The organism is Mastigocoleus sp. MO_188.B34, assembly GCF_030065675.1.
In the GTDB taxonomy this organism is placed as follows: Bacteria; Cyanobacteriota; Cyanobacteriia; order Cyanobacteriales; family Nostocaceae; genus Mastigocoleus.
This window is the reverse complement of record NZ_JASJDK010000060.1, coordinates 1-40,818: the sequence shown is the minus strand read 5'-3', so window position 1 is coordinate 40,818 and position 40,818 is coordinate 1. Positions and strand designations below refer to the sequence as shown.

35 protein-coding genes are annotated in these 40,818 nt (G+C 36.8%); 15 read left to right on the top strand and 20 right to left on the bottom strand.

Features of this window, described 5'->3' with window-relative positions; all coding sequences use genetic code 11:
• A partial coding sequence (locus tag QNJ50_RS15425; protein WP_300636704.1) for a DNA-processing protein DprA occupies positions 1–635 on the bottom strand: 635 nt, incomplete at its 3' end.
• 190 nt (positions 636–825) lie between these two features.
• Here QNJ50_RS15425 and QNJ50_RS15420 point away from each other — a divergent pair.
• The gene (locus tag QNJ50_RS15420; RefSeq protein WP_300636702.1) at positions 826–2,169 is read left to right on the top strand and encodes a cytochrome P450; all 1,344 of its coding nucleotides are present in this window, start codon (positions 826–828) and stop codon (positions 2,167–2,169) included.
• A gap of 139 nt (positions 2,170–2,308) precedes the next feature.
• Here the strand turns inward: QNJ50_RS15420 and QNJ50_RS15415 are convergent, their stop codons facing one another.
• The gene (locus tag QNJ50_RS15415) at positions 2,309–2,962 is read right to left on the bottom strand and encodes a DUF2301 domain-containing membrane protein (RefSeq protein ID WP_300636700.1); all 654 of its coding nucleotides are present in this window, start codon (positions 2,960–2,962) and stop codon (positions 2,309–2,311) included.
• A gap of 302 nt (positions 2,963–3,264) precedes the next feature.
• Between QNJ50_RS15415 and QNJ50_RS15410 the strand changes: the two genes are divergently transcribed.
• Entirely contained in the window at positions 3,265–3,888 is a 624-nt protein-coding gene (locus QNJ50_RS15410) for a TenA family transcriptional regulator (protein ID WP_300636698.1), read from the top strand.
• Positions 3,889–3,900: 12 nt separating this feature from the next.
• Here QNJ50_RS15410 and QNJ50_RS15405 read toward each other — a convergent pair whose 3' ends face one another.
• The 3 genes from QNJ50_RS15405 to QNJ50_RS15395 form a co-directional block, all read right to left on the bottom strand.
• Positions 3,901–6,243 (bottom strand): glycoside hydrolase family 31 protein, encoded by a 2,343-nt coding sequence (locus QNJ50_RS15405; RefSeq protein ID WP_300636696.1) that lies wholly within the window; start codon positions 6,241–6,243, stop codon positions 3,901–3,903.
• A 170-nt stretch (positions 6,244–6,413) separates the two neighbouring features.
• A complete protein-coding gene (locus tag QNJ50_RS15400) occupies positions 6,414–6,677 on the bottom strand; it encodes a Txe/YoeB family addiction module toxin (protein ID WP_300636695.1) in 264 nt (87 codons plus the stop codon).
• The gene (locus QNJ50_RS15395; protein ID WP_300636693.1) at positions 6,670–6,924 is read right to left on the bottom strand and encodes a type II toxin-antitoxin system prevent-host-death family antitoxin; all 255 of its coding nucleotides are present in this window, start codon (positions 6,922–6,924) and stop codon (positions 6,670–6,672) included. The genes QNJ50_RS15400 and QNJ50_RS15395 overlap by 8 nt, the downstream gene beginning before the upstream one ends.
• A 161-nt stretch (positions 6,925–7,085) precedes the next feature.
• On the opposite strand from QNJ50_RS15395, the gene QNJ50_RS15390 reads away from it, so the two are divergent.
• Positions 7,086–8,264: an MFS transporter gene (locus QNJ50_RS15390; RefSeq protein WP_300636691.1), complete on the top strand. Its 1,179-nt coding sequence runs from the start codon at positions 7,086–7,088 to the stop codon at positions 8,262–8,264.
• A gap of 109 nt (positions 8,265–8,373) precedes the next feature.
• Here the strand turns inward: QNJ50_RS15390 and QNJ50_RS15385 are convergent, their stop codons facing one another.
• Complete coding sequence (locus QNJ50_RS15385) at positions 8,374–9,357, bottom strand: putative 2-dehydropantoate 2-reductase (protein WP_300636689.1); 984 nt, start codon at positions 9,355–9,357, stop codon at positions 8,374–8,376.
• A gap of 167 nt (positions 9,358–9,524) precedes the next feature.
• On the opposite strand from QNJ50_RS15385, the gene QNJ50_RS15380 reads away from it, so the two are divergent.
• On the top strand, positions 9,525–9,848 hold the full coding sequence (locus tag QNJ50_RS15380) for a hypothetical protein (protein ID WP_300636687.1): 324 nt from the start codon (positions 9,525–9,527) through the stop codon (positions 9,846–9,848).
• A gap of 186 nt (positions 9,849–10,034) precedes the next feature.
• Here QNJ50_RS15380 and murF read toward each other — a convergent pair whose 3' ends face one another.
• The 4 genes from murF to QNJ50_RS15360 all read right to left on the bottom strand — a co-directional run bounded on the left by murF (position 10,035) and on the right by QNJ50_RS15360 (position 15,149).
• Positions 10,035–11,390: a UDP-N-acetylmuramoyl-tripeptide--D-alanyl-D-alanine ligase gene (gene murF / locus QNJ50_RS15375; protein WP_300636685.1), complete on the bottom strand. Its 1,356-nt coding sequence runs from the start codon at positions 11,388–11,390 to the stop codon at positions 10,035–10,037.
• A gap of 390 nt (positions 11,391–11,780) precedes the next feature.
• On the bottom strand, positions 11,781–12,227 hold the full coding sequence (locus QNJ50_RS15370) for a tellurite resistance TerB family protein (protein ID WP_300636683.1): 447 nt from the start codon (positions 12,225–12,227) through the stop codon (positions 11,781–11,783).
• A 184-nt stretch (positions 12,228–12,411) separates the two neighbouring features.
• Positions 12,412–12,549: a hypothetical protein gene (locus QNJ50_RS15365; RefSeq protein WP_300636681.1), complete on the bottom strand. Its 138-nt coding sequence runs from the start codon at positions 12,547–12,549 to the stop codon at positions 12,412–12,414.
• A gap of 1,130 nt (positions 12,550–13,679) precedes the next feature.
• Entirely contained in the window at positions 13,680–15,149 is a 1,470-nt protein-coding gene (locus QNJ50_RS15360; RefSeq protein ID WP_300636679.1) for a carotenoid oxygenase family protein, read from the bottom strand.
• A 287-nt stretch (positions 15,150–15,436) separates the two neighbouring features.
• On the opposite strand from QNJ50_RS15360, the gene QNJ50_RS15355 reads away from it, so the two are divergent.
• Positions 15,437–16,519 carry a Photosystem Q(B) protein 1 gene (locus QNJ50_RS15355; protein ID WP_300636677.1) on the top strand — a complete coding sequence of 361 codons (1,083 nt, stop codon included), beginning with the start codon at positions 15,437–15,439 and terminating at the stop codon, positions 16,517–16,519.
• Positions 16,520–16,913: 394 nt separating this feature from the next.
• On the top strand, positions 16,914–18,269 hold the full coding sequence (locus QNJ50_RS15350) for a hypothetical protein (protein WP_300636675.1): 1,356 nt from the start codon (positions 16,914–16,916) through the stop codon (positions 18,267–18,269).
• Between the two features lie 329 nt (positions 18,270–18,598).
• On the opposite strand, the gene QNJ50_RS28585 is transcribed toward QNJ50_RS15350, so the two are convergent.
• Positions 18,599–18,793: a plasmid partition protein ParG gene (locus QNJ50_RS28585; protein WP_366914271.1), complete on the bottom strand. Its 195-nt coding sequence runs from the start codon at positions 18,791–18,793 to the stop codon at positions 18,599–18,601.
• A 121-nt stretch (positions 18,794–18,914) separates the two neighbouring features.
• On the opposite strand from QNJ50_RS28585, the gene QNJ50_RS15345 reads away from it, so the two are divergent.
• The 4 genes from QNJ50_RS15345 to QNJ50_RS15330 all read left to right on the top strand — a co-directional run bounded on the left by QNJ50_RS15345 (position 18,915) and on the right by QNJ50_RS15330 (position 24,249).
• Complete coding sequence (locus tag QNJ50_RS15345; protein WP_300636673.1) at positions 18,915–19,076, top strand: ribbon-helix-helix protein, CopG family; 162 nt, start codon at positions 18,915–18,917, stop codon at positions 19,074–19,076.
• Positions 19,077–20,397: 1,321 nt separating this feature from the next.
• Positions 20,398–21,816 carry a HAMP domain-containing sensor histidine kinase gene (locus QNJ50_RS15340; RefSeq protein WP_300636671.1) on the top strand — a complete coding sequence of 473 codons (1,419 nt, stop codon included), beginning with the start codon at positions 20,398–20,400 and terminating at the stop codon, positions 21,814–21,816.
• Between the two features lie 364 nt (positions 21,817–22,180).
• Positions 22,181–22,852 (top strand): response regulator transcription factor, encoded by a 672-nt coding sequence (locus QNJ50_RS15335; protein WP_300636669.1) that lies wholly within the window; start codon positions 22,181–22,183, stop codon positions 22,850–22,852.
• A 233-nt stretch (positions 22,853–23,085) separates the two neighbouring features.
• The gene (locus tag QNJ50_RS15330) at positions 23,086–24,249 is read left to right on the top strand and encodes a GNAT family N-acetyltransferase (RefSeq protein WP_300636667.1); all 1,164 of its coding nucleotides are present in this window, start codon (positions 23,086–23,088) and stop codon (positions 24,247–24,249) included.
• A gap of 283 nt (positions 24,250–24,532) precedes the next feature.
• On the opposite strand, the gene QNJ50_RS15325 is transcribed toward QNJ50_RS15330, so the two are convergent.
• A complete protein-coding gene (locus QNJ50_RS15325) occupies positions 24,533–25,624 on the bottom strand; it encodes a hypothetical protein (RefSeq protein WP_300636665.1) in 1,092 nt (363 codons plus the stop codon).
• Between the two features lie 97 nt (positions 25,625–25,721).
• A complete protein-coding gene (locus tag QNJ50_RS15320; RefSeq protein ID WP_300636663.1) occupies positions 25,722–26,708 on the bottom strand; it encodes a hypothetical protein in 987 nt (328 codons plus the stop codon).
• Between the two features lie 475 nt (positions 26,709–27,183).
• Between QNJ50_RS15320 and QNJ50_RS15315 the strand changes: the two genes are divergently transcribed.
• Positions 27,184–27,921 carry a DUF1995 family protein gene (locus tag QNJ50_RS15315; RefSeq protein ID WP_300636661.1) on the top strand — a complete coding sequence of 246 codons (738 nt, stop codon included), beginning with the start codon at positions 27,184–27,186 and terminating at the stop codon, positions 27,919–27,921.
• A gap of 65 nt (positions 27,922–27,986) precedes the next feature.
• Here QNJ50_RS15315 and QNJ50_RS15310 read toward each other — a convergent pair whose 3' ends face one another.
• Positions 27,987–28,571, bottom strand: coding sequence for a DUF4126 domain-containing protein (locus tag QNJ50_RS15310; protein ID WP_300636659.1), 585 nt, complete (start codon positions 28,569–28,571; stop codon positions 27,987–27,989).
• 725 nt (positions 28,572–29,296) lie between these two features.
• Between QNJ50_RS15310 and QNJ50_RS15305 the strand changes: the two genes are divergently transcribed.
• Both QNJ50_RS15305 and QNJ50_RS15300 read left to right on the top strand, forming a co-directional pair.
• Positions 29,297–30,673, top strand: a complete 1,377-nt coding sequence (locus QNJ50_RS15305) for a ParA family protein (RefSeq protein WP_300636657.1) — start codon at positions 29,297–29,299, stop codon at positions 30,671–30,673.
• Positions 30,674–31,345: 672 nt separating this feature from the next.
• Positions 31,346–33,577 carry a protein kinase gene (locus QNJ50_RS15300; RefSeq protein ID WP_300636655.1) on the top strand — a complete coding sequence of 744 codons (2,232 nt, stop codon included), beginning with the start codon at positions 31,346–31,348 and terminating at the stop codon, positions 33,575–33,577.
• A 114-nt stretch (positions 33,578–33,691) separates the two neighbouring features.
• Here QNJ50_RS15300 and QNJ50_RS15295 read toward each other — a convergent pair whose 3' ends face one another.
• The 5 genes from QNJ50_RS15295 to QNJ50_RS15275 form a co-directional block, all read right to left on the bottom strand.
• Positions 33,692–35,587: a hypothetical protein gene (locus QNJ50_RS15295; protein WP_300636653.1), complete on the bottom strand. Its 1,896-nt coding sequence runs from the start codon at positions 35,585–35,587 to the stop codon at positions 33,692–33,694.
• Positions 35,588–35,726: 139 nt separating this feature from the next.
• Complete coding sequence (locus QNJ50_RS15290; RefSeq protein ID WP_300636651.1) at positions 35,727–36,572, bottom strand: hypothetical protein; 846 nt, start codon at positions 36,570–36,572, stop codon at positions 35,727–35,729.
• Between the two features lie 24 nt (positions 36,573–36,596).
• The gene (locus QNJ50_RS15285; protein ID WP_300636649.1) at positions 36,597–36,734 is read right to left on the bottom strand and encodes a hypothetical protein; all 138 of its coding nucleotides are present in this window, start codon (positions 36,732–36,734) and stop codon (positions 36,597–36,599) included.
• Between the two features lie 358 nt (positions 36,735–37,092).
• Complete coding sequence (glp, locus tag QNJ50_RS15280) at positions 37,093–38,337, bottom strand: gephyrin-like molybdotransferase Glp (RefSeq protein ID WP_300636647.1); 1,245 nt, start codon at positions 38,335–38,337, stop codon at positions 37,093–37,095.
• A gap of 162 nt (positions 38,338–38,499) precedes the next feature.
• On the bottom strand, positions 38,500–38,709 hold the full coding sequence (locus tag QNJ50_RS15275) for a hypothetical protein (RefSeq protein WP_300636645.1): 210 nt from the start codon (positions 38,707–38,709) through the stop codon (positions 38,500–38,502).
• Positions 38,710–38,731: 22 nt separating this feature from the next.
• Between QNJ50_RS15275 and QNJ50_RS15270 the strand changes: the two genes are divergently transcribed.
• Together QNJ50_RS15270 and ppk2 are read left to right on the top strand one after the other, a co-directional pair.
• Positions 38,732–39,205, top strand: a complete 474-nt coding sequence (locus tag QNJ50_RS15270) for a hypothetical protein (protein ID WP_300636643.1) — start codon at positions 38,732–38,734, stop codon at positions 39,203–39,205.
• Positions 39,206–39,449: 244 nt separating this feature from the next.
• A complete protein-coding gene (gene ppk2 / locus QNJ50_RS15265; protein WP_300636641.1) occupies positions 39,450–40,322 on the top strand; it encodes a polyphosphate kinase 2 in 873 nt (290 codons plus the stop codon).
• Positions 40,323–40,563: 241 nt separating this feature from the next.
• Here ppk2 and QNJ50_RS15260 read toward each other — a convergent pair.
• Positions 40,564–40,818 (bottom strand): hypothetical protein (locus QNJ50_RS15260; RefSeq protein WP_300636639.1); only part of this gene is annotated, 255 nt, incomplete at its 5' end.

The window sequence follows — 40,818 nt, the reverse complement described above, 5'->3', positions numbered from 1 at the left end:
GGTGGAGTTTTGGCGGGATATTCACTAACAACTAAGCCGCGATTCAAAATATGTTTGTACAGTTCGCGATTTTTGGGAGGATAAATCACATCGACACCCGTACCTAAAACAGCAATGGTACGTCCCCCAGCTTTGAGACAAGCTGCATGGGTTACGGTATCAATTCCATCAGCCATTCCGGAAACGATGGTAAAACCATTTTCTACCAAAGCCGTAGTAATTCGCCGCGTCCAACGAATACCATATTCTGTAGGTCTGCGCGTTCCCACAATTCCCACTGACGGTTTTTGTCCGAGATTTTCTGTTAATTCTACTTCGCCACGGTAATACAAAATTGGCGGGGGACTAGGAATTTCCTGGAGCAAACGGGGATAATTTGAATCTGCGGGTGTCCAAAAATCAGGATTTTCTTTTTGATGCTTTTGTAGTAATTGTTCTGGGTTAATGCGGGAACGCTGTTGGATAACTTTATTGATAGTTTGTAAACCAAAACCTTCTACGGTACCCAAATCTTGAGCTTTTGCTTCCCAAGCGATCGCTAAGCTGCCAAAATGCTGATGTAAGCGTTGTAGTAATATTGGACCAATTCCCGAAACTTGGGTCCAAGCTAACCAATATGCGCGTTCCTCTACCAAGTGTTTATCCTCCCTCACCCTACCGGTTTAGTATTCCCAGTTGGGAATTAGGGATTGGTGATTGTTTGTTTTGATGCTCGAAAATATACCTCAAAAAAGCGCGTCAGTAAGATAATAAAGATGTGAGTTTAAATTAAATTAAGTTAAGTTGCATTAAATAAATTTAACTGAAACAAGTTGGTATTATCTTATGACAGTCAGTGAAAACCTAAAAAAATTACCATTAGCTCCAGGTAGTCTTGGTTTACCTTTTATTGGTGAGAGCATACAATTTTTGCAAGATCCTGATTTCTCCGCAAAAAGACACCAAAAATACGGTTCTGTTTTCAAAACTCATATTTTTGGGCGTCCCACTTTAGTTGTTACCGGGGGACAAATCAATAGATTTATATTTACCAACGAAAATAAATATTTTTCTAATAACTGGCCATACAGTACAAGAGTACTTCTTGGTCCAGCATCTGTATCTGTCCAAAAAGATGGAACGCATCAAAAACGACGCAAAATTCTATCCCAAGCTTTTCAACCTAGGGCTTTAGCAAGCTATACCAGTGTTATTGAAGATATTACCCATCAATATATTGATAGATGGGAGAAAATAAATAAATTTACTTGGTATCCAGAAATAAAAAATTATACCCTCGATGTCGCCTGTAAATTATTTGTGGGTACTGATAACGCTTCTAAGACTAAACTAGGTGAATACTATACAACCTGGGTCAGTGGTTTATTTAGTCTTCCAATTAACTTACCATGGAGTACTTTTGGAAAAGCGTTGCGTTGTCGAAAACTTTTACTTGCTGAGATTGAAAAAATCATCCATCAACGGCAACAACAAGAAGTTACATTTGAAGATGCTTTATCTTTACTTTTGCAAGCTACCGACGAAGATGGTCAAAGTTTAAGTGTAAATGAACTCAAAGACCAAATATTGACCCTTCTGTTTGCTGGTCACGAAACATTAACATCAGCAATAGCATCCTTTTGTCAACTTGTAGCACAACATCCACAGGTATTAGCATTAGCACGTGAAGAGCAGCAAAAACTTGGATTAGATACTCCTCTAACCTTGGAAAACCTTAAGCAAATGACATATCTCGAGCAAGTCTTGAAAGAAGTATTGCGGTTCATTCCACCTGTGGGAGGAGGATTTCGAGAGGTGATTAAACCATGTGAAATTCAAGGTTACCATGTTCCTCAAGGTTGGTCTGTATTGTTCGAGATTAATAACACTCATCAAGATAGAAACATTTACCAAGCACCAGAAAAGTTCGATCCAGAACGTTTTAGTCCCGAACGTGAAGAAAATAAATCTCAAGCCTTTAGTTATGTACCCTTTGGTGGTGGAATGCGGGAATGTTTGGGGAAAGAATTTGCTCGACTAGAAATGAAAATTTTTGCTGCAATTTTGCTACGTCAATACCAATGGGAACTACTTCCCAATCAAAACTTAGAAATGGCGAACACAATAACTCCCCGTACAAAAGATGGCTTAAAGATAAGCTTTCAAGCACTGAGTGGGAGTAAGGAGTAATGTTAGCGTAGCTAGCGTCAGCGTACCGTAGGTATTGCGGGGCGCGCAGCTAGCGTTAGCGTACCGTAGGTATTGCGCACAGTAATAAGTAATGAGTAAGGAGTAAGTAATGAGTAAGGAGTGAAAACCAAATAGAATTTTAGGCTTTAGCAGAACGTTGAGCTTCCAAGTAATCAAATACAGATTTATCTCCGATATCTGGTGGAATTGCTTGGATAACTTTACGTAAAGCAAAGACCAAAAAGAAAACAGCCCAGGTTCCGAGTAAAATCTTTTCTACATCTAGAGGTAAAATTCCTGTCAAATGTCCTAACAGTAATAATGGAACTACTGGGGTTAACAACTTGGTTTCTAAACGGTTGAAACAAAAAGCTTCTTTAAAATAAATTCCGGTCAAAGCTGCAAAGGTAAAACCTACTCCCAAAATGGTCAGGGGTTGGTTATAAATCGTCATTGCTAAAGGTTCACTAGTCGAAGCAGCGATCGCGATCGCTGCTCCACTACCAACTACCCAAAATATTTGTAGTAAGCGGTGCAGTTCCACCATATAAATATGAATGGTTACCAAACTTATACCCAAAGCAATACTGAACACAGCATATAAGGCTGTCAGAAATGGTAGTGTTGACTGGAAGTTAAATAATACTAAACCACTACCAATTGCAAAACAGAGCGCAGCGACCATTAAACCAGAGCGGTAAATAACTACGCCAGTGCGATCGCTATCGTTAATGGTAAATTCGCCAAATTGTCCTTTATATACTTCCGGTGGGGTTGTAATTTCTGTTGTCATAATGTTTTTTCCTATGAACTCTGTGTTTATGCGCTACACGCGCAGGCTAAGTATTGTAAATATTAAATATTTCCCTGCGATCTTAATTATCGCGAAAAATATCGAAGCACGAAGATAAAGCACAAAGATATTAACCCAAGTTGCTAGTTACTTAGGTTATTAAGAAAATATCTCAAGACTTTCTAGAATTTTATTAAGGAAATATCAAAAAAAGTAATATTCAATATGATTTTTGTTGCGGTGCGTTACGCTGTCGCTAACAGCACCCTACAAATTAATTAAATCTTTGGGAGTTTATCTGCATGAGTATTAGCTGTTCTCAACTTCTGGGAAAACATTCTCAAGCTTGGAAGCAAGCCACAGTGCATCCATTTCTTACCCAATGTCAATTAGGAACAATACAACCACAGCAATTTTCTACTTGGTTGGTACAGGATTATCTATTTGTGGTTGAATTTACTCGGTTTGTTGCGCGAGTTTTAGCTAATGCTCCAAGCCATCATTTTGATATTCTTCTAAGTGGTTTGGGTGCACTTAAAGATGAACTGAATTGGTTTCAAGCGAAAGCACAAGAGCGACAGCTTAATTTAAAAACTGAACCCCAAGAAACTTGTAAGCAATATTGTGAGTATATGAAGTTAGTCACAACTATGCCCTATGCAGTGCAAACAACTACCTTATGGGCGATTGAATTAGCTTATAATCAGGGTTGGCAATTACCTGGTAAGATGCCACTACCCTATGCAGAGTTCGCCGAACGCTGGGGAAATCAAGGTTTTACTGAATATGTAAAACTTTTAGAACAAATTGCTGATGAAGTTTTGTCAACGGTGGATGAAACGATACAGAGTCAAGCAGAATCGGCTTTCCTAGAGATTGCAGTTCTAGAAAAAGACTTTTGGTCGATGGCGATGAAAGTTATCTAAATTCGAATTCTTTTAGAACTGCAATTTCCTTGCAGTACCATCATCTGTAAATTCTTGTACGCCTTTACCTACAACTTCTACAATTATTTGACGTGGTGCAGGATTCCAATTACCTTGTCTGGCTTGAATATCTATAATTACCTGTTCTCCTTCTGTATTCACTTGATAATTTGTTGTAGACCAAAGACCATCGCGATATGCAAAACTAGTCCCATCATCTTCATATAATGTATATTCTCCCGTACCAGGGGTAACTCGCAATCGTAATTGATTTACCGCTGACTCAGAAGTATATTGCATAACCGGTGCCAGAGGAATAATCGATCCCCCACGGATATACATGGGCATTTTTGCTAATGGTGCATGGGCAAGAATATACTTAGAACCTTGGTAGCATTCACCTGTCCACCAATCATACCAAGTTCCTTGGGGAAGATAAACAGCCCGATGTTCCACTCCAGGTCTGTATACCGGTGCAGCCATTAAAGATTCACCTAGTAGTAATTGGTCGTAAAGTTCCTGAGTGTTGTGATCATCAGAATAATGATAAAGCAGTGGACGGAGAATTGGCGCACCTGTATTTGCTGCTTCCCAAAATAAGGTGTAGATGTAGGGCAATAATTGATATCTAAGTTCGATATATTGACGACAAATATCTTCTACTTCAGTGCCAAATTCCCACGGTTCATGACGCTTGCTAGCTATTACCGAATGACCGCGCATTAAAGGATACAACATTCCTATTTGCATCCACCGAGCAAATAATTCTGGTGTGGCGTTACTTGCAAATCCCCCGATATCTGCACCAACAAATGGTACCCCAGATAATCCTAAATTACAGAGCATGGGTAAGGACATTTCCAGATGTTCCCACAAGGAATGATTATCGCCCGTCCACACTGCAGAATATTTCTGAACGCCCGCATAACCAGAACGAGTAAGAACAAACGAACGTTCTTTGGGACGAAGTCTATCTAAAGCTTCCCGCGACGCACGCGCCATCATTAACCCGTATATATTATGTGTTTCGGCATGGTTTGTCTGTTCTTCTGGGTCACCTTGGGGTGCATCCAAAGGAAAGGAAATTTTATTTCCAGAGTCACCAAAAGGACGGTCATCTAAAGCTGGTTCGTTCATGTCATTCCAGATTCCAGCTACGCCCTTATTGATAAGATTCTTGTGTAAACTACTCCACCACTCCCGCACGTCGCTACGAATGAAATCGGGAAATACAGAGCGATCGGGCCATACATAACCGTGAAATATTTTACCCTGTTTATTACGGATAAAATAATTGTTTTCTAATCCGCGATCGCAAACTTCGTAATCAGCTTCTGGATCGTATTTAACGCCGGGATCGACAATGGTAACAACTTTAAAACCTTGTCCTGTAAGTTCATCAATTAGTTTTTTTGGGTCGGGAAAACGCTGTTTGTGCCAAGTAAAGACCCGAAATCCCTGCATATAATCTATATCGAGATGGATGACATCGCAGGGAATACGACGCTGACGAAATTCCCGCGCCAATGTTCGTACTTCAGTTTCTGAGTTATAACTCCAGCGACATTGATGATAACCTAAAGCCCAACGAGGTGGTAATGACATTCGCCCTGTTAGCTTGGTATAAGTGTTAAGTATGGTTGCAGGTTCTTGACCATAAATCAGATAATAATCTAGTTCATTACCTTGAGTGTGTAATTGTAAAATATCGCTTTGGTTTGCACCAACATCAAATTGACTCTTATAAGTAGTATTAAAAAATAAACCGTAATTAACTTGGGGAGACAGAGACATAAAAAATGGGATCGCCTGATACATCTCATCTGTGAGTATTTCATAACCAACACAATCTGTATTCCAGTGGGTGAGATGCTTTCCTCTCTGATTCAATAAGCCAGTGCGTTCCCCAAAACCATAAAACTTTTCCCCAGCCCCAATTTGCTTCCAACAAGCAACCTCATTTTGACGCCAAGCAATTCCCAAATCAGTATCACCAGCAAAAGTATTACCCATTCGTTGCTCGATAAATACTATCCGACAGGGATCGCGCTGAACACAAACCGTGATTTCTGCAGTCTTAATATTGATAAATTTCTCTGTTTCCTCAATCTCAAAGGGTATAGTATCCCATTCCTCATCTGCGATCGCAACTGACCAAGAACGTCTGGGAATAAAATCGACCGTAGGTGAAAAACGAACTCGAATTAGATTAGGCGCAAGAACACTCAGAGTGAGATTGAGATTACCATCACATATAAGAAAGATCCCTTGCTGATATGTTTGAACTCTTTCTACAGATGAAATCTGATTCCATTGAGGTTCGTGACAGGGGAGTTGTTCGATAAATTCTGGCATATGGAAAAGTATTAATTATTTTCAGTTAAACTAAGTTCTTAAGCTTATTGTCCGTTGATTTGCTCTAATTTTTTTGCAACTCCTGACTATTAATACCATTGGTGGGTTAGTAATTTCCAATAAAACAACGTAGCGATGCTATGCGCAAGCTTGCGCTTCTCGCAATAGTACTAGTAATGATAGCGACAAGAAATAACTGTGAAGTAATCATCATCCACCGCATAGACGAGACGATGAGTATCATCGATACGACGTGACCAGAATCCTGATAAATTTTCTTTCAAAGGTTCAGGTTTACCAATTCCCTCAAAAGGAAGGTTTTTAGCTTCTTTTATCAGTTTATTAATTCTTTTTAGGGTTTTTTTGTCTTGACTTTGCCAATAGATGTAGTCTTTCCAAGCCTCATCAGTCCAGGCTAATTTTCGATCACTCATCTAATAAGCTTTGCTCTGTTACCTGACCTTGTTTATACTGAGCAATGGAGCGTTCTAAATGAGCCGCATTTGCTGGAGACTTCAATAAGTAAACAGTTTCAAGCAAGCTATTAAAATACTCAAGAGACATCACAACGGCATCTTCAGCATCTCGTCTCGTAATTATGGTGTAGTCCGCGTCATTAACTACTCCATCCAATATGGCTTTTAGTTTATTTCTTGCTTCGCTAAAAGTAACTATTTTCATTGTTCTAACCTGTCTATTTACTTGTACAAGTATAACGCGATGAGAGGTGTTAGAAAGATAGGGTGGGCAAATTATGATAGTTTGAAATTATTATCAAAAATCATATACAATCGCCCACCCAACAAAAATATCAATAAAATTTTGCAGAGCACAACCACACCATGCTTAAATCAAATTTATGGAAGTTACAAGTGCTCAAAGGATTGGAATTTGCTTGGTTTCCAATCCCAACAATAATTCTTTTTTACCAAAGTCACGGACTCGATCTCGAACAAGCAGTTTTACTAAAAAGTATTCTTTCACTATCAGTATTTATTTTTGAAATCCCCTCAGGGTATATCGCTGATGTCTTAGGACGCAAAAAATCCTTAATTGCAGGAGGTTTAATTTGGACTTTTTCCCTAATACTTTACTGTTTGGGGAAAGGTTTTATCATATTTGCGATCGCAGAAGTTTTTGCTGGCTTAGCAGCTAGTTTAATTTCGGGTGCAGATATAGCTATCGCTTTTGATAGTTTAGTGCAAATTGGGCGCGAACAAGATTATAGAAGGTTCCAAGGTAGACTTGTGGCGATCGCCGGAGGAACAGAAGCTATTTGTGGTATTGTCGGTGCTACAGTTGCATCAGTTAATTTGGTTTATCCTTTTTATCTGCAAACAGTCTTTATTGTTGCTTACTGTATTTTAGTATCGACTTTAGTTGAACCCACGCCTCATAGTTCTGTAACTCAAATGGCTCCACGAGGGAATATTAAAGAGCTTTGGCAGATTGTCCGTCTAGCTTTATTTGAAAATAAGAATCTCAAATGGTTAATCTTATTATCTGCTAATTTTGGTACTGCCACATTCCTGATTGTTTGGTTAGCTCAAGCTGATATGAGTCAACGAGGACTTTCCACAGAAGCATTTGGTTTTGCTTGGGCTTTTTTCCATATAGTCTTGAGTTTAGCTTCGATAAAAGCTAGCTCTCTAGAGGATTTGTTGGGAATTAAACCAGTCTTTTTTGGTTTAATACTTTTAATGGGTAGTTCTTATATTTTCCTCGGATTAATTGAGCAAACTTGGGGAATCATATTTATTGCAGTGATTTACTTAGTGCGGGGTTTGCGTATGCCCTTGCTTTTAAATCATATCAATCAGCATGTTTCTTCTTCTATTCGAGCAACTGTGCTTTCAGTCAATAGCTTTGTATTTCGTCTAGGGTTTGCATTAATAGGACCAATGGTCGGATGGTTAACAGATTTTTATTCTCTAGATATAGCTCTGATAATTTCTGGAGTCGGTTTTATGGTTGTGGGTCTATTTTGTTTGCAAAGATTAGTTGCTTTACGAGTGATTTAAGTTTGTCAATAAAAAACTATGTAATGCATAAGTTCAACAAAAAACTCCTAATCAGGTGCAAAGAATATTCTACTCCTGACTCCTGAATTTTGCCATATTTACAGATATTTTATTTAACTGAATTGGTTCTATTTCTCAGATCCAAAAACTGTAGTTGCTGATACAAGCATCTAATTTTTGGTAAATCAACTCCACAAGAAAATGCTGCTTGTAAAGGATTAGCAAAAATTGCTGTTAATTCTAAAGGGCGCTTTTCGTCATAGTCTATCTTCATGCTGGTGCGGTAGGGATGCATATTTCGGGTATGCTCCAACATCGTCTCAATAAACTCCAAGGGAATATCACGTCCTACACTTTTTGCTCCTATTAATACTTCATGCATTAACTCTTTCACTAATTCCAAGCTATTAGGATTCGTCATCAATTCCTCCGTCGTTGCATCTAAAACAACTGACAATCCGTTATAGGGAATATTCCAAACTAACTTCTTCCAACGAGAAAGGAGTAAATCAGATGATAATTCGATGGGAATTCCAGCGGTTTCAAAGTCGTTTGCAATTATTCGCATTTCATCTGCGATATCGCCATGTTGGGAATTATTTTTATGCTCTCCTAAAATAATTTTTCCGTAAGCTAAGTGGCGAATATGTCCATCTCCGACCTTATTAGAACATAAAAAACATAATCCACCAATTATTTTAGTTTCACCAATTTTATATCCGCTAACTTTATAATGATCGATGATTGCTGCAACTTCTTCTTCAATTCCAAGTCCATTTTGCAACACTAAGACTGTACTATTTTCCTTGAGTATGGGTAGTAAGATGTCTGGTAGAAGATGATTTTGTGTTGTTTTTAATGCCACGATCGCAACATCACAAGCAGGCATATTTCTTGCATCATAATAAGCATTTACCCGATTTAATCGAAAATCTCCATCAACAGATTCCACAAATAAACCATTACGCTGGACACTTTCGTAATCGCTACGAACTAGAAAATGAACTTCCAACCCTGCTTGTTGCAAGTTAGCACCATAGAATCCTCCTAAAGCGCCAGTTCCCACAATGGCATATGTAAGATTTTTGGTCACTTAAAAAATTTTAAAGCTGCAGAACTCACAAATATTTTAACTGGGTATTGGGCATTTGGCATTGAATTGGGCTGAGCAGGTAAGATAGATAAGAATTTGGAGAATTTAAATTCTTTTAAGAGAGAGATACAATAATTTATAATTAGATAAATAAATCAACAGGATTGATGTTTGATTTAAACACGATAGCTGAATTTTCTCGTAACAACTGCATTGAAATTTGTTCATTTTTAGTGCCAGCTAACTTGCTTTCTACTTCACTGACGATAGGTCTCTCAGCACTCCGTCGTCCCTCAGTTCAAGTGTGGCAATCTGCAGCTTTTGCTAGCTTCTGGGCTCTAGTAATGGTATTTCACGTCTACACATGGTTTATGGTTGGCGTAGTAATGCTTCCAACCTTTGTTTTGATGTGGCTAGCTGTTACTTGCTGGATTTGTAATTTAGGAGCTATTTTATTTTCCAGAAGTCATTCTCCTTTGCCGGATTCCTAATTACTGAGTAATAAGTAATAAGTAATGAGTAATGAGTAATGAGTAATGAGTAATGAGTAATGAGTAATGAGTAATGAGTAATGAGTAATGAGTAATGAGTGAGAAATTACCAATTACCAATTACCAATTACCAATCACCAATGACCAATTACCAATTACCAATTACCAATTACCAATTACCAGCAACTAACCAGCCAGTCCTTTACGAAGTCCGTCAGCAACCCGATCTAAACCTACAGAATGGGCAGCTTTAAATAGTAACCTGTCACCTGGTTCAACAAATTTCTTTAAGCGACTAATTAAATCTTCATGGCTCGAAAAGCATTCTGTTGGAATACCTTCAGCATTCATTGCAATGGCTTCTGCGTCGTTACAGTCAATTAAAACCATTAGAGCATCTAATTTTAACTTTCTGACTGTTTCTCCGACTCTCTGATGCAGAGATAAGGAACGTTCTCCCAGTTCCTTCATTGCTCCCAAAACAGCAATTTTACGCTTACCTGGAGTTTCTGCTAGTAAGTTTAATGCTGCTGTCATTGCTTCAGGTGCAGCATTATAAGTTTCGTCTAGGATAACTACATCATTGGGTAATTCAAATCGCTGCGATCGTCCACCTGGCATATCTACTGTTACCCCAGATTTTAAAATTGACCAATCAATCCCTAAAACCCGAGCAACAGCAAGAGCAGCCATAAAATTGCTTGCGTTATGACGTCCCGGTAAAGGCAAAGGTAATCTCATTCCATCAACCTCTACAGTACAATTGTCAATCATCTGTCCTTGGATGTCACCGCCAGATAAGCCAAAGGTGATACACTTCCCTTGCCAAACTTTAGCTGCAGTTTCTAGCAATAGGGGATTATCATGGTTGAGGATTGCAACACCGTCAACAGGCATTTGTGCAAGCAATTCACATTTCGCATTAGCAATAGCAGCTTCTGAACCTAATAGTTCGATATGTGCTGTACCTACATTGGTAATTACACCAATGTTCGGACGAGCAATTTGGGTTAATTCGGCAATTTGTCCCCGACCTCGCATTGCCATTTCAATTACAGCATATTTATGCTGTGGTGCCAGTCCCAGCAGGGTTTTTGGTACGCCTATTTCGTTGTTGTAGTTAGCATAAGTCTTGAGTACGCTACCTTGGGTTGATAAAACTGCTGCTATGAGTTCTTTAGTTGTGGTCTTTCCCACAGAACCTGTTACACCAATGACTGGAATGTCAAAGCGATCGCGCCACCATCGAGCAATTTTTTGATAAGCAACAAGAGTATTTTGAACTTGTAGTTCGGGAAACTCTTGAGTTTGATATTTCTCGTCAACTATTGCAGCTAAAGCACCTTTAGCAAAAACTCCTGGAATAAATTGATGTCCGTCAAATTTTTCTCCTCTAAAGGCAACAAATACTTCCCCTGGCTTAAGTATTCTGCTGTCTGTTTGGATACCAGCTATTTCTTGAGATAAAATATTCCCTGATAAGTTGACTTGTTTAGCTTTTAATACGTCAGCCAATTGAGATAGTGTGGTAGAACAAAGCATAATATAATACTTTTTGGATTTAATGATAATGGCGCGCCAAAATTGTGGTGAAAAAACCACTTTGGCTTAAAGAGAAAACAAAAAGTGTTTAAATCCTATAATTTTATAATGGAAAATATAAAGCAAAGCATTTAACAATGCTACAGGCATTGCCTAAAGTAAGTTAAAAAGTTTGTAAAAAATAATGCCAAAGAAGCATAACTCCTTTGGCAAGTTTAGTCTATACAAACAATAGATTAAATTTATTAAATTTTGCTTGAGGATAAGAAGAGTAAGTAGAAACTGCTATCCTCTAATTTTTGTCTTCCCACGGTTATTAAGCGTACGATCCAATTTGCGATAACTCACTATTGCTGTTTTGTAAAATTCTTATTATATAAAAATCTTGTTCTATGCTTGGTTCTTAATCGTCATGATCTCGACAATTTTTGTTGCTGTAGTGGTGTCTATATTTAAAGCTTGGTGCAGATCGTTTAAAAAACTTCTCTCTTCTTCACTTACAACGCTGTCAGACAAGACTAAATCTGTAGCCACAGCAAAGGATGTCTCTCTTAGATTTTGTGGTAATGATTCCTTAGCAGTGTTGAACAAGACATTAAATCCATCTCTTCGCAAAATACCTAGCAGTTTATCCAACATCTGATCTACAGTCTCACTAGAGCAATTACTAAAAAGCCTTAGTCGCAACAAAGCACAGGAAATATCATCAGCTCGTTGTTGAGAAATATAGCCATCTGAAGCAGTAGCTGCCAAAATAATAGCAGTAAAAGCTTCCATTATAGTGAAGCCTTCTTGTCTCCTAGGTTGCGTGCTCAATAAATTTTCAGATAAACTCATTTCAGTTTTCTCCTTGCCCTACAGTTTCGTAGTATTGGTGTTTTCAAAACTCAAATTTTCTTAGAGATGGAGTTCACTTACTCCTTTGAGTCTCAATATCCAGTATTCCCAGCTTTTTTCAGTAGCGAACACCAATGATAAATCACAAGAAGAAAACTATCTAGGTTATTTATTCAAATTAATATTACCGATTATTTGTTCTTTCAATACTTTCAATTACTGCTAAACCAATTCCAGAAACTGCAATAAGCCCAACTGAGGATAACAAAAAAGCATAAACCAGCATCCATAAGCCTTGTTCAAAGAAAATATAGTTATCCATAGTTATTTACTCCTTCGCTACTTATACTTACTTCTTCTAAATCATCAGAACTGATTCCGCTAAATTGGTGACGCATCACCTACATTTGCATCTTAACAAAACTTTAGCTGTTTTACGCAGCCTTAATTATTTTTTCTTGTTAAAGATTAAGCTTTTATTCGAAGATTTTGTTAACCGATATACGAAAAAATATCATTAAAATATATTGCTTTAGTATTGCTTTACGTAGTTCAAGAGGCTTAAAACAGTCTTTTTAGCACAAAAATCAACAAAAAGCATATTTAATTATTTGATTACATACAATCGATATAACTCCTTTAATTAAATAACTTTGATTTTATGTTGAAAAAAATATTATGATTTTATTTAGTTGTTATCACTTACCATCGCGTCACCAATAGTATCTTTTTTAAGAGTAAGTATTATTTCAAATAAATTTTATATTTAAGCAATGAACATAGAAATAAAAATATTCTTTTGCTAGTTTCTCTGATGAGGTGAATAAGAAATAAAAATACATTTAACTTCACGCCATTAATATTTCTTAATAATTGCGAGTGATGGTGCAATATTTACACATTTCACGGATATTGTTACTCGTGCTCCATTATTTAATTTAGAAATTGGTGGTCTTGGAACCTCTGAAGATCGAGGTCGTAACAACCTAGATATTGACAATGTCAATATCACTCTTACAGATGTTGCAGCTAATGTTCTCAACGAGGCTTTTGGAGTTACGGCTTTTGTTCACGACTTCAATATCGGTACTGCTCAAGTAGACGCATTCGTTGTTTAAGATTTCTTTGGGGATCAAACTACAGGGGATTTGGATTGCTAGTCGGCAATTAGTTCATTTATGCGATCGCAAATCCCCTACCCTAGTTTGTTAATAAGATGGAAGCGTAGAACTACCGAATTTTATCATCATAATTCCAAGCGCTATTTTTATAGGGGATTGTAAGTAAGTGAGGTACAGTTAAAATGCGAGAAAGCTGGTGTAAACAGATTCCACTTCTGTTAGCAAAGCGGTGCGCGATCGCGCACAATTCTGTCTCCTGTTCGTCCGTAAGGAGGGGGTCTGTCCTGACTCCTATCTCCTTACTCCTAAATTCTGCAATCAAAAATCGTTGTTAATCTTCCTGTTTCCAAGTTCCGTGAAACCCTGGGGGAATGACTTTAGGTAGTTCTAGTTTACAAACAGGTTGTGTATCCAAGTGAGCAGCATCAAAAATCCAAACCTCACTGCGACCGTTAGGTCCATACTTTTCATCTGCATTGTAAACTACAGTTATAATCCAAGCCTGAAGTGGATTTCTTCGGTCGGAAACGTAAATTGGTTCCGATGGATAATGATTATCGGGAAATATTGCTTCTGTAATAGTGTTAGTGTCATGATTCAACCGAGCAATTCCATTGAATAATTCTCGACCGATATCTGTACCTTGTCGAGCAATGGAAAAGTAAGTATAGCGAGATTCTTTGCCAACACGAGATGGGGGAACGATCGGAAACTCACAATGACGATCTAATATCCGTTCGGTGTTTATAACTTTCGCCGTATTAGGATTCAATGTAACTCGTGTCAGCCTACTTTCAGCAACAGTATGAGCGTCACCTGTTGCAACTTCCTTGAGGAATTGGTTGGTTTGAAAATCCTCATAGCAAGCCATATCTACAATTAAATTATTCTCAGAATCTACAAATCCATTGGCAAAATGCCATTGAAACCAAGGTTGGGTTTCACTACGACTGACAATTTGTAGACTATGACGATCTAATACTAAAATCTGTGTTCCTAATTCAGGTTCCCACTTCAATGCATCGCTGAAACAGCTAGAACCCATCAGTACAGATTTGAAATGCAGTCTAACTGGGGGTATAAAAAATACCAGACACTCCCCTGCTAACACAAAATCATGCACCAAAGGTATACCCTCAAGTTGATGTTTTGCTTTTTGCAGAATTTTTCCACTAGAATCACTTCTGTAGATATTTAAGATTGTTTTTCTACCGGGTGTAATACCAAAATTAAAAATTTCGCCCGTTGCAGCATCAATCTTAGGATGAGCAGAATAGGACATTTCATCGCTTAATCCACCCAGATCGTCCTTACCCAAAGTTGCAAGATTTTTTAAGTCTAAAGCATGGGGCTCACCACCTTCCCAAAGTGCTAAAAGCTTATCCTGCAGTGCAAGCACTGAAGTATTGGCAGAGTTTTTCACAGGTCTAAGCCATTGGTTCCAAAATGGCCCTGGTGCTTTCATCCCATAGTTACTGTAAAGTAATTTACCTGCTTTTGTTTCTGCTTTATAACCAGCAGTTTCAACATAACGGTAAATAGCGCTAGCACCCCCCTGTTGACCAGAAAGATTAAAATATACTGCAAGAATAGCACCATCCCCATCAAACCAGTGCCCTACGTTAATTCCACCACGTTCTAAACGACCCGGGCCATTACGATACAGGGTACCACACAATCCTACAGGGATTTGACCGTGACCAGATAAAATTTTTAACGGAGTGAGGGGAAATTCTTCACCCGGTTGAGCAATTGCTTTGGTCCAGGCTGCTTTTGATGAGTTTTTGTTAATGGCCTGCATCTTAATTTTATTGAGTTGGGCTATAAAAATATTAAAACTTGTGCTCTATGAAACGGAATAACTAAGGTATTAAGATTTTTAAGCCTTTTACTATTTGTTTGTTTGGTGAAAGCTAAATAATAGCTACTATCAAGACGTCAGGGAAAATTAATTATTTTAATTGCTGTCTTAAAGTATCACCTCACAACTTTATCACATTATTCTTTTACAACAATAAGTGTGGGATATTCAAAACTTTGGCTCCAAGATGAGACCGATCAAAATATACACTATTGAGGTATAACTCCATGAATACGATCGTTCGACCTCGTCAGGAATTATCCATTACCCAAATATGGGATGGTTTTTGTGACTGGATAACCAGCACAGAAAATCGTCTTTATATTGGCTGGTTTGGGGTATTGATGATTCCGACTCTGCTAGTTGCTACTAGCTGCTTTATTCTTGCTTTCATTGCTGCACCCGGTGCAGACATGGATGGAATCAGAGAACCTGTAATGGGCTCTCTCATGGGTGGGAACAACATTATTACAGCAGCAGTTGTACCAACTTCGGCGGCAATTGGTTTACACTTTTATCCGATTTGGGAAGCCACTTCTTTAGATGAATGGCTCTACAATGGTGGTCCTTATCAATTGATTGTGTTGCATTTTCTGATTGGGATTTGGTGCTACCTCGGAAGGCTTTGGGAACTGAGTTATCGTTTGGGTAGCCGTCCTTGGATTGCAGTAGCTTTTTCTGCTCCCGTTGCTGCAGCTACATCTGTACTGTTGGTTTATCCTATTGGTCAAGGTAGCTTTTCTGATGGCTTACCATTAGGAATATCTGGAACTTTCCACTTTATGTTGGCTTTTCAAGGAGACCATAACATTTTGATGCATCCAGGACATATGTTAGGGGTTGCTGGAGTATTCGGTGGTGCATTATTGGCTGCTTTGCATGGGTCTTTGGTGACATCAACTTTGTATCAGAAAACAACTGAAAAGGAAGCAATAAGTAAGGGTTATAAGTTTGGTCAAACAAAAACCACCTATAACTATTTAGCTGGACACAGTAGTTTCCTCGGACGTTTATTGATCCCTTGGTTTGCAAGTAGAAATCATCGTGCTTTCCACTTTTTATTGCTTGGATTACCAACGTTGGGTATTTGGTGCGCTGCTATTGGGATAAGTATGATGGCATTTAACCTGAATGGATTTAACTTCAATCACTCCATATTGGACAGCGCTGGTGCAGTTATAACAACAGAAGCAGATATGCTTAATCGAGCTAATTTGGGTTTACAAGCAATGCATGCACCTAATGTTCATCACTTTCCAGTGATTATGTCTGCAGGGGAAGCAATACCAGTTAGTTATAATACTCCTTGAGTGATTATTGAGTGTTTCCAAGAACTCTGTAGAGTTTGAATACAATAGACATCTCCGGAAAAGAATGTAGAGATGTAGCAGAGGCGAAGCCGACGCCAAAGGCTCTGCTACGTCTCTACAAGGATTTTGGGTTATGCATATTTAATTTCCGGAGATGCATAATTATTTTGAATGTTTTGATTTGAAACTTCAATACAAGAATCAAAAGGGATAGGCGCAACTATTTTTTCCTATCCCTATTTTGGTTAATGTGAATTACTCCAATAGAGTAGAACCATAAATCTTATTAGTCTTCACAATATCCTCAAAATATTGATTTAAAACAAATATATTACCTTACCAAATTCAATAAATAACCCTGTGGAATTGATTTCCCAATCATGGAGATGAATAGATGAGGATTTTGAAAAAATTAACTAGGCGTATAAAAATAACTACTTTACTTATCTTTGCTTTAGTTTTAGTATCATTATTGTCAATTGGTATTTCTCCAGCATTATCAATCAATGCAGCCGCAGATAAACAAATCAGTATCACCGCAAACCAAGTCATTGACGATGACTTATATTTATCTGGCGAAATATTAACTATTGATGGGAGGATTAAAGGTGATGCAGTGCTATCTGGTCAAAAAATTACTGTCAATGGTATGGTCGATGGCGATGTAATCGCTGCAGGTCAAACCATAACTATCAATGGTACTGTCAAAGATGATGTTCGCATTGCTGGACAAGTACTGATAATTGACAGTAAAGCTCAAATTATCGATGACTTAATTGCCGCTGGTGCAAGCTTGGAAAATAAAGTAGGTAGTAGGGTTGGTGGCGATATAAGCTTTTTTGGGGCTCAAGCTTCACTTGCTGGAACAGTAAATGGAAGTGTTTTGGGAGGAACCAACTCCTTAGAGTTGAGTGGTTCTGTGGGAAAAAATATGCAAGTTGTTGTGATCGGCGATCCCAATCCATTGAATCTACCCTTTATTCCGAAACCACCAGTCGCTATCCCAGAAATTCCTGAAGGTTTGACTATTAAAGATACAGCAAAAATCAGTGGCAAACTGAATTATAAGTCAACCAAAGAAGCCCTGATTAGCGACAAAGCACAAGTCGTTGGTGGAGTGGTACGGGAAGAATTACCCTATGAAGGAGAACGTGAAGCTGATTGGAATGGATTTATCCGAACCCAAACTCCAGGAGAAATTGTTCTCCAAAAATTACAAAGGTTAGTTGCATTACTATTAATTGGCTGGTTATTAATGCAGTTTCTTCCAGTTTGGACACAAGGTTTGACTACAACTATACAAACCAAGCCATTACCTAGTTTGGGATGGGGTTTGGTGACTTTTGTTGGTATTGGAGCAATTATTGTATTTGTATCTATTGTTGCTCTGCTATTGACTGTGTTACTGGCTTTTGTCCTACCTGACTTAATTCTGCCTATCGCTGGGACTACCATTGTATTTACTACGTCCATTGGCATTGCATTGGCAATTTTCGCAATTTGCGTACCGCAGATTATTATCAGCTTCTTAGGTGGACGATGGTTAATAGAACGTTTGCGACCCAATCAAATAACAGGAAGACTTATATCCCTTTTTGTTGGTTTGGTGGTGTTTGTATTATTGACTGCTATACCCGTATTTGGAGGAATTTTTGAATTTATCGTTATCCTCATGAGCTTGGGTGCAGTTTGTTTTTGGGGAAGAGAAGAAATACATAAGATTAGACATCGGCAGCTAACAGCTGCATAGTTTCAAGTTGTAATACTTGTGTTAATTTATGACTTTACTCTGAATCCCTTAGAAAACGTGAGGCGAGGAAGAGTTCGACTGAATAGAAAAATTATTTCCTCAACTCATCTTGAAAATAAGTGCTCTATTCTATGTCGCCTGTTCCTAAATTACTAATTCAAGCAGTTCGTATCCACAAACTGCTTGATAAATCTGCCGTTAGTAAGAAACTACTACTGATATACAACCAACGGAAAGCAATATTTAAAGATAATCAGGATCTGTTTTCAATCAAACAAATAAACCCAAAATATTTCATACCAACTCTTCCACGACATCGTGGAAGCTTTTTACATATTTATTATATTTTTATGAACCTCCTTTTTTTCTTCGACCCAATCGGCAATTAACTCAGTTATCACGCTATTCATACTTCTCTGCTCAAGGGCACAAAGTATTTTTAATAGCAAATGTTGTTCTTTGTCTAAGTAAATTTTCAATGGCTGTGTTTTAGCTGTACACATTGGTCTATAAAGGATTTTCATCCAAAACCCTTTATATCATATCACTCATATATGTATAGCATTTTACATTTAAGTAGTCATAATGATATAGGATCATAATGATATAAAATCAGTGAGTAGTTAAAATAATGTAGTTTGCTGTATGCTCAATAAAAAATCTGATGTAAAGCGATTAAGTATAAACTTAAGTGCGCAAGAAGTAGAAAAATTAGAGAAATACTGTCAGAAAACAGGTAGACAGACCAACGATGTTATCAGAGAACTAGTGCGCAGCTTGCCAATAGTTGTCCGTCACAAACTTTAGGGACAGTGGAGTGGGGTGTAAAAACAAATTCATAGGATTTCCAAGTTAAAGCCACGGGTGTTCTCCATTTTCCTCATAAAGCTCAACTATCAAGGCTATCTGTTGGTATAGAGCTAAACTTCCTGCTACAAAAAGTCAATCTACATAACAGCAAGTTTTGATTAATTATCTTTCTTCCGAATGGATTCGCCAACATAGCTGCACTACAAATTTTACAGTTGCGTAAAACTTCTAAAGCCTCGTTTGCTAGAGTAAGAAAAGTGTTTCCCTATTTAGATTTGTGAATAATCTCAAGGTGTGTTTTCTCTTGCATATTTTGAGACCAGCAGGAACCAAAAAACCAACAGAAGTAAAATTTATGGGGTATATGTAAAACTTTCGCAGGTGATTCTAATGAATCACCCACCTAAACAGCGCATATTCAATAAGCAGGACGCGACATTACTATCATCCAAAGCAGTAAAACTACAAGTAGCGCACCTATTTTGATGATTAAATATGTCAAGCTATCTGTTATTAATAGATTTTCCATCCAATATTGCATAATTTTGACCTCCACTTTAAATACTTAGCTCTGTAATTTAAAGTATTTTTTTAGCTTCCAAGGAGGCTTATTTTAGTTTCTACTTGTATCTATATTGTAAAATAGAAATTTTTTATGTAGTGTATTTTCTGAAATAAGTTTATCAAAATACTAACTACAGCAAATAAATCCAATCATAAAGTAAACCTAATAAAAAGTTGATAAGCAAGCTGTTCTAGTAATGAAAATATTAATATCTCTAAAACGGGTAATATAAGATTTTTATTAATTATTTTCCCAGACCCTATAATTCGCAGTGATTCCATCGATTCCGGAATCATAAGAACTTTCTCATCTAATCTTTATTAGAAATTTATGTAATTTGACAACAATTGATAATAAGGAATTAGCCGCGCCTGATAAATAACGAGGAAACTACAAATAGTATTTTCCGAGTATTTTCGTTAAGCAAAGCCGTTTTGGGAAGGAGAGAGTATATACAAATGTATTTTTTGTCAACGTCATAAAGTATAGATAATCTTTCCCAAAAATTCAACTTCCCTTAACTTCAACACTGTTTGAAGTGGGTAAAAGTCTGAATTTTCGGTTTAATTCCAATTTTTGGACTCCATCATTTGGAATTGGTCGTTTGGAATTAACAATTTAACGATCGTTATTTTACGTGTGATCTGAAAACTGAGTTTGAGTTCCAATAAAAATTCCAACAATGGTGTAGTGAAGCTTTACAGGTGCTGCAAAATTCAAGAAATACCCGCTTAGACACAAGATAGAAAGATAATGAAATCAATATCCCCATGGCTGCGATTTTTAACTGGTATCCGATCCCGGATATTGTTGTGGTATTTTCTTTTAAGTGTTTCAGCAACTTTATGCTCGATCTATTTGACGCGACAAATATATTCAGATCGTATTGAAGTTAAAGCTGAAGCATCTCTGTTGCAGGAAATAGAAAGATTTAAACTATTGGCAAAAAAATATCAGAACCAAGAAACTAAAGGAGTTTTTGATAAATTTTTGTCCAGTTATGTTCCCAGTCGCAATCAATACTTCATCACACTAGTTAATGATCGAATTTATAAATCTAAGCCAGAAATACCAGAGCATGTATTTTCATCTCATCCCGGTTTAAAAGATAAATGGATAAATCTTGAGAAGATCAAAAGTGACAAAGTATACAATCGAAGGTCGAGAGTCATTTACGCTGCAAACCCAGTTCGGATAGATAATCAAGACGCTACAATTGTCGCTCTCTACGATACAACCACTGATTACCAAGCAGGAACGGGAGCTATTTTTTTGGTAATGCAGGTTATGACAGTTGTTTTAGGATTTTTCTTCCTGCTAGCCTGGATTAGTGCTGGGCGTTTATTGTCTCCACTACGCCTATTAAAGAAAACTGCTCAAGGAATTACTGAGTCAGACATGACACAGCGTATTGCAGTGGAAGGCGTAGATGAAATTGCTGAATTAACTGTAACTTTCAACGAAATGTTAGATCGTTTGCAGTTTGCTTTTGATAGTCAACAAAAATTTCTTAAGGATGTATCTCACGAACTAAGAACTCCAATTACTGTCATTGGAGGACACCTAGAAATTCTCAAGTATCGACCTCAAGAACAAAATGAAACAATTACTTTGGTGATGGATGAATTAGATCGCATGAGTCGTTTAGTAAATGATTTACTACTGTTAGCGAAAGCTGAAAGATTTGATTTTCTTAGGTGTAAACCAGAAGAGCTAGATTGGTTCACAGAAGAAGTGTATTTAAAAGCAAGAACTTTAGCAAATCGGAATTGGTGTTTGGAATCTAAAGGATTAAGTCCAATAGTAGTTGACCGTCAGCGCCTAACTCAGGCAATAATGAATCTGGTAGAAAATGCAGTAAGGCATACCAAAGATGGTGACAAAATTACTATTGGTTCTTGCGTACGTGACTCTCACGTGTATTTTTGGGTCAAGGATAACGGAGAAGGAATTTCATTAGAAGACCAAAAACGTATCTTCGAGCGTTTTGTGAGAGCAACTAGTCGTGATTGTCAATTTGAAGGAACCGGTTTAGGGCTTTCAATAGTCCAAGCCATAGTCCAAGCACATGGTGGTTCCATACATTTAGAAAGTGATTTTGGTAATGGTTCAAGCTTTACGATTGTAATTCCCTTAGCGTTTAGTGCCCCCAATATCCTAAGTTACAGTTAAACAGTACTAATGACTCTGATAAGTAATCCTGAAAATATTATGTAGCCTGGAGATAAGATGTCTCATAATTTTATGGCTAAAATCTACGTTTATCTATAGTATTCAATATTACTCCGTAGCTATAGTTAGACCCTCTAGATGTCGATCAAAAATGTAATTAGGAGGTCAAAATCATTCAAACCAAAAAGAATAATGTCAACATTAATGAGTAATTTCCAGCTTTAATGGCTGTCACAATACCTATTACGTTTTACCTTGCTAACCCGAACATGGCTTACTCACCCCTACTCATACATCTCAATTATTAGCCCTTCTCTAATTATTACTCATTACCAATAACTTAAAACTGTACAGTCCAAATCTCATGAATCGGATTTTAATTGCTGAAGATAATCCCCGCATCACCGCTTTTTTGGAAACAGGCTTAAAAGAGCATGGTTTCACAACTGCAATCGTTGGAACAGGACAAGAAGCTACAGAGTTGGCTTTAAGTGAAAATTTTGACTTACTGATTTTAGATTTAGGACTTCCCGACCGAGATGGGTTAGATGTTCTATTTGAATTACGAGGACAAGGAGAAAGTTTACCAATAATTGTTTTGACAGCGCGGGATGCTTTGGATGATACCATCGCCGGGCTGGAAGGAGGGGCTGATGACTATATGACGAAGCCATTCCGTTTTGAAGAATTACTTGCGCGAATGCGCGTACAACTCCGAAATCGACAAGTACCATCCTCAAAACAAGACACAATTTTGACAGTTGGACGTGCAAAGTTAGATTTATTGAGCCGTCAAGTTTGGGTTGGGGAACGCTCAATCGAACTTTCTGCGCGTGAATTCTTGTTATTGGAAGTATTGATGCGTCACCCCAAACAAGTTATGACCAGAGAACAACTTCTTGCTCGAATTTGGGGCTATGATTATGACCCTGGGACTAATATTGTTAATGTTTATGTGGGTTATTTACGACGAAAATTGGGAGACAATATGATAGAGACAGTTAGGGGAATAGGTTATCGTTTTCAAGCTCAGTAATAGCTCTATTCCTGGTGAAACTTAAAATATTAGAGGCTCTCTCTAATTTCAGAAAGATAATTTTTATTTTTGGAGTAGAGCCTCTGTTATGTTTGTTAATTTTGTTAACTCCTGCGAAACACGCAACATAATTCATAAAAGCTTAGAAAAGTTTAGAAAATTATATTAATATCGAATATTGCAGATGTTACATTCATAACAAGTATGAACGTGAGAAAACTGCATATATAATCATGCTCACCTACAAAAAAAAATTAGATAAAAAACAATTACAAATAAAAGTAGTACAAAGCTTTGAGGAACTCAACTTTCATGCAGACAAGTGGAATCAGCTAGCCTTTGAAGCACCTCAACAATTACCAATGTCATCAATTGCTTGGGTTTCATCATATTTTGAATATTATTTAGAAAGTGATGAATCATGGGCTTGTTTGTTTGCGTATGATGGAGATGAGCTAGTGGGTGTCATGCCACTAGTTATCAAATCGCGTCGTTTGTTTGGATTCAAGTTTGCTTTATTAGGTACCCATAGATCTGCACAAACATGCTCAATTGACCTTTTAACAAAACAGGGACAGGAAGATATAGTCATTCCATTTCTGATTAATGCTGCAATAGAATATTGTCCTTACCAAGTTGGAATAATTTTCGACCGATTACCAGAAAATTCTCCAACTATTAGTGTTTTAGAAAAATTATCAGGATTTACTTTAACTAAAGAATTGGATAGTGTAGGAGCTTTCTTAAGAATTAAAGATAATTTTGCCGAATATCGAGGTAGTTTGAGCGGTAATTTTAGAAGCAACCTGAATAAAGCTGCGAAAAAACTCCATAAGTTACCAGATGTGAAGTTTAGCTTTTTGAATCAGAACAAAGCAAAAACAGAATATTTAACCCAACTCATAGAGGTGGAAGCTAAAAGTTGGAAAAAAGATGCAGGTACAGCAATCACTGATAGTCCAACTGCAGTTACATTTTATCAAAGTCTTACCCAGAGACTATCAAATGCCGGTTTCTTAGAGTGGCAAATATTAGAAGCTGAAGGGAAAATAATTGCAATTAACTTGGCGGTTCGTTTGAAACGTTTAATTCTGATTTGGAAATTAGCTTACGATCCTGCCTATTCTAAATGTTCTCCTGGCAGTATGCTCTTAGAAGAAGCTATCAAATTAGCATGTGAGTCTGAAGATATTGATGAAATTAATTTAATGACAGACCATTCCTGGTACGACAATTGGAAAATGGAAAAACGACCCTACTATAACCTTAAATTATATTCCCACAAACCAATTCCCTTTATTTTTGGATATTTGACTACATCTACATACCAGATTCTACGCTCTTATAAATATAAATTGTTAAGTTTGAGTAGGAAAATTTTTAGTTTTTCTCAATAGTCACATGAGTTTTTTATTCATCTATAATTCAAGTGTTAGACTATTAAAATAATAATCCGATTAATACAGGACTTACGCAATTCTCACAATACACCGGTGGTGCGTGACACTAAAAACCTTATTAATAGGTTCAGATTAACTCGCTTGTGTCACGCACCCTACAAGAAAAATGTGCCGGTTACGTAAGTCCTATAATAATAAGATATTGCCCCTGAATCTCGTTATTTTGTATAATTGAGAGAGTTTATTCAGGGGCTAAACTATATTTTTTCAGTAAGATATTTTATTTTATTTTACCTTGAACCTTTGCTTGTTCTAAAGCTATTTCTTTCATTGCTTGATAGGAATTAAGATTAGCATTACCTTCAATCGCTTTAACAGCCAAATCTTGTACTTGCTGAAGTGCTGATTCTAATTGCTCGGAAAGATTTACAATTCGCTCTTGCTGATTACTAATAGTGTTTTCTAAAGATTGTAATCTTTGCTCGTAAAAATTCTTTTGCCCTTCAACCTCTGTAGCATACAAATCTGATTTTACCCTAGCCTGATACTGAGCAATGCCTTTACCTAAATCAGTTGCTTTTTTTATTGCAGCTTGTTTCTCACTGGGAAATGCTTCTACTTTACTTTTATATTCTTCAAATTCTTTTTCTTGTTCAGCAATTGTATTTTCTCTCTCTTCCCATGCTTTTTCTGATTCCTGTTGTAATTCTTCTAACTCCTGATATAAATATGCTTGCTGTTGTTCGTATTCTTCTTTTTCTAGGGTGCGTTGAATCTCCAAGTTATACTTATATTCAGAATCATCTCTGCGACGGTTCCTATTAAGACTATCATTACGCTCTTTAACTGTGATTTTATGTTCGTCTTGCTCTTTATTCCAGGTATTTTTTTCAGCTTCTATTTCTTCTAACAGTCTTTCTGATAATTGGGAAAATTCTTCCTGATAAGATTTAGAATTATTATTATATGACTGAATCAGACTATCTAAGGTATTTTCTGTAACTGTCAAATTATAGATTTGTTTTAATTGTTGTAATTCATTTTCTACATATTCCTGAATTTCTCCTAACTGAGATGCTTTTTTTGTTAATTTATCTGATAACTCATTAATCGCACTACCGAATCCTAGCTGGAGCTTACTTAAACTTTCAATTGCATAATTCATTTTTTGTTGAGCTTCGGTTGATTGATTAATTTGTGAGTTTTTCACTGGTATTTCGTTCAATGTTGGGGTATTTATATTATTAGTTTTACTCGCTTGTAATTTCTGCTCGTATTCAGCTTTTAAGAAAGCTTTTTCTTTTGCTAATTCATTATAAGCTTGAAGAATTTCTGCTTTAGTATTCTTTTGATTGGGTTTTTTGGCTGCCATAATCAAACTCCTCATAATTTATGGAATAATTTATTTATGGAATAATTGCTAAAAGCTATCGTTCCACCACTTTCCAAGGAAAATAAAATAATAATTATTATTTTGCAGAGTTGGAATTACTAAAAGCTCTCATTGCTAAATCCTGTGCTTGTTGAAGAGTTGATTGAAGTTGATTAGAAATACTTTCAATTTGCTCAGATTGTTTTTTAATAGTTTCTTCTAAAGATTGAATTTTTAATTCATAACTTTGTTTACTAGCTTCCCATTCCTTTTCAAACAAATCTGCTTGTACTTTGGCTTTCTGAGCAGTTTCCTTGATTGCTTCTTCTTTGGCTTTTTTAAATGCTGTATCTAACTCAGCTGGGAAACCTACAGCTTTTTGTTTATATTCTTGTAATAAACTTTGATTATTTTGCAGGAATTTCTCTCTTTCTTGCCATTTTTTTTCTTTTTCTTGGGTTGTATGTTGAATTTGTCTTTCTACATTACGTTTTTTACTTTCGTAAGTATCTATATCTATTTTGTGAGTATTTTGTAATTTATATTGATATTCTTCTTCTTGCTGCTGTCTTTGCTTTCTTAAGGACTCATTATATGCAGTCACATTTTCTTCAAACTCAGTCTGCTCTTTTTCCCATTCTTTGCGGGTTTGAGTAATTTCTTTTTCAAGTATTTCTCGCTTAGATTGAATATCTGCTTCTAAGATTGCTAACTTTTCTTGATGTTCCTTAGTCAGTAAATCTAAAATGTCAGCTACAACTCTGATTTTTTGTAGTTCTTGTAAATATTGATTTTCAATTTCAATTGCTTCTTCGAGTTGATCTAATTTAGAATTTTCTGTTACTAATTTCTCTGATAAGGAACTGACAATGCTGCCAAACTCCAACTGTAGGTCAGCTAAACTGGTGATAATACTATCAACTGTGTATGCTGAAGCAGCTTCCAAAACTTCTTGATTTTTTTGTTTCGCAGCTTCTTCCTGTTTCGTCGCAATTTTTGATTCTAGACTTTGTCTTTCGTTAATAATTTGCTCAAACGCTTGCATCAACTGTTGCTTGTTTCTCTGTGCTACAGCTGTTGTCATATTCCAACTCCTGTTAATAAATGTTTAAGTAATTATTAGGCGATCGCATCAAAATTTACCTGATACTGAGATCAAGTTTCCTTTGAAGTGAAAACCCTTAGTGACTTAATAGTTCATTTGTACTATTTTTATAGTACTCGAATCTGCTTTCTCCTGTCAAGGAAAAAGTTCAGGAATAACTATATGAGCTACTAAGCTTTCCTGAAGCGCATTAATAGGGTTAATTAACGGATTAAGTATATTGCAAATCAAGCCAATGAATAAATTCTGGCAAAAAAATATCATTCTTATGATTTAAATAGACGATCTTATGATTTAAATAGACTATCGCAGAATGTCATTACTGGTATAAATTTTGTGAACTGCATTTTCTCGTAATTGCTAACTTATAATGCGCTGCCAAGATATGGGATAATTTATAATTTGATATTCCATAAGATCCAAAATCTAGTATCTAACACCCAAAGTTTTTAATATGCCTCAACTTCCAGCAACACTAGAGGATGCGATCGCCCAATCGCGAGAAGCAACCAAAGCAGCACTCGATGATGGTTACAGAAGATTGCAAGTAGAACTGTTGTTCCCAGAACTTAAAGTAATGCCAATTGCAGAACAGTTTCTACCATTATTTGCAGAATATGGCGATAAGTTAAAAGTTTTTTTTGCTGATGCAGGTGCTGCAGCTTTAGCAAAACGGGAATGGAGCGATGTACCATTCAAGATTTTAGATGTTGGTACTGGTAGAGCTTCTAACGCAGAACAGAAAATTGAACCAGAAGATGAAATATTTCTCTTTGTTACTCCCACTTCCGTAGAAGTACCGCAACTGGAAAAACTGTGCGAACAAATTGGCGATCGCCCATTTATAATCTTAAATCCCCGTTTGGAAGATTCCGGGGTAGTTGGTATTGGTTACGCTGCGCGCCAAACTCGCCAACGTTTTATCAGCACAATTGAATACTGTTATTATCTACGTCCAATATTTGAGGAAGCTGCAGTATTGCGCGCTTACCCTGGACTTTGGGAAGTATGGGTCAAGAAGGATGACGACTACGAAAAAGTAGTTGATTTAGGTAAAAAACCTTCCGGTGACGAACTGGATATGATTATTGCTGGAGGAGATCCAGAAGCTGAAGGAGAAGGAAAAACCTCAGGGAAAAAACCCAGTGTTTTCAAGGGATTACAAAGGTTTCTCAAAGCACTTAGTAGTTAATGTAGGGATTGGGGATAGGGGATTGGCGACTAGGGATTAACCAATTACCAATTACCAATTACCAATTAATTATTATTCTTCATCTTCCGTCTTTGCTTGCGCTTGGAAAGAAATCTTAAAATACGACGACTGCCGTCAACCAGAATAATGGTGACTATTAGTATAGTCAACAGAGGTAAAGTTATTGCCAAAATCGAGAGGACGATAGACGAAATAACTTCAACCACTGAAACAATAGGGTTCGCTACCCCAGCAGTTGCAGTAGTTGTGGCTAGTCTTGTTATGGATGTTCCTACTTCAACTACTTCAGCAGTCGTTCCACCAGTAATAATTGATAAAGTCCAGACGAGCGCCGGATCGAAATCTCCAGCCATTGATAAAGTTGATGCAGTAAGAAACATTCCAGTGATCGGAGCCAGAAATATTTCCGCAGAGTCGAGCATGTTATTGACAAAAGGTATAAAATAGGCAAGCACTTCAACAATTGCCGCAATACCCAAAACGATCGCTGTCGGGTAGGTACCAACCCATTCCCAATCCGAAGACAGTTGAACTACTCCATTTAGGGCTGCAATACTAAGGGCTAAAGGTGGAAGGAATACCCTAAAACCAGAGGCTGCACTTAAGCCAATACCTAAAAACAATGCCATAACTATATTCATCCTGACAAACCAATACCTTCATCTCAAGAGCAATTCAAATATATCTCCTCAGACATATATTTATTGTTTTGTTACTAAAAATAAATGCATCTATTGCAAGAACTGTGTGACAGATTGACTTTTGCACATATTCATCAATGCAAACACCAGGGTTAATAGCTGTTTATTTACAATTGAAGTGTGACAAATTTTATTCTGTCGTCTTTAGTAGTTATAAATACGGAACTTAGATGTTGTGAATTGAAGATATTTGTAGTTATCAAAATATACAAATACCCATACAAATATTTCTACTAACGTAAGTTACTAGCCGTAAATCTATCAAATTTTAATTTTCTCTAGTCCGCTTGGAATAGACAAAGTCCCTCTTTCCAAGGGGGATTTAGGGGGATCTTAAACATAACTTGCAGCCGTAAATATTTCCAAGGGCGATTTAGAGAGATTTTAAAATCAACTACTAACATAAGTTGCTAGACATAAACCTGTCCAAGGGGTATCCAGGGGAATTTTAAAATCAACTGATAGTGTAAATGAGTAATTTGAGAACACAACCTATAACTCTAAATACCTCAAATTAACAGGTAATTTAGGTGAATCTGGAATAATGTCAAAAAATTTCCAACTAGTAATTTAGGTTAATAAAAATCTTTCTAGCAAGTAGTTTGTAGCATCCTTCCAATAATGGTGACAACCTTAACAATCAGCGAAGGAAAATGAACATTGATGAATTAGTAAAAAAATGGTCAAATTTACCTCATAATCTATTAGAAAGTCAGTTAAATTTTAATTTCACAAATCATCTGTGGAACTTTCTAGGTTTTCATTATGAGGCGAATACTCCCATTGCAGGAGAGTTAAAACCAAAATTTATTATTTATGACCAATTTAACAAACCATTATTAGTAGTTGAAACCAAGAAAAGGGTTGTAGATCTAGCAAATATATCCGAACCAGAGTTTGTTACTTCTTGTCATTCAAATAATCTTTATCGGGAAGCAATAGGTAATGATAATTCTACAGTTAATGGAATTAGACAATATTTAAGCGTTAAAAAAAATCCGGCTAAATATGGTTTGGTCTTTAATGGAGATTTCTTCCAGCTTTTTTGGCGCAGCGATGGTTTAATTATTCCTTTAATGGAGGTGCAAAAAGTTACCAAAAAAACTCTGCCAAAATTAATTTATCAGTTAGATTACTTTTTAAAAAATCCTAATAGAGCTTTTATTGTTAGTATCTGGAATCGTAAAGGTGGTATCGCCAAAACAACTAACATTATTAATATTGCGGCTGTATTATCTGCATATAAGAAACGAGTTTTAGTAGTGGATTTTGACCCACAAGTAGACCTGACTAGAAGCTTGGGGGTAATTCCAGAACATTTTAAACATAAACTCCTTCGTTGCTTTGACAAAATTCAACTCGAAGAATATGACGCAGCAAAGAAACTCACAGAACAATTAATTCAAAAACTCTATTTCAATGTTAAAGGTCAAATATATCCTATTTCTATTTTACCTGCCAATAAAAAAACACTGGAAGATTTTAGTGAATATAACACTGATGAAAAGTATCACATGCCCAAAAAAGCAACTGCTTTGAGAAAACTTTTATCTCTCGTAAGGTCTAAATATGATTATATTTTAATTGATACATCTCCTAAAACAGATATCCTAACAGCATGTTCTCTCTTCGCTGCTGATGGTGTAATTATTCCCTCGGATTATGACCCAGAAACTTTACGTCATGCAAAGGAGATTAGTTGTCATTTTATTCCTAAAATAATTCGTTCAGCACGTCAAAATAGTCAAAGGAAAAAGTCACTTGTTGATGAAATTGCTCCACGGCTACTTGGTTTAGTTTTTAGTAACTCTTCCAATATTGGTGTGACAATAGAGAAAGAAGTAGCGAGATGCTTAGATGAATTAGATATCAAGGTTTATAAAACAAAACTCAGACATTGTGACAATGTAGTCATTGCTAAATTTTTTCGTAAGCCCGTAGTTTTTTATCGACCTAAATCTCAAGCTTCTCAAATGTATATTAAACTTACCGAAGAAATTTTTATGAAACCTAATTTTGTCGAAAAATAACGAATGAAACATTACTGTAGAGTGTGTTAGGCGCGTAAGAGAAAATATTCTTTTAGGTCACCTTTAGCATCGCGCCGTAACGCACCATTATCTATATAAAATTAATGGAAGATTTTTGTGTTTATTCCGAGACAAATAAATCCAAATATAGCAATCCTAAATCATTTGTGTGATAAAAATCAATATTGTAGAGATGCGACAGAGGCTAACGCCGACGCCGCAGGCTCTGTCGCGTCTCTACAGAGTCATATATTCACGAATCAAATATGATTGCTATAGAGTATTACTAATTGCGATTAAAGTGAATAAGTAAAAAATAAACTTAACTTAATTTTTTATTTTTGATTTAATCAGGTAATAAAAAATCTTTGACTCAAATTTCAGAAAGTTTTTATTAATCGCAATTTACTAATAGTGTTAAATTAAGAACAGACAGCAGAAGCAAATAGAAAACTACACACTTTTTTCTTCAGTCATTAACAAACAGGGGAAAGAAGGCGACAAACTTTCCGGATTTACTCGATCGCTAACAAATAATGTTGTGAGTAGGGCTATTTTAAGTTATTTTCCCGGAACACTTCATCTGTCCGATAAGGTCTGAATATCTTATGTAGTTCTTATAAGGGTGCACGTAAAATTGCGCAGAAATATTATTACAGCTTTTCAGGGGATATGAATACAAAGCTGCTAAACAATCGTTACAAAGTTATTAAGGTGTTAGGTGCGGGCGGATTTGGTGAAACCTTTTTGGCTGAAGATACCTATATGCCTTCTGGTCGCCGTTGTGTAATTAAAAAACTTAAAACCATAGCTGGCGATCCACAGACTTACAATCAAGTTAAACAACGTTTTGAACGGGAAGCTGCGACATTAGAACTTTTGGGTGAGGGTAGCGACCAAATTCCTAAACTTTATGCTTATTTTTCCGAAAAGGGGTTATTTTACCTAGTTCAGGAATGGATTCAAGGTCAAACTTTAACTGAGATTGTCGAAACAAAAGGTATATTTTCTGAATCTCAGGTCAGAGAAATTTTATTGAGTTTGATCCCCGTCCTTGATTATATTCATACCAGAGGTATTATTCACCGGGATATTAAACCCGATAATATTATTCTGTCTGCTTTTGATGGTAAGCCGGTTTTAATTGATTTTGGTGCAGTCAAAGAAACTATTCGTACCATTACAGCTTCCCCAAAACATTTTTCTGAATCGATGGTAATTGGAACGCCCGGATATATGCCTAGCGAGCAGGCGATCGGACGCCCAGTTTATGCTAGTGATATTTATAGCTTGGGCTTAACTGCGATTTTTTTACTCACTGGTAAAACTCCTCAAGATTTACAAAGCGATCGCGAAACTGGGGAAATATTTTGGCAAGAATACGCACCTGGAGTTTCTCCCGAACTGGCGCAAATCCTCGATCGCGCCGTTAGGATTCATGCTGCAGATCGCTTTACTACAGTAAATAAAATGCTCTATGCATTGGAATCCAAAGCTACAATTCCTCCTAGTACAATCGCAGTAAAACCCGACACAGAAAACCAAAAAATTCTTGCAGCTAATCCCACACTTAATCCCAACTTAGTCAGACCCAACCAGCAAACACGGATAGTTTCATCCGAGCCCACAACTGGTGCTGTTGCAAAATCTTCTTCTAATTCCACCCCTAGGAATTGGCAAAAAATTCCTGCGATCCTTGGAAGCTTGATACTTGGAGGCTTAATTGGTGGGTTTGGGATTTCCAATTTTAATCTTCAACAAATATTCGCACCAAAATTACGTAACCCATCCGGTGTATTACCAGAAGTTCGCCTTGTAGAAGGTGAAACCTTACCTACAGCTTCCCCACAAGCTCAGTCACCACCATCTCGACCCACCACTTCTAAAACTGATAATAAAAATAAAGCTGTCACCCCCAGAACTGCATCTGTTAATAATCCATCTGTCACCAAACAATCCTCATCTGTAAATCCCCAATCTCCATCGACAAATTCCCAGTCTTCATCAACAAATTCCCAGTCTTCATCAACAAATTCCCAGTCTTCACCAACAAATTCTCAGTCGTCACCTAATAAAACCCAAAATCCATCTGTTACAAGCAGATCTGAAGGTGTCGATTCTCAATCTTCGTCTGTCGATCGCCCATCTACTAATTCCCAATCCCCATCTTTTAATAACGAATCTGTTGATAATGGATCTATTCCTGTAATACCAAAAAATGCTCAGCCTCCAGGTATCATTAATCCCCAAGGAAGCCAAAAAACACCTGTAATTTTACCAGGAGTCAGGGAATCTTTACCTCCTTCTCTACCAAGGAAGCAAAATCCTCGAACAGGAAATAATAATCCCCAAATTCCCCATCAGACAGGTATCAAATTAGGGGAAAGAGCCAAAATAAAATACGGACGTCAGCCAAGAAAACTTAGACGCAAACCAAGACATAAAATCAAAACAAGATATAGAGGTAGAGGTAAAAGAAGACCGCATTCCAGAACTCCACACAAAGTTGAATCAAAATATTTATCTGAACCCGGACAGATATCTACACCGATATACATACTCAAACCAAGGGATATATCCGAACCAAAACAAGTATCTGGATCAGAAGGTTACAGAGGTAGTTCAATATACATAACCACACCAGGATATATATCTAAGCCAGGTTACAAAATCAAATTAAGATCCAAACCAAGGTACAGACGTAGGTCAAGAGTTAGACCTAAACCAAGACTAAGTCGCAAACCAAGATATGGACGTAAACCCAGATCTCTATCTGAAGCGAGGTACAGACGTCAACAAAGAAAGATATCCAGAGCACAACACAGAATTAGAGGTATACAAAGACGTCAAAAAAGACGAATATCTAGAGCAAAACGCAGAGTTAGAAGTAGATACAGATACTAAGCGAGGAATTAATAAAAAGTAAGGTATAGGTAAAATTTAAAATTAATATCGGTAGTAATGCATAGTAATGGAAGCACTTTTAGTTCGACAAGTTTCTGCTTCTAATTCACATCATTAAAGAGAAAAATGGCAAGTATTTCTTTGCACTATTTTATCGGGAACTGTTTCTCCATAAATGACAAGTTCTTTGGTAGTAACCTGATTAAGAGCTTGCGGTTTATCGACAACGCTAACTTGCAATTGGGGATAATTTATGGCAATTTGTAGTCCCACCAGTCTCTGATAAAATTGACTGGCATGAACGTCTTTGCACCCCACAATGGTAATGTTTTCAACAGCTTCTAATTGAGATTTATCGGACAGAATAAAATTCCCAGCAGGATAAGGGCGTAAATCTAATACTTTATAAATATGAAATATTGTATGAGCGATCGCCAAAATCAATACTCCATTGCGGAACGCAGCAGATTTTAGACTGAGTTTTTGTTTGCTCCATAGAATAAAAGGTAATAATCCAAAAATAGCTAAGGGATACACTAAAGAAATAGCAATCTTCATCAAACGATATGTATGGTCTAAGGCAATAAAAGCTAATAAATATCCTCCATACAATCCTATTCCTGCTAGCGCAGCAAGAAGATTTTGCTTCATTAAGCTATTAGTATTTTTTTGATATTGTTGCCAAATTTTTCTACCGACAAAAAAACAAAAAGGCAAGCTAATAATAATATTTATATACCAGCCAAAATCTCTTGTTAAAGGCATTGGCTTGGGCTTCTCTTGTAAAAGACTCCAAGGATTTAAAGGAACGAAATTAGAGCCATGTCTATCTAATATGTTCAAGCTTTTTTGAACTTCGTATAAACCTAATTGTGAGGGGAATAATAGATAGAAAAACGCGCCACAAGCAATCATTACTGCTGAAAATTTAAAAATAATTTTAATTATTATGTCTTTGTCATAATTTTTACGCGGAAAATATATTAGAATAGTTGCTCCATAAGTAAAGACAATTACAGGTATAAATGCTGGGTAAAAAGCTAAAACAATTACCAAAATAGAAAAGAAACAAATAAAATTTTCTACTCTATCTATTTGTAGTGAGATCGCTGCTGTTCTCGCTTGTCTTAATGTCAAACAAACAATAATAAGAAATAAAGCATTAGAAAAATAAGCACTAACTAATAACCAATAAATTGCTGGTGCAAACAATGCCCAAGTAAGCAAGATCGATTTACTAAGCCAGGAATTATTTGTACCAGATAATCTAACTTCAAACCACTCTTTAAATAGGCAAATAAATAAAATCCCTCCCAACATCCCTTGAAAAATAGCAATACTCAGAGATGAACCGCGTAAAGGATATACAATTAGAGAGCCTAAAAAAGAACTAAATTTCTTAGGGCTACCCAGTAGAAATGCACAGGCAGAATTACCATCAAAAGAGAAGCTATCCGAACCACCATAAAAACTTAGATTATCTGTAGTCATAGCAGCAAAACGACGCACGTAAGCCCACATATCTGGATTGGTATTAGAAATCATGCGATCAAGAGATTGCTGATGAGTTATAGTTGCCCATAATGTAAAAAACAAACACCACAAACTAGCATGAAATAATAAAGATAAATTATTTCTAATAACTTTAATTCCTAAAAGGTCGAGGTTTTTTCTAAGATTGGAAGGGATAAATAATGCGGTAGAAATAATAACTGCTTCTAAAAGAATAGTTACCAATAGACTGTTAAAACAAAAATTTAACGCTGCGGGAGCAATACTTACAATTGCCAAAGGCATTGCTCCCGTTAAGCAGATTGTAGGTATTGATATATCATCATATATGGCTTCGTTTGTATCTTGTGAAATACTTTGAGCGCTACGAAAACTTCTGATAACAGTTCGCGCAAAATAGAAAATTATTTTTCCGTTATAGTGACAAATAAGCCACAACAAATAAATAGTAATACAACTACCAAAAAATAGAGAAAAGAAAAAAGTTATATCGTTCATTAAAATAAATTTTAATCAAATTACTGAGGTAGATAAAGAATTGTTCAATATTTTAGAGACATTTGTGATCATATGATCACTATGCATTACTAACTTAATATCTACAGTCGATTCGACTTCTGACTTCTGCTTATAAGTTTTAAAAATTATCGCTTTCTTCCACAACACCAACCAAGGACTGTAAATCAAACTTTTCATCTTCACCGCTGAGACAAATTCCCGCACTAATCACCGTCAAATCATGTTTAGAAATTGCACTGGTATGGCTTTCCCCATCAGCAGTAGTCCATTCAATAACCCAATGGTCTTGACGTTCGCGAAATTCATTTAATTCACCACCACCCATTTTTAAAGCATCCCGCAAACGTTTTTCATTCTTCTGTTGCTGCTGTAAAGCTGAAAACTCTTGAGCTTGTTGAGTTACCAATTCATAAACTGTGCGCATTTCTGGTGTCATACCTTTAAAATGCAAGTTTGATGGTAAGGTTACTTGTCTGATATTTTTTTTGAGTTGTTCGCTGACCATGGGATCGGAACGGCGATCGCACTCATCAAACCACCAAGAGATACCATCAGTTCTTGCGATCGCAACTTCAAACTTTGCTCCTTCACTGACTAAATGTACAGTTACAGGTTTGCAATATCCATAATGTTGACGCATATTTGCTTCATTAACAGGATAAGCTAACCAAGTTTGGTTTTTTAATGGATATGCGAGTCGCAAACGTAAAGGTTGGAGATTTTGCAAGTATTGGGCGATTTGCGGTAAATTTGGTTCGTCTACGACAGTTACAGTTTTACTATCTATTGGTTGGAATAGTCCCCAACCTTCAAAATCGCGGGGTTTGGGTATAAAGGTATAAACCATACCTAAGACTTTGGTACGGATTTTTCCTCCCTTGACGCAGGGTGCAACAAATTGACTGGAGTTTAATTCCTGTTCTTTTGCTGCGAATTGATTTATCAGTTTGCGGATATCTGACATTGGTTTTTATATTATTAATTAATATTAATAACCGCCTTGGATTAAAATCCCAGGCTCATATAAAAAGTCTGATAAATCAGACTGTTCCAATAATTTATCAATGCGCGGGGAAAGTTTACTACCAACTTTGATAACCAACCAAACACCAGCAGCTGCAACCATGCACAATCCGGCATTTTTCCACTCAGACTTCCGGATAAAATCTAGTGCAACACCAAATAAAGCCCCAGGAATTCCTCAACTAACAAACTTAGAATCCAGGATCTTCCAAAATTTTTCCAGATTTAAGGGTGTATTCTGGTCTTTAGATTCTTCTGCCATTTGTCAATTTGGGTGAAAAGCTGTTGATAGTAGTATAGGGCATCTGAAATATTTGTTGAGAATTTAATATTGTTTGAAAAAATATGGACAAGCAGAATAAAAAATACTGCGCTAAACACAAAATATAATGGTGCGTTACGGCGCTCTTAGGGCTTTTCATGTCACGAACATTATACTCAAGCGCCTAACACACTCTACGTCACAACAAAAAAACTTGTACTTTTTCCCCTTTATTAATCAACTTCTGTCCCACGGGTATAACAGCTAATGCATTTGTTTGCGCCAGATTAATCAAATTACCGGAACTTTGACTACCCCCAGCAACTTGAAATTGATAAGCACCATTATTAACCTTCAAATTACCCCAAATATAAGTTTCCCGTTTACCGTTAGAACGTAAATCGTGTAAACTTTCTGCTTGTAAAAACTCAGGTTTCCAACCTTCTGCTAAACCAGAAAATTTCTGAATTGCTGGCTTGACAAATCGCCAAAAGGTAACCAAAGCCGACCCAGGATTTCCTGGTAAACCAAAGTATAAAGTAGTAAAAGAAGAAGTACTAGGAAAAGTCGCAACGGTGAGGGGTTTACCTGGTTTCACTGCAACAGAGCGAACATGAATTTCACCTCCGAGAGATTCGATGATTTGTTCGACATAATCGTAATCCCCAACTGAAACCCCACCAGAAGAAAGTACTATATCAGCATTGTTAATTGCGTTGCTAATTGCTTCTTTAAGTGCTTCTGGTTCGTCTTTAATAATTCCTAACATCAGAGGTTCTGCACCCATTTGCTGAACTAAAGCAGCTAAGGCATACTGATTTGAATCGACAATTTGTCCGGGTTGGAGGGGTTGGTTAGGTGTAACTAATTCATCTCCACTAGATAAAATAGCTACTTTAAGTTTGCGATAAACTTTAATTTGAGGACATTGTGCTGCGGCTAAGATTGCAATTTCAGCTGCTTTGAGTTCGATACCTGCAGCTAATAATGGATTCCCCGCTTGGTAATAATTAGCACGTTTTCTCACAAACTCTTCGGGTTTAGGTGCAGTTAGAATCGCAACACGATTTTCTTCCCGACGGGTATTTTCCTGCATCACAATTGTATCTGCACCTTGGGGCATTACCGCACCAGTAAAAATCCGTGCTGCTTGTCCCGGTTGAATAGTAATTTGGGGTTGATATCCAGCAGGAATATCTTCAACAATTTGTAAATTTACAGGTTTATCTCGACTACATTCTTGTACGTCTGCGTAGCGCACCGCATAACCATCCATCGCAGAATTATCCCAATGGGGAAAATCTAGGTTGGATACTACAGAATGTGCCAGAATTCGTCCGTTAGCATCAAATAAATCTACAATTTCTATATTTTCATCTTTTTCAGTATTTAACGGTTGTACTAAATCAAAAATAATATTTTCTGCATCTCTGACTGAGAGCATGGTACTTCACTCCGGTAATGAACTGGTATAATTTAGATATAGGTTTTCCATTGACCAAATAATTAAAAATTATTTTGATTGGAATATATATTTTTGTGTCTCTGGATATTCTATATTTCTATATTTTCCAGTTTTAGGACAATTTTCCCTCTGATAGTGGGATTAAAAAAAAATAACGGGAAAGCAGTCAACAAACAGGTATTTTCTCTTTACTAAAGGTTTCAGAAGAAGCGCAGCCTTGCCTCTCAGGCATTTTACCTCATCGCCATCTTTCAAAATCAGCACAGCAGAAATACTATTAATACCAAATTTTTTGATGCTTTCTTTGTTGTTGTCGAGGTCGAGCTTCACCACCTTGGTAGGCTGATTCATGATTTAAGAAGATATTGTGACCATGACCAAACATACACAAGCACAACTAACCCGAACTGTAGATATTAACCAGCCTACTGCGCTCAAACAAAGAACTTTCAACCAGATGGAATATTATATGGGCGCGAAGTTGATTGAGATTGGGGTTGACCCCAAATCTGCAGTTTATCGCTGGTCAGTGGAAAGAAAAAACAACCAGCAAATCTGGACAATTAAAGCTTATTGGGGCGAATCTAAAGAGAATTTATCTAACCAACCTCTTACTGGTACTAATTTAATCGATTGTGCCAGAGCTAACGCTGAACATGGAATCAAAATGACAGCCGACCTATGTGGTTATGGGGAGGATATCAGCAGTTTTCAACAAGCTTTAAAACTGGCTGGGAATAAAATGGGACTTGAAATCGAAACCCTGAGTGACTTGATCGCTTACTCTCAAAATCTAAGGGTCAGAGATGGCATTGATGTCGCTCCTGATACCAGTTCTTCTTTGTAAAGATGATGCAATAAGTCTTGTAGAGTTACAAATTAAGTGCGAAGTGCGACAAACGTGTCTTCTGTCTGCGGTCTTCTAGGTTTTAGTATAAATTTGAGCAAATAAAGTTTACGAAAATTAAACTCTGTAATGATTCTACACAAGATAGATTATTATCTATTTTGTGTATAATTTTTACATATATTTGTTTTGTTTCACAAAGTATATTTTAGTTTAGAGTCTGATAGATTCTCAGGGTCAGTTGATGGCGAAAAAGAAAGTTAAAGATGTCCTGAAAGACAAATCAGTTATAGCTAGCAAGGTTAAGATTTCTTCAGCAGTCCAAGAAAAATCAAAGCCAAAGAAAATCAAGCAAAAAGTATATGAGAAAGAACTGAAGCGGCTTCAGATTGAATTAGTTAAGCTTCAGGAATGGGTTAAACACGAGGGTTTAAGGGTAGTAGTTGTTTTTGAAGGTCGGGATGCTGCGGGGAAAGGGGGAGCAATTCAGCGAATAGCAGAATGTCTGAACCCTCGTGTCTGTCGAATTGCGGCTCTGGGTAAACCTACTGAGCGAGAGAAAACCCAATGGTATTTTCAACGTTATGTAGCTCATTTACCAGCAGCAGGAGAAATCGTCCTATTCGATCGCAGTTGGTACAACCGCACTGGAGTCGAGCGAGTGATGGGTTTTTGCACCCACGAACAATATGTTGAGTTTCTCCGTTCCTGTCCGGAATTTGAACATATGTTACAGCGATCGGGTATTATCCTCATTAAGTATTGGTTTTCGGTCAGTGATGAAGAACAAGAACGACGTTTTCAGAAACGAATTGAGAACCGTACCAAACGCTGGAAACTTAGCCCCATGGATTTGGAATCTCGTGCCCGATGGGTAGAATATTCTAAGGCAAAAGATGATATGTTTGCTGCTACTGACACAACTCTATCTCCTTGGTATGTGGTAGAAGCTGACGACAAAAAAAGCGCTCGTCTCAACTGCATAAATCATCTACTAAGCATGATTCCCTACGAAGATTTGACACCTGATCCAATCGAATTACCTCCCCGACAGAAAGCGATGGATTATATTCGACCTCCTATGTGCATGCAAAAATTCGTACCGAAGAAGTACTAGAATACTGATTTATTCATAATCTTAGGGGATAAAGCTCTAAACCCAATCTCTGTCTAAGCTTCACAAGTTGAATTTGATTTTTATTTTTCTAGAGGAGAGTATTAGATTGAAATTGCATCAAAACCGATGCGATGCTATTATGTAACACTTATGTAGTAAATAAAGCCATCCCACAGGGAAGCTATCGCCGCAAAGCGACGCTTAATATAGGTTTATCGCAAAACTTTTCAGTCTACTGAAGTTAGTTTATCGAGGAACACAGTTTTTTAACCTCATAATCGGGACTTTTACTATACTTCAGGTAGTTGCGAAGAAATTCACAACTGTAGTTGTAGAGTTTGTCTAGTTGTGGATGTTTGACGATTTTACTAGGATTGTAGTCCCATACTCTCACTGTTCCATCTTCACTGGCAGAAACAATAAACTTGTTATCATTGCTAATCTCTACTCGATTAACGGAGTCTGTATGCCCTTTTAAAACTGTTACAGTTTTATC

Bases quoted from the DNA above. Each gene is read 5' to 3' on its own strand.
- QNJ50_RS15420 (WP_300636702.1), top strand. From the start codon at position 826: ATGACAGTCAGTGAAAACCTAAAAAAATTACCATTAGCTCCAGGTAGT.
- QNJ50_RS15415 (WP_300636700.1), bottom strand. From the start codon at position 2,962: ATGACAACAGAAATTACAACCCCACCGGAAGTATATAAAGGACAATTT.
- QNJ50_RS15410 (WP_300636698.1), top strand. From the start codon at position 3,265: ATGAGTATTAGCTGTTCTCAACTTCTGGGAAAACATTCTCAAGCTTGG.
- QNJ50_RS15405 (WP_300636696.1), bottom strand. From the start codon at position 6,243: ATGCCAGAATTTATCGAACAACTCCCCTGTCACGAACCTCAATGGAAT.
- QNJ50_RS15400 (WP_300636695.1), bottom strand. From the start codon at position 6,677: ATGAGTGATCGAAAATTAGCCTGGACTGATGAGGCTTGGAAAGACTAC.
- QNJ50_RS15395 (WP_300636693.1), bottom strand. From the start codon at position 6,924: ATGAAAATAGTTACTTTTAGCGAAGCAAGAAATAAACTAAAAGCCATA.
- QNJ50_RS15390 (WP_300636691.1), top strand. From the start codon at position 7,086: ATGCTTAAATCAAATTTATGGAAGTTACAAGTGCTCAAAGGATTGGAA.
- QNJ50_RS15380 (WP_300636687.1), top strand. From the start codon at position 9,525: ATGTTTGATTTAAACACGATAGCTGAATTTTCTCGTAACAACTGCATT.
- murF (WP_300636685.1), bottom strand. From the start codon at position 11,390: ATGCTTTGTTCTACCACACTATCTCAATTGGCTGACGTATTAAAAGCT.
- QNJ50_RS15370 (WP_300636683.1), bottom strand. From the start codon at position 12,227: ATGAGTTTATCTGAAAATTTATTGAGCACGCAACCTAGGAGACAAGAA.
- QNJ50_RS15365 (WP_300636681.1), bottom strand. From the start codon at position 12,549: ATGGATAACTATATTTTCTTTGAACAAGGCTTATGGATGCTGGTTTAT.
- QNJ50_RS15360 (WP_300636679.1), bottom strand. From the start codon at position 15,149: ATGCAGGCCATTAACAAAAACTCATCAAAAGCAGCCTGGACCAAAGCA.
- QNJ50_RS15355 (WP_300636677.1), top strand. From the start codon at position 15,437: ATGAATACGATCGTTCGACCTCGTCAGGAATTATCCATTACCCAAATA.
- QNJ50_RS15350 (WP_300636675.1), top strand. From the start codon at position 16,914: ATGAGGATTTTGAAAAAATTAACTAGGCGTATAAAAATAACTACTTTA.
- QNJ50_RS28585 (WP_366914271.1), bottom strand. From the start codon at position 18,793: ATGAAAATCCTTTATAGACCAATGTGTACAGCTAAAACACAGCCATTG.
- QNJ50_RS15345 (WP_300636673.1), top strand. From the start codon at position 18,915: ATGCTCAATAAAAAATCTGATGTAAAGCGATTAAGTATAAACTTAAGT.
- QNJ50_RS15340 (WP_300636671.1), top strand. From the start codon at position 20,398: ATGAAATCAATATCCCCATGGCTGCGATTTTTAACTGGTATCCGATCC.
- QNJ50_RS15335 (WP_300636669.1), top strand. From the start codon at position 22,181: ATGAATCGGATTTTAATTGCTGAAGATAATCCCCGCATCACCGCTTTT.
- QNJ50_RS15330 (WP_300636667.1), top strand. From the start codon at position 23,086: ATGCTCACCTACAAAAAAAAATTAGATAAAAAACAATTACAAATAAAA.
- QNJ50_RS15325 (WP_300636665.1), bottom strand. From the start codon at position 25,624: ATGGCAGCCAAAAAACCCAATCAAAAGAATACTAAAGCAGAAATTCTT.
- QNJ50_RS15320 (WP_300636663.1), bottom strand. From the start codon at position 26,708: ATGACAACAGCTGTAGCACAGAGAAACAAGCAACAGTTGATGCAAGCG.
- QNJ50_RS15315 (WP_300636661.1), top strand. From the start codon at position 27,184: ATGCCTCAACTTCCAGCAACACTAGAGGATGCGATCGCCCAATCGCGA.
- QNJ50_RS15310 (WP_300636659.1), bottom strand. From the start codon at position 28,571: ATGGCATTGTTTTTAGGTATTGGCTTAAGTGCAGCCTCTGGTTTTAGG.
- QNJ50_RS15305 (WP_300636657.1), top strand. From the start codon at position 29,297: ATGAACATTGATGAATTAGTAAAAAAATGGTCAAATTTACCTCATAAT.
- QNJ50_RS15300 (WP_300636655.1), top strand. From the start codon at position 31,346: ATGAATACAAAGCTGCTAAACAATCGTTACAAAGTTATTAAGGTGTTA.
- QNJ50_RS15295 (WP_300636653.1), bottom strand. From the start codon at position 35,587: ATGAACGATATAACTTTTTTCTTTTCTCTATTTTTTGGTAGTTGTATT.
- QNJ50_RS15290 (WP_300636651.1), bottom strand. From the start codon at position 36,572: ATGTCAGATATCCGCAAACTGATAAATCAATTCGCAGCAAAAGAACAG.
- QNJ50_RS15285 (WP_300636649.1), bottom strand. From the start codon at position 36,734: ATGGTTGCAGCTGCTGGTGTTTGGTTGGTTATCAAAGTTGGTAGTAAA.
- glp (WP_300636647.1), bottom strand. From the start codon at position 38,337: ATGCTCTCAGTCAGAGATGCAGAAAATATTATTTTTGATTTAGTACAA.
- QNJ50_RS15275 (WP_300636645.1), bottom strand. From the start codon at position 38,709: ATGAATCAGCCTACCAAGGTGGTGAAGCTCGACCTCGACAACAACAAA.
- QNJ50_RS15270 (WP_300636643.1), top strand. From the start codon at position 38,732: ATGACCAAACATACACAAGCACAACTAACCCGAACTGTAGATATTAAC.
- ppk2 (WP_300636641.1), top strand. From the start codon at position 39,450: ATGGCGAAAAAGAAAGTTAAAGATGTCCTGAAAGACAAATCAGTTATA.